Origin of the sequence: Cellvibrio sp. QJXJ, assembly GCF_024452345.1 — a bacterium.
GTDB lineage: Bacteria > Pseudomonadota > Gammaproteobacteria > Pseudomonadales > Cellvibrionaceae > Cellvibrio.
Genome location: NZ_CP101662.1, coordinates 2,996,610 through 3,054,280, shown reverse-complemented (window position 1 = coordinate 3,054,280; position 57,671 = coordinate 2,996,610). Strand labels below are relative to the sequence as shown.

The 57,671-nt window shown below is 51.3% G+C and carries 47 protein-coding genes (2 of these 47 cut by a window edge); 27 read left to right on the top strand and 20 right to left on the bottom strand.

The window, feature by feature from the left end; all coding sequences use genetic code 11:
- From NNX04_RS13300 to prsK, 3 genes are all read right to left on the bottom strand, one after another.
- Window positions 1-812: the 5' portion of a fibronectin type III domain-containing protein gene (locus tag NNX04_RS13300; protein ID WP_261946074.1), read on the bottom strand. 382 nt of this gene lie to the left of the window's left edge; only the first 812 of its 1,194 coding nucleotides appear in the window; the start codon lies at window positions 810-812; its stop codon lies off the left edge, out of view.
- A gap of 240 nt (window positions 813-1,052) precedes the next feature.
- Window positions 1,053-2,450 carry a PEP-CTERM-box response regulator transcription factor gene (gene prsR / locus NNX04_RS13295; RefSeq protein WP_261946073.1) on the bottom strand — a complete coding sequence of 466 codons (1,398 nt, stop codon included), beginning with the start codon at window positions 2,448-2,450 and terminating at the stop codon, window positions 1,053-1,055.
- A 9-nt stretch (window positions 2,451-2,459) separates the two neighbouring features.
- On the bottom strand, window positions 2,460-4,586 hold the full coding sequence (gene prsK, locus NNX04_RS13290; protein ID WP_007639511.1) for an XrtA/PEP-CTERM system histidine kinase PrsK: 2,127 nt from the start codon (window positions 4,584-4,586) through the stop codon (window positions 2,460-2,462).
- Between the two features lie 173 nt (window positions 4,587-4,759).
- Here prsK and NNX04_RS13285 point away from each other — a divergent pair, with 173 nt between their 5' ends.
- Window positions 4,760-5,164 carry a c-type cytochrome gene (locus NNX04_RS13285; RefSeq protein ID WP_191966500.1) on the top strand — a complete coding sequence of 135 codons (405 nt, stop codon included), beginning with the start codon at window positions 4,760-4,762 and terminating at the stop codon, window positions 5,162-5,164.
- A gap of 108 nt (window positions 5,165-5,272) precedes the next feature.
- Here the strand turns inward: NNX04_RS13285 and NNX04_RS13280 are convergent, their stop codons facing one another.
- Complete coding sequence (locus tag NNX04_RS13280) at window positions 5,273-8,581, bottom strand: TonB-dependent receptor (RefSeq protein WP_261946072.1); 3,309 nt, start codon at window positions 8,579-8,581, stop codon at window positions 5,273-5,275.
- Between the two features lie 340 nt (window positions 8,582-8,921).
- A complete protein-coding gene (rep, locus tag NNX04_RS13275) occupies window positions 8,922-10,943 on the bottom strand; it encodes a DNA helicase Rep (RefSeq protein ID WP_040391117.1) in 2,022 nt (673 codons plus the stop codon).
- A gap of 227 nt (window positions 10,944-11,170) precedes the next feature.
- Here rep and NNX04_RS13270 point away from each other — a divergent pair, with 227 nt between their 5' ends.
- Window positions 11,171-12,886, top strand: coding sequence for a putative bifunctional diguanylate cyclase/phosphodiesterase (locus NNX04_RS13270; RefSeq protein ID WP_007639546.1), 1,716 nt, complete (start codon window positions 11,171-11,173; stop codon window positions 12,884-12,886).
- 27 nt (window positions 12,887-12,913) lie between these two features.
- On the opposite strand, the gene NNX04_RS13265 is transcribed toward NNX04_RS13270, so the two are convergent.
- Together NNX04_RS13265 and NNX04_RS13260 are read right to left on the bottom strand one after the other, a co-directional pair.
- Window positions 12,914-14,422 (bottom strand): YifB family Mg chelatase-like AAA ATPase, encoded by a 1,509-nt coding sequence (locus NNX04_RS13265; protein WP_007639547.1) that lies wholly within the window; start codon window positions 14,420-14,422, stop codon window positions 12,914-12,916.
- 108 nt (window positions 14,423-14,530) lie between these two features.
- Complete coding sequence (locus NNX04_RS13260; protein ID WP_007639548.1) at window positions 14,531-14,755, bottom strand: accessory factor UbiK family protein; 225 nt, start codon at window positions 14,753-14,755, stop codon at window positions 14,531-14,533.
- 458 nt (window positions 14,756-15,213) lie between these two features.
- Between NNX04_RS13260 and NNX04_RS13255 the strand changes: the two genes are divergently transcribed.
- The 3 genes from NNX04_RS13255 (at window position 15,214) to NNX04_RS13245 (ending at window position 17,371) form a co-directional block, all read left to right on the top strand.
- The gene (locus tag NNX04_RS13255) at window positions 15,214-15,552 is read left to right on the top strand and encodes a P-II family nitrogen regulator (protein WP_007639550.1); all 339 of its coding nucleotides are present in this window, start codon (window positions 15,214-15,216) and stop codon (window positions 15,550-15,552) included.
- 32 nt (window positions 15,553-15,584) lie between these two features.
- Entirely contained in the window at window positions 15,585-16,853 is a 1,269-nt protein-coding gene (locus NNX04_RS13250; RefSeq protein WP_007639552.1) for an ammonium transporter, read from the top strand.
- A gap of 179 nt (window positions 16,854-17,032) precedes the next feature.
- A complete protein-coding gene (locus NNX04_RS13245) occupies window positions 17,033-17,371 on the top strand; it encodes a P-II family nitrogen regulator (RefSeq protein WP_007639554.1) in 339 nt (112 codons plus the stop codon).
- A gap of 86 nt (window positions 17,372-17,457) precedes the next feature.
- Here NNX04_RS13245 and NNX04_RS13240 read toward each other — a convergent pair whose 3' ends face one another.
- Entirely contained in the window at window positions 17,458-17,781 is a 324-nt protein-coding gene (locus tag NNX04_RS13240) for a hypothetical protein (protein ID WP_261946071.1), read from the bottom strand.
- Window positions 17,782-18,116: 335 nt separating this feature from the next.
- Here NNX04_RS13240 and NNX04_RS13235 point away from each other — a divergent pair, with 335 nt between their 5' ends.
- The 16 genes from NNX04_RS13235 (at window position 18,117) to NNX04_RS13160 (ending at window position 34,662) form a co-directional block, all read left to right on the top strand.
- A complete protein-coding gene (locus tag NNX04_RS13235) occupies window positions 18,117-18,425 on the top strand; it encodes a hypothetical protein (protein WP_007639556.1) in 309 nt (102 codons plus the stop codon).
- Between the two features lie 429 nt (window positions 18,426-18,854).
- Window positions 18,855-19,955, top strand: coding sequence for a spermidine/putrescine ABC transporter ATP-binding protein PotA (gene potA, locus NNX04_RS13230; RefSeq protein ID WP_151054838.1), 1,101 nt, complete (start codon window positions 18,855-18,857; stop codon window positions 19,953-19,955).
- Window positions 19,945-20,817: a spermidine/putrescine ABC transporter permease PotB gene (potB, locus tag NNX04_RS13225; RefSeq protein WP_007639558.1), complete on the top strand. Its 873-nt coding sequence runs from the start codon at window positions 19,945-19,947 to the stop codon at window positions 20,815-20,817. The genes potA and potB overlap by 11 nt, the downstream gene beginning before the upstream one ends.
- Complete coding sequence (gene potC / locus NNX04_RS13220; protein ID WP_040391120.1) at window positions 20,801-21,568, top strand: spermidine/putrescine ABC transporter permease PotC; 768 nt, start codon at window positions 20,801-20,803, stop codon at window positions 21,566-21,568. Before potB ends, potC begins: the two co-directional genes overlap by 17 nt.
- 1 nt (window position 21,569) lies before the next feature.
- Complete coding sequence (locus NNX04_RS13215; protein WP_007639562.1) at window positions 21,570-22,643, top strand: extracellular solute-binding protein; 1,074 nt, start codon at window positions 21,570-21,572, stop codon at window positions 22,641-22,643.
- A 181-nt stretch (window positions 22,644-22,824) separates the two neighbouring features.
- Complete coding sequence (gene hemC, locus NNX04_RS13210) at window positions 22,825-23,769, top strand: hydroxymethylbilane synthase (RefSeq protein WP_007639563.1); 945 nt, start codon at window positions 22,825-22,827, stop codon at window positions 23,767-23,769.
- 4 nt (window positions 23,770-23,773) lie between these two features.
- The gene (locus NNX04_RS13205; protein WP_261946070.1) at window positions 23,774-24,643 is read left to right on the top strand and encodes a uroporphyrinogen-III synthase; all 870 of its coding nucleotides are present in this window, start codon (window positions 23,774-23,776) and stop codon (window positions 24,641-24,643) included.
- 67 nt (window positions 24,644-24,710) lie between these two features.
- Window positions 24,711-25,820 carry a uroporphyrinogen-III C-methyltransferase gene (locus NNX04_RS13200; RefSeq protein ID WP_151054834.1) on the top strand — a complete coding sequence of 370 codons (1,110 nt, stop codon included), beginning with the start codon at window positions 24,711-24,713 and terminating at the stop codon, window positions 25,818-25,820.
- On the top strand, window positions 25,820-27,028 hold the full coding sequence (locus NNX04_RS13195) for a heme biosynthesis HemY N-terminal domain-containing protein (RefSeq protein ID WP_261946069.1): 1,209 nt from the start codon (window positions 25,820-25,822) through the stop codon (window positions 27,026-27,028). Before NNX04_RS13200 ends, NNX04_RS13195 begins: the two co-directional genes overlap by 1 nt.
- Window positions 27,029-27,093: 65 nt before the next feature.
- Entirely contained in the window at window positions 27,094-29,502 is a 2,409-nt protein-coding gene (gene pbpC / locus NNX04_RS13190) for a penicillin-binding protein 1C (RefSeq protein WP_261946068.1), read from the top strand.
- Between the two features lie 84 nt (window positions 29,503-29,586).
- Complete coding sequence (locus NNX04_RS13185; RefSeq protein WP_261946067.1) at window positions 29,587-30,276, top strand: SDR family NAD(P)-dependent oxidoreductase; 690 nt, start codon at window positions 29,587-29,589, stop codon at window positions 30,274-30,276.
- A 25-nt stretch (window positions 30,277-30,301) separates the two neighbouring features.
- A complete protein-coding gene (locus NNX04_RS13180) occupies window positions 30,302-30,934 on the top strand; it encodes a flavin reductase family protein (RefSeq protein WP_261946066.1) in 633 nt (210 codons plus the stop codon).
- Window positions 30,935-31,013: 79 nt separating this feature from the next.
- Window positions 31,014-32,303, top strand: coding sequence for a dicarboxylate/amino acid:cation symporter (locus NNX04_RS13175; RefSeq protein WP_261946065.1), 1,290 nt, complete (start codon window positions 31,014-31,016; stop codon window positions 32,301-32,303).
- 106 nt (window positions 32,304-32,409) lie between these two features.
- Entirely contained in the window at window positions 32,410-33,789 is a 1,380-nt protein-coding gene (locus NNX04_RS13170) for an MATE family efflux transporter (protein ID WP_151054821.1), read from the top strand.
- 28 nt (window positions 33,790-33,817) lie between these two features.
- Entirely contained in the window at window positions 33,818-34,201 is a 384-nt protein-coding gene (locus NNX04_RS13165) for a hypothetical protein (protein WP_261946064.1), read from the top strand.
- 2 nt (window positions 34,202-34,203) lie between these two features.
- Complete coding sequence (locus NNX04_RS13160) at window positions 34,204-34,662, top strand: GNAT family N-acetyltransferase (RefSeq protein WP_007639580.1); 459 nt, start codon at window positions 34,204-34,206, stop codon at window positions 34,660-34,662.
- A gap of 314 nt (window positions 34,663-34,976) precedes the next feature.
- Here the strand turns inward: NNX04_RS13160 and NNX04_RS13155 are convergent, their stop codons facing one another.
- The 4 genes from NNX04_RS13155 to NNX04_RS13140 form a co-directional block, all read right to left on the bottom strand.
- Window positions 34,977-36,941, bottom strand: a complete 1,965-nt coding sequence (locus tag NNX04_RS13155) for a putative bifunctional diguanylate cyclase/phosphodiesterase (RefSeq protein WP_261946063.1) — start codon at window positions 36,939-36,941, stop codon at window positions 34,977-34,979.
- 243 nt (window positions 36,942-37,184) lie between these two features.
- Window positions 37,185-37,538: a DMT family protein gene (locus tag NNX04_RS13150; RefSeq protein WP_007639586.1), complete on the bottom strand. Its 354-nt coding sequence runs from the start codon at window positions 37,536-37,538 to the stop codon at window positions 37,185-37,187.
- Window positions 37,539-37,560: 22 nt separating this feature from the next.
- Window positions 37,561-37,962: a hypothetical protein gene (locus tag NNX04_RS13145; protein WP_151054813.1), complete on the bottom strand. Its 402-nt coding sequence runs from the start codon at window positions 37,960-37,962 to the stop codon at window positions 37,561-37,563.
- Between the two features lie 45 nt (window positions 37,963-38,007).
- Window positions 38,008-38,853: a 23S rRNA (adenine(2030)-N(6))-methyltransferase RlmJ gene (locus NNX04_RS13140; protein ID WP_261946062.1), complete on the bottom strand. Its 846-nt coding sequence runs from the start codon at window positions 38,851-38,853 to the stop codon at window positions 38,008-38,010.
- 136 nt (window positions 38,854-38,989) lie between these two features.
- Here NNX04_RS13140 and NNX04_RS13135 point away from each other — a divergent pair, with 136 nt between their 5' ends.
- From NNX04_RS13135 to NNX04_RS13115, 5 genes are all read left to right on the top strand, one after another.
- Window positions 38,990-40,822 (top strand): autotransporter assembly complex protein TamA, encoded by a 1,833-nt coding sequence (locus tag NNX04_RS13135; RefSeq protein WP_232283029.1) that lies wholly within the window; start codon window positions 38,990-38,992, stop codon window positions 40,820-40,822.
- Between the two features lie 2 nt (window positions 40,823-40,824).
- Window positions 40,825-44,754 carry a translocation/assembly module TamB domain-containing protein gene (locus NNX04_RS13130; protein WP_261946061.1) on the top strand — a complete coding sequence of 1,310 codons (3,930 nt, stop codon included), beginning with the start codon at window positions 40,825-40,827 and terminating at the stop codon, window positions 44,752-44,754.
- 107 nt (window positions 44,755-44,861) lie between these two features.
- Complete coding sequence (locus NNX04_RS13125) at window positions 44,862-45,953, top strand: glycoside hydrolase family 5 protein (protein ID WP_261946060.1); 1,092 nt, start codon at window positions 44,862-44,864, stop codon at window positions 45,951-45,953.
- Between the two features lie 158 nt (window positions 45,954-46,111).
- Window positions 46,112-47,464, top strand: a complete 1,353-nt coding sequence (locus NNX04_RS13120) for a Fic family protein (protein WP_261946059.1) — start codon at window positions 46,112-46,114, stop codon at window positions 47,462-47,464.
- Between the two features lie 69 nt (window positions 47,465-47,533).
- Complete coding sequence (locus tag NNX04_RS13115; protein ID WP_261946058.1) at window positions 47,534-47,755, top strand: type II toxin-antitoxin system VapB family antitoxin; 222 nt, start codon at window positions 47,534-47,536, stop codon at window positions 47,753-47,755.
- 38 nt (window positions 47,756-47,793) lie between these two features.
- On the opposite strand, the gene NNX04_RS13110 is transcribed toward NNX04_RS13115, so the two are convergent.
- The 8 genes from NNX04_RS13110 to NNX04_RS13075 all read right to left on the bottom strand — a co-directional run bounded on the left by NNX04_RS13110 (window position 47,794) and on the right by NNX04_RS13075 (window position 55,567).
- Window positions 47,794-48,516 (bottom strand): hypothetical protein, encoded by a 723-nt coding sequence (locus tag NNX04_RS13110; RefSeq protein ID WP_261946057.1) that lies wholly within the window; start codon window positions 48,514-48,516, stop codon window positions 47,794-47,796.
- A 32-nt stretch (window positions 48,517-48,548) separates the two neighbouring features.
- The gene (locus tag NNX04_RS13105) at window positions 48,549-49,049 is read right to left on the bottom strand and encodes a cysteine peptidase family C39 domain-containing protein (RefSeq protein ID WP_261946056.1); all 501 of its coding nucleotides are present in this window, start codon (window positions 49,047-49,049) and stop codon (window positions 48,549-48,551) included.
- Between the two features lie 605 nt (window positions 49,050-49,654).
- A complete protein-coding gene (locus NNX04_RS13100; RefSeq protein ID WP_261946055.1) occupies window positions 49,655-50,296 on the bottom strand; it encodes an OmpA/MotB family protein in 642 nt (213 codons plus the stop codon).
- Complete coding sequence (locus tag NNX04_RS13095; RefSeq protein ID WP_261946054.1) at window positions 50,293-51,996, bottom strand: hypothetical protein; 1,704 nt, start codon at window positions 51,994-51,996, stop codon at window positions 50,293-50,295. The genes NNX04_RS13100 and NNX04_RS13095 overlap by 4 nt, the downstream gene beginning before the upstream one ends.
- Window positions 51,997-51,998: 2 nt before the next feature.
- A complete protein-coding gene (locus NNX04_RS13090; protein WP_261946053.1) occupies window positions 51,999-53,237 on the bottom strand; it encodes a hypothetical protein in 1,239 nt (412 codons plus the stop codon).
- A 5-nt stretch (window positions 53,238-53,242) separates the two neighbouring features.
- Entirely contained in the window at window positions 53,243-54,157 is a 915-nt protein-coding gene (locus NNX04_RS13085) for an ATP-binding protein (protein ID WP_261946052.1), read from the bottom strand.
- On the bottom strand, window positions 54,147-54,488 hold the full coding sequence (locus NNX04_RS13080) for a hypothetical protein (protein WP_261946051.1): 342 nt from the start codon (window positions 54,486-54,488) through the stop codon (window positions 54,147-54,149). The genes NNX04_RS13085 and NNX04_RS13080 overlap by 11 nt, the downstream gene beginning before the upstream one ends.
- Window positions 54,489-54,532: 44 nt before the next feature.
- Window positions 54,533-55,567 (bottom strand): helix-turn-helix transcriptional regulator, encoded by a 1,035-nt coding sequence (locus NNX04_RS13075; protein WP_261946050.1) that lies wholly within the window; start codon window positions 55,565-55,567, stop codon window positions 54,533-54,535.
- 271 nt (window positions 55,568-55,838) lie between these two features.
- Between NNX04_RS13075 and NNX04_RS13070 the strand changes: the two genes are divergently transcribed.
- A protein-coding gene (locus NNX04_RS13070) for a vanadium-dependent haloperoxidase (RefSeq protein ID WP_261946049.1) crosses the window boundary here: on the top strand, window positions 55,839-57,671 show its 5' portion. 174 nt of this gene lie beyond the right edge of the window; 1,833 of the gene's 2,007 nt are visible here — the first part of the coding sequence; the start codon lies at window positions 55,839-55,841; its stop codon lies beyond the right edge, outside the window.

Genomic DNA, 57,671 nt, shown 5'->3' with positions numbered 1-57,671 from the left:
CTACTTGTTGCTTCGCTTGAACTTAGAGCAACCGAGCTATTGCTTGTGCTGTTAGTTGAGCTTGTTTCTGACACGCTGCTACTTGTATTGTTGATCGAGCTGACTGAGCTTGTTGTGGTTGAGCTATTACTTGAAGTGTTGTGGGTGTTAATTGAGGTGGTTTTGACGATTAGAGCAGTAGAAAAGTTTGATCTGTTGCCGGAAGTATCGATGGCACGCACCGTATAGGTGTAATAGGTGTTGTGGTTTAGCCCACCATCTTCATATTCAAGATTTGAAGCGACACTGGTCCCTATGGCAACACCATCGCGGCGTATTTCATAGCGTGACAGTGCAACATCGTCGGTTGCTGGGCTCCAGCTAATAATTGCAGTATTTGATGAAATAACCTCGAGTTTTACGTTGCGCGGTGCAGTTGGCGGTAAGTCAAAGAATTCTTCCGGCTCTTCCGGGTAGATAACATCGTCATCCATGTCGGCCAAGGAACTACTTGCACGCGAGGAGCGGGCATAACTTGATTGGGTGGGTGATGACGACTTGGTAGCCTGTATCGGGGTGCTGCTTGGTGCGCTGCTGCTGGTTGTTACGCTTATCGCCAAACTACTGCTTGAAGGTGCTGAACTACTTATCGGCACAGAGGAAGCCACTACCACTGGGGTAGAGCTGGGTAGAGCTGTCGGGATGCTGCTATTGCTGTTTCCCTGTGTATTACTACCCTCGGAGCCACCTCCGCCGCAACCGGTTAGGATGATTGTTAGTAAGCCGGTGATAGCAAACTCAAAAGTACAATATTTCTTGAAGCTAAAAATCATTCTAACTACCTGAAAAAGCGTGTGTGCTTAGTGGAATCATCCATTGGATGCAGCGGGTAAAGGCTTGTATCGCGCGGCTTTACGGCGAGGTGTCACATTTAGCAGGATCGCGGGGGTGCCATGACCTTGATGGGGAGTTTTTTTTCATAAAGCGAAATGGTCGATCCATATTGAGATAATTGGTTCTGTGTATAACGGTAATTTATATATCTTTTGATTATATCGGTGCTTGGGGCAAGCCTATTCGCTGCTCGGGTCTGTGTCATCAAGGTGTACTGCTGCCACCACATTCATGTCGTATTTCTTAATCAGGTCGTAGAAAGTAGGGCGGGTGATTCCCAGCAATTTGGCAGCGGCAGAGATGTTGTTATCGGTCATGCTCAGGGCGCGCAGAATCGCCCCGCGCTCGGCTTCCTGGCGGACATGGCGCAAGTTGAGTGAGAGTTCTCCTGCCTCAGCCAAACCTAAATCTTCGCGCGTCACATATTTGCCATCCGCCATGATCACAGCGCGTTTTATTTTATTTTCCATTTCGCGGATATTGCCCGGCCAGTTGTAGTTTTCGATGGCGGCAATGGCATCGGGAGTGAACCCAGTGACGTTCTGGCCGTGCTCCTTCGCGAACTTGAGTTTGAAGTGGCGCGCGAGTAGTACTTTGTCCCCCAAGCGGTTACGTAAGGGGGGGATATTTACGGTCATTTCACAGATGCGATAGAACAAATCCTCGCGGAAGCTGCCCGCTTTAACCATGGCTTCGAGATCTTTGTTGGTAGCGCAGATCACACGCACATCCACCGGGATCTCACTGCGCCCGCCAACCCGCTCGATCACGCGCTCCTGTAAAAAACGCAGCAGTTTGGCTTGCAGGTTGAGTGGCATATCACCGATTTCATCCAGAAACAGAGTGCCCTCATTAGCGGTTTCCACTTTGCCTAACGTAGTTTTATTCGCGCCGGTGAAAGCGCCTTTTTCATAGCCAAAGAGTTCGCTTTCGATTAGATTTTCCGGCACTGCCGCGCAGTTAATAGCTACAAATCGCTTGGTCTTGCGCGGGCTGAGTTGGTGAATAGCGCGCGCCAAAACTTCTTTGCCTGTGCCACTTTCACCCAGCAGGGTGCAAGTAACGGTGGTGGGCGATATTTTTTCCAGTTGGCGGCAAATCTTGAGTAGTTGGGGGTCGTTAGTGATTAGCCCTTCCAATGGTTCCTGTTGCGACAGATTCAGACGGCGGTTGTAGTCCTCCAACTCAAAAATGTGGAAGGCGCGCTGCACAATCAAATCCAGGGTGTTGGGGTCGACCGGCTTTTGGTAGAAGTCGTAGGCGCCCATGGCAACGGCGCGCAGGGCGTTATCGCGGTCGGTTTTCCCCGTCATTACGATAATTTTAGTGTTGGGGGAAAGGCGGAGTATGTCCTGAATGCACTTGAAGCCTTCATCGACACCGTCTTCGTCCGGGGGTAAGCCGAGATCCTGAATCACTACCGACGCTTCATGCAGACGCATGGCGGCAATAGCGTCCTGGCGGTTGTCGGCAACCACGGTTTCGTACTGATCAAAGTGCCAGCGCAATTGGCTTTGCAAGCCCGCGTCGTCTTCTACGATTAGCAGAATAGGTTTGGATGCAGTTGTTTTACTCATGCGGCCCCGTTAATCCTTGTTCAGTGGGAGTGTGATGGTGATGGTGGTGCCTTCGCCTGGCTCACTGGCGACGTTGAGGGTGCCGCTCAGTTCGCTGATGTATTCCCGCGACAGGTAAACCCCGATTCCCATACCTTTACCGGATTTAGTGGTTTCAAAGGGTTTGAATAAGCGGTTGTGGATAAAATCCCAATCCATACCTGAGCCGTTGTCTTCGATGATAACTGTGGCCCAGTCGTTATTGACGCGCAGTGTAACATGAACCCGGCCATCGTCTGGCGTGGCCTCGAGCGCGTTTTTGATGAAGTTGGTGATAGTCATCACTAACCGCACCTGGTCAGCATTGAGGGTGCGGGTGGTGGGTTCAATATCGGCGGTGAGTTTGGCGCGCTGGCATTCACTAACCGCTTGGTTTACGACTTCCAGAATCGATAGCCGTTTGACCAGATCCGACTCGTCGCGGCGCAGTTTTTTGAGCAGGTTGTTCATGCGGTCGACGGAGTTGCTGATGGTTTTGATGGCATCTTCAAAAAACGCCGGATTGCCTTTGTGTTTTTCGGCGTTGCGCACCACAAGTGCCTGCTGGGCGATAAGGTTGTTCAGGTCGTGAATAATAAAGGCTACGAGTTTGTTGTAGGTATCAAACTGGCGCCCTTCCACCAACTGCTCCGCCTGCTGATGTCGTTTCAGATAGCTGCCGATTTGACGCCCCATGGTTTTGAGCAGATCCAGATCTTCCCAGGTCAGGGTTTGATCGCCCGCCGGTTTGGTAAGTGCCATAAAGCCCACCAGCTCTTCGCCCACAATTAGCGGGAATAGTAGCCAGAGATCGGGAATATTGTGTGCCCAGTGCGGCAGTAACTCATTGTGTTGGCTGAGGGCTTTGTTGTCGCCACTGTCGGGGATAAACACCCATTCGGCGTCGATAAATGCGCGGCAAAACGGGCTGTCGACCGGTTCTTCTTGCAGCGTCACGTAATTGGGCAGGTTGGTGCGATAGACGGGCTCGTAAAAGCCCTGTTTCTGCAGCCAGATAGCGCCACCGGGTGCTTTGGTCGTGGAGGCGACGGCATAAAAGGCGCGCTGGTTGACTTCACTGGCTTCGGCGGGTTGGGCGAGATAGTTAATTAAACGCAACCATTCGTTGCGATAGTCGTATTTATAGCGGAACAGGTGTTTATTAATCAGCACCGACAATTTCATGCGAATACGGCTGGAAATAAACACCGTGGCAATCAGTAGTACGGCGCCCACTAATAACAAGCTGTAGAAAACCGTTCCCCAGTTGCCGCCGTATAAACGGACATAGTAACCACCGAGCGACAACACGGTGATCAAAATGCCCACACCCACTAATGAGGTGGTATAGAAGGCAATCGGACGCGATAAATTAAAGTTGGCAGGGCGGTCAGTGCGCTGGAGCAGCAAAATTCCGCCCAGTGCCATAAATAAGCAGGTGGCGATGGAAACCGCAGCGCGCGACTGCCAGAGCATGGGATCGAGCCCCTTGAAAATCAGCGCATGGGTAAACAGGTAAATATCGTAGAGGAAAATAGCGGCGAGGTTCATGCACAACAGTTTGATCTGGCGATCATTTTCGGCCGCAAAGCGGTAGAGCTGCTCAACGCTTACCAGCGCAATCACCGCCAGCCCCAAGGCAAACCAGATGGATAATCCGGCCTGGTTCATATTGGGCATAAACAACATCGCGATCGCCAGCGCGGTAATCGGCCAGCCGCCGCTGAACAGCAGCTGCAGACTGGCGGGTAGTTGGCGGCGATGGCTGTTGTGTCGCAGGCTGAGCCAGATACAGAACACCCAGGCATTAAAGTGCAGGTATTCAAAAATAATCAGCAGGTAGAGCGGGATCTCGTAACCGGAAAAGGACAGGGCGATCACGCCCAAATGGATGGTGTGCAGCGCTGCCGCCCAGAGGAAAACCCAGGTTTTCTGCCCGCGCAGCAACTGGAAGAGATAGGTCCCGGTGAGTAGGGAGGCTACCACCGCCGCACTAAAGTAGGCGACAAAGGTGACGCTGTTATATTCCATTGTGGGCGAAATCCCGAAGTAGGTAATAAGTAGTAGGTATAAATCCTGGCGATAAGCATAACAGCTGCGATTGGTAGATAAAATCATTGCCCTGGGCATCCGGGTACCGGGGCGAATACTGGCATCGCCTGTGTGGGTATTTGCCGCTATAATGCGCGCCGACGCTTAACCAGCCCCATGCGCGGGGGCAGATTTTACTTGGGCCTTGCTGAAGCAACTTCAGCGGCCTTTATACCAACGAGGAAAACGCCGTGATCCAGATGAAAAAATTGTTCGGAATTCTGTTTGTTGCAGGTTTGGTGGCGGCGTCTGCTGTTGCCAACAGTGAAGATGACATCAAGGCGCGTATTGCTCCGGTGGGTACCAGCTGTATGTCAGGCGATGATTGCGCCGCAGCACCAGCGCCGGCAGCCGCTGCTGGCCCCAAGTCAGGTAAAGACGTATACGGCAGCTTCTGCACTACCTGCCATGGTGCCGGGGTAATGGGCGCGCCTAAATTGGGTGATGCTGCCGATTGGACTGCGCGGGCGGGCAAGGGTTTGGAAACCCTCTACACCCATGCGATTGGTGGTTTTAATGCTATGCCTGCCAAGGGTATGTGTGCTGCCTGTTCTGATGATGAAATCAAAGGCGCCGTGGATTACATGGTTGAAAACAGCAAGTAAGCTGTCGCTTCGCTAGAACGAAAAACCCCCGCCATGGTTGCCATGGCGGGGGTTTTGTTTTTTAACACCCTGTTTGGGTTGCCCTGTCAGGGGCAACCGGATTGCGGGTTAGAAATTGGCTTTGAGAATCAACGCCGCACGACGGTCATTTACAAACCATGAACGACCCGCTTCCGCGCCCTGGCCATCGAGAATCATGATGGTTTTGGTCTGGGTATTGGCGATGTTGGTCAACTGCAGGCCAACGGTCACATTGTCATTGATGTTGTAAAACGCCGAGCCGTCGAGGAAACCTGAATCGTCGTTCCACAACGGATACTTACTGATTACATCGCGGGTGGTCAGCAGATACTTGGAGCGCCAGTTGTAGGCTAACCGCAGCGACCAGTCATTTTTGTCGTACATGGCGACAATGTTGAAGGTGTCTTTGGATTGGCCTTGCAGCGGCACCTTATCGAAGTCGACGCGCGCACCGGTATCGGTGGCCGTGCCGGCAAAACCATCGGCGCTACCATCGCCACCATTGGGTACACCGCTGGCATCGATATAGGTGTAGTTCATCTGCAAACCTAGACCGTCCCAAGGGGCGGGCAACATGTCGTAGAACTGCTGATAAGCAATTTCAAAGCCCTGCATGGTGCCATCGCCACCATTGCGGGTGCCCTCTACCTCAACGGTTTGGGTGACGCCCGACACCGGGTTGGTGAAGTCCCGCGCGAAGGTGCCATAGACAAAGAAGTTGGTCAGATCCTTATAGAACAGGGTAGTGGTGAGCGAGCCAACATTGGCGAAATACCACTCAAGCGATGCGTCAAACTGGGTAGATTCCATTGGCTTGAGGCCAGGATTGCCTGAGCTTCCGCGCCAGCCTGCCACTTCTGCACCTAAAATTCCGCCACCGGCAGATGGGTTGTTAGGATCCTGCTCCGGTTGCTCGATGTTCAAGCCGATCTGGCTCAGGTTCGCCTGACTTTTTACCGCTTCCATATCCGGCAGGGCGATGGCTTTGGCGACCGCAAAGCGGGAGATCAAATCATCGGTCAACTCCACTTTCAGGTTGAAGCTGGGCAGGGTAGTGGAATAGTCGGCGATGGCGTTTTGTACGCTAAAGGCGTTGTTGGCAAAACCGCGCTCGTCATCGCTCAGGAAGTTGTTCGGATCGCTTGCCCAGCGCGATGAATCCATTGCCATCAGCGCAGTGCGTGCAGCGGCCAAGTCGGCGTACCCACCTTGGTCATAAAGTGCCTGGCTGGCTTGGGTTGCCCAGGCCTCTACTGAGGCAGAAGTCAACGGTAGGCTCATATCTGCAGGTGCGGCGAAATCCGGTACCAAATCCGGGTATTGCACCGAGCCTTGGGCATCGCGCTCCAGGCGCACATAGCGCAGACCGAGGTTACCGCTGAAACGCATTGCGTAATCCTCGGAACCAAAATCCACTTTCACATAGGCTGCTTCGTTGGTTTCTTTGGTGACAAAGATTTCCGACGGAGTGAAGTAGTCGGTGGTGCCAGCGCGCTTATTGGCGGGCACAAATGAACCGGCATCAGCCAGCAGCTCGCGCCCTTTGATGACATCCTTCACCAGAGATGGCGATGCGTGCAGCATGCCGTTGCCGGGAATAGTCACTACGCCACCGCGGTGGAAGTCGCTCCAATCTACCAGGGTGTATTCCTGACCTGAGACTTTTTCCAGATCGGCCCAGTAGATATCTGATTGCCAGCGCGGTCCGAGTGCCCCCCAGTTGTAGACGCTGTAGCGCACGGTTTGCTCGCGTTCGGCCACGCGCAGACCACCGCTCAGTGCGGTGATGAAGCTGTCATCGAGGGTGTGTTTGATATCGATACGGCTCGCCAGCGAGTCACCTTCGGAGCGCTCGTAGTGGTCCATCGCCGATTGCCAGAGGTAGGAGGTTGGGTCCTGGAAGTAGTTGCTGTCGCCCGCTGGATCATCCGAGAAGCCTGGGAAGCCGCTGGCATAAATGTCCGGGTTGTTGGTGCGGTAGCCGTTCCAGGGTTCGATCAGGGTCAGCGATGGGGTGCTGCCACGGGTGTCGTAATCCTGCATGGCGTGAGTCGCCATCATCACCGTGACGTCATCATCTTCAGTAGTGGCGTCGATATATTGCAAGTCGAGGCTATATTCCCAGTTGTCGTTGGGAGTGAATTTCAGATTGAACGCATAATCGTCCACCAGTGTACGCGTGCTTTTAAAGCGGGTATCGGTGGAGAAGAAGTGACCCCACTGCGGAATATTGACCGGGTCATCGCCCCAGGCGCGCGGGATGCGATTGGTGTTGCCGTCAGCGGCGCGCCAGCCATCGGAATCCACCAGAGTGCCACCGAGGAAAATACCGTCATTGTCGAATTCGAACTCGGTTCCTTCAAGCGGGCGAGTGCGGCGGATGTCTTGTTTGGCGCTTTCATCGTAGTAGCCACCTTGGTATTTGATGGCGTATTCGGTCCAGTTCAGTTGAGCGTCCGAACGCATAAATTGAAAAGTACCAAGCAGTGTGTCGTCGTTGTTGCCCCATTGAATGGCAGTGGCGAAACCCTGACGATCGCGCTCGTCAGTTTTCATCAAGGCGTTGGAGCCGTTAGGCATCCACACGGTACCTTTGCCGTCTTCACCCACAAAACGCTCGGCGCCGGGCAATACCGCTGCATCGTATTTCACATAGGCATCGCTCTGGATACCGTTGGACATGCCGGTGAGTGATGAATCGGCAACATTGAATAACACACCAAATTCGCCCGCCGCCGTTTCCCAGCGGTCGCTGTAGAGGGCGGAAACGGTGGGTGTCCATTCTTCTGCCATGTCGCCATAGGAGTAGTCGGCAGAGACGGCGATTTGCCGGGAATTGGAGTCAAACGGCTTGCGGGTGCGCAGGCTGACGGTGCCGCCAATGCCGCCTTCGATCATGTCAGCCGTCTGGTTTTTGTAGATATCCACTCCACCCATCAATTCGGGTGGTACATCCTGAAAACTTAACCCGCGCCCGGAGTTGGCGGTGAAGGAGTCACGGCCGTTGAATTCCGAGCGGGTGGCGTTCATGCCGCGAATGACCGCCGCTGAACCTTCCACGCTGAAATGGTCCGGGTCATTGGCTGAGGCAAAGCGCTCAATGGATACACCGGGGATGCGCTGCATGGCTTCGAGCACACTGCGGTCGGGTAAGGAGCCTATGTCGTCGGCGGAGATGGAATCCACCACGGTGTTGGCGTTGCGTTTGATATCTTGCGCGTTTTGCAAATTGGCGCGCACACCGGTGACAACTACTTCTTCCAAGCTGCCGTTGTCGCCTGTCTGGGCCAACACAGGGGCAGTCAGCGCCATGATGCACAGGGTTAACAGGGAGCGATGAAAGACCGGAGCCGCGTTGAAAGCGTAATGACCTTGTTTAGGGTTGTGGGGGAGCATAGCTAACCTCTCGTTTTCATTATTAGGTGCTTCTGAATTAAGTACTGCGATGGATGCCGCTCAATGGAACGAGGACATGGGCGCCATGCTCGGCTTATCTGGCGATGCCGTCGCACCAGTTTGATCAGGCAGCGCAAACTGGTGACTATTTTGAAAATCCAAGGCGGGTGTAGCGGGGTGAGCTATTGCGGCGGGTGTAAATTGGGGGCTGTTGTCCGGGCGAGGCTGGGGTTGTGAGGCTAAACCTGTCAGAGTGATGACTAATAAAATGCGACTGTTGTAGATGCCAGTTTGCGCAGAAGTGGCAAACTGGTGCGGTGATAAGTGTTGGTGGGGCAGGTTAATCGAATAGATTGAGCAGGTTCGCCAGGGTCTCCTCGCCTTTGGCCAGATTCTTCTCCGGGCTCTGTTCGCCAAAACCTTCCCACTCCACATCCTCTACTGGCAACTCATCCAGAAAGCGGCTGGGGGTGGTTTCGCTCATCTCGCCAAACTGTTTGCGTTTGCCGGCGAGGGTCATGGTCAGGGTGCGCTGGGCGCGGGTGATGCCCACATAGGTCAGGCGGCGTTCTTCTTCAATGTTATTGTCTTCAATACTATTGCGATGGGGCAGCAGTTCCTCTTCCATACCCACCATAAATACATGGGGGAACTCCAGCCCTTTGGAGGCGTGCAAGGTCATGAGCTGTACCTGATCGCTCAGGTCTTCCTCTTCTTGCCGTTCCATCATGTCGCGTAATACCAGTTTGGCGACGGCATCTTCAATACGTGACTCCTCGCCGTCGTCGTCATCGCTGCTATTTTTGTCGATGGTTTTTTGCAGCGATTCAACCAGGTAAAACACGTTCTCCATGCGCTTCTCGGCGGCTTTGCTACTTGCCGAGTTTTGGTGCAGCCAGCCTTCGTAATCAATATCGTTAAGCATCTCGCGGATAGCATCCACTGGCCTGTCGCCGCCGCAATTGCGGGTCACTTGTTTGATCCAGTGCGCAAATCGCTGTAATCGCTCCAGATTTTTCTCGGGAATGCGACTTTGTAGGCCAAGCTCATCAAGCGCGGCAAATAAACTGATGTTGCGTTCGCCGGCGTAACCACCCAGCGCCTCCAGGGTGCTGGTGCCGATCTGGCGGCGCGGCGTGTTGATGATGCGCAAAAAGGCGTTGTCGTCATCAGGGTTAACAATCAGGCGCAAATAGGCCATCACATCCTTGATTTCGGTTTTGGCAAAAAACGAGGAGCCGCCGCTGATTTTGTAGGGAATCTGATGCTGTTGTAGTTTCATCTCCAGCAGGCGCGCCTGATGGTTGCCGCGATAGAGCACCGCAAAATCGCGGTACTTGTACTGGTTGCGCATGCGCTGGGTGAGGATTTCAGTGGCGACGCGCTCGGACTCGGCGTCCTCGTTTTTACAGCGCAGCACGCGGATCGGATCGCCCAAGCCCATTTCACTCCACAGCGCCTTGTCAAATTCATGGGGGTTGTTGGCGATTAAATGGTTGGCCACCCGCAGGATGCGGCTGGTGGAGCGATAGTTCTGCTCCAGTTTGATCACTCGCAGGCTGGGGTAGTCCTGTTTTAACAGTGACATGTTTTCCGGGCGCGCACCGCGCCAGGCGTAGATGGACTGGTCGTCGTCGCCCACCACCGTGAGCGCGCCGCGATTGCCCACAATCAACTGCACTAAGAGGTATTGGCTGGAGTTGGTATCTTGATATTCATCCACCAACAGGTAGCGGATTTTACGCTGCCAGCGCGCGAGCACCTCGGCATTGGTCTGGAACAATTCCACCGGGATAAGGATCAAATCATCAAAGTCCACGGCGTTATAGGCGCGTAGGGCTTGGTTGTAGCGCTGGTAAATCAGCGCGATGGCCTGCTCACCGGGGCTCTGCGCCATGCTCAAGGCGCGCGCGGGAATGACAAGGTCGTTTTTCCAGTTGGAGATCTGGTGCTGCACCAAGTCCAGATGGTCGCTGTCCAAATCGCCATCTTTCATCATTAAATCTTTGAGCAGGGAGCGCGCATCTTCGGAGTCGAAGATGGAAAAACCGGGTTTAAACCCGAGGCTTTTGTGTTCGCGGCGAATGATGTTCAGGCCGAGGTTGTGGAAGGTCGATACGGTCAAACCGCGCGAGGCGCTGCCTTTGACCAATTTGCTGGCGCGCTCTTTCATCTCGCGCGCGGCCTTGTTGGTAAACGTCAGGGCGGCGATATGACGTGCGGGTATATCGCACTGTTCAATTAAATAGGCGATTTTGCGGGTAATTACGCTGGTTTTGCCACTGCCCGCCCCCGCCAGAACCAGACAGGGGCCATCGATGTAGAGCACGGCTTCTTTTTGGCGCGGGTTGAGTTGAGTCACGGGTAATGCCTGGGTCAAATGGGGGTGCATTCTAGCAAGCTACCCCCCGGTTGTAATGCAGATTGCACGGGTTTGAAGTATGGCTAATCGCTATAACTGCATTAGTGATTTAGCGTGATTTGAGTGTTTTTTTGTTATAGGCAAGCCGTTTAGTTTGCCTGGGTGCGCTGTTACCATTGAGCCAATTGGTTCAAGCGTGAAGCAAGTTGTGTGAGGGATGGAGTTCCATGAGCAACAAAGTAAAAATTCTATTTGTCGACCGTGAACAGGGTGAATACCTGCTCATCGCCGAAATTTTATCCCATATCCGGCAAGTCAATTACGAGCTGGTGTGGTGCGATCAACTGGACGCCGCACTGCCTAAAATTCTGTCGCAAGAGTTCGATGTGGTGTTGCTGGACTACTACTGGGGTGCGGAAAGTGCGCGCGATTTGCTCAACGCCGCACGGCTCCAAGCCTGCCAAACCCCGATAGTGGTAATGACCGATGAAATGGAAACCGAGGTGGATCGCGAGGCGATTCGCGCCGGCGCCGCCGACTATTTAATTAAAGGCCAAATCGATCACCTGCTGCTGGAGCGCGCGCTGCGCTATGCCATCGAGCGCAAACAAACCGAGCAGCACCTCACCCGTCTCGCCCACTACGACTCCCTGACCGATATTCCCAACCGCATTTTGTTTCGCGATCGTCTGGAGCACGCAGTGCATTTGGCCGAGCGCGACCACACCAGTTTTACCCTGATGTTTATCGACCTCAACGGTTTCAAACAAGTCAATGACAACTTTGGCCACGACGCGGGCGATGCCATCATCCGTATCTGCGCCGAGCGGTTGAATTCCTGCTTGCGCCGCAGCGATTCGGTGGCGCGCATGGGCGGCGATGAGTTTACCCTGCTGCTGCAAAATATCGCCAACAGCACCGATGTAGCCCATATCGCGCAAAAAGTGATTGATTCCATTCAACAACCGGCCGATATCAACGGTCACGAAGTGGTGGTGGGCTGCAGTATTGGCATCGCCATTTACCCCGAAGCCGGGCGCGATGCCGATAGCCTGCTCAAACATGCGGATATGGCGATGTACAAAGCCAAGCAAGTGTCGGGCAGCAACTACCGCTTCTTTACGGAAATGATGAATCAGGATGTGCGCCGCCAGCTGCGTCAAGAGGCGGATCTGCGTGCGGCCTTGCGCTACCAACAATTTGTCCTGCACTACAGCCCGCGCATCGATATGGCAACCGGTAAAGTTGTTGCCATCGAAGCCCAATTGCGCTGGGATAAACCGGGCGTAGGGCTACTCAACCCCAGCGAGTTTATCGCCACCGCCGAAGAGACGGGTGTGATTACTGCGATTGGCTATTGGGTGTTGCGCCAGGCCTGTCACGACATCAAATTACTGCAGGGTTTTTGGGATGAGCAGTTGATGATGTCGATCCATTTGTCGATGCGCCAATTCAAAGACGAGAATCTGGTGCACGAAGTCGCGCGGATTTTTGCGGATAACGATATCCAACCGGGCGATATCGAATTTGAAATTACCGAGACAGTGTTTGCCGACAATATCGATTTGGTGTCGCTGTGCATGCGCCCGTTGTCGTTTTTCGGTATCAACTTCCTGCTCGACAATTTTGGTGCGGGCAATTCATCACTGCTGCATTTACAGCGTTTGCCAATAAGTACTGTCAAAATTGATCTGGGGTTTTTGCAGGAGTTAAACCGCAGCCATACCGATAAACGACTGGTGTCGGCGATGATAAGTCTGGCGCACAACCTGGGTAAATTGGTAGTAGCAGAAGGGGTGGAAACCAAAGAGCAGAAAGATTGGCTGAAAGAGATGGGCTGCAATTTAATGCAGGGGCGTTACATCGCTGAGTCCAAATCCTACGCTGAAATGCTGGCATGGCTGCAGGAAACCAGCGTGCCCCATCAATCCAAATTGAACTGACAGGGCGCCCGGTTATCGGTGAATTGGCTATTGGCTGAGTTGTCGATCCAACGTGCGATAGCTCAGCGCTTCACTGATATCCACCGTAGTTAAGTGTTCGCGCGCGGCCATGTCCGCCAGGGTGCGCGCCAGTTTTAATACCCGGTGGTAAGCCCGCGTCGACAAGCCCAGCTTTTCAATTGCCTGCTCCAGCAAGTTCTTATCCGCTTGCGTCAACTCGCAGTAAGTTTCCAATTCCGGTGCACTCAGCTGGTGGTTGGCTTTGCCCTGACGCGCCAACTGCAGATTGCGCGCCGCCTCTACCCGCTGGCGAATCGCCTCACTGCCATCGCCCAGGGTTTTGGTTTGCAATTCCCCCTGCCGCAGGGCGCGCACCGGCACATGCATGTCGATACGATCCAATAATGGCCCCGATATCTTATCGCGATAGCGTTTTACCTGATCCGGGGTGCAGCGGCAGCGATTGGCATCGCTGCCGTGGTAGCCACAGGGGCAGGGGTTCATCGCCGCGACCAGCTGGAAGCGCGCAGGAAAACAGGCCTGGCTGCGTGCGCGGGAGATGCGCACCTCGCCGCTCTCCAGCGGTTCGCGCAGCACTTCCAACACTTGGCGCGAAAATTCGGGCAGCTCATCCAAAAATAATACCCCGGCATGGGCGAGGGAAATCTCGCCCGGTTTGGGATTGGAGCCACCACCTACCAGCGCAATAGCGGAGGCGGTATGGTGCGGTGCGCGAAAGGGGCGCTGCTGCCATTGATAGTCTTTGCTCTGGGAGGCAACTGAATAGATTGCGGCGACATCGAGCATCTCGCGTTCATTCAAGCGCGGCAGAATTCCAGGCAAGCGGCTGGCGAGCATGGTTTTACCCGTGCCCGGCGGGCCGTAAAACAACAGGTTATGACCACCGCTGGCGGCTATCTCCAATGCCCGCTTGGCTTGCGATTGTCCTTTAACATCCAGTATATCCAGTGCATGCAGCAGCTTGTCCTGTTGGTCGCGGATTGCTTCGGCGCGCGGTAAAAGTTCACGCCCATGCAGGTGGGCGCAAACCTGCAACAGGTTTTCTGCACCAAAAACGCGCGTAATACTGCTGAAGGCGGCTTCGTTGGCATTGGTTCCACTGATAATCAGGTTTCGTTGCGCATCACCTGCTGCCAACGCTGCGGGTAATGCTGCGCTTATCGGCCGCAATTCACCGGACAGCGCCAGCTCTCCCAAAAATTCGCTTTGTTCCAGGGCTTCCAGTGGAATTTGTCCGGAGGCGGCCAGTATTCCCAGGGCTATAGGTAAATCGTAGCGACCACCTTCTTTGGGCAGGTCGGCAGGGGCAAGGTTGACGGTAATCCGCTGGGCGGGGAATTCGAGGTGGCTATTGATGATCGCGCTGCGCACCCGGTCTTTACTTTCTTTCACGGCTGTTTCGGGCAGGCCAACTATGGATAAGCCCGGTAAACCATTGGAAATATGGACTTCCACCGTAACCTGAGGGGCATGAATGCCTAATTTGGCGCGTGAATGAACTATGGCGAGAGACATAAACAATCCTTGTGATGAATGAGGGGGAGTCCTCCGGGCGCTGGTTACGCTCGATGTTCGACTATAAAACAAGCCCGGCGCTGCGCACAATTGGCACAGGCCACAGTTTTACTTTTCCAATTGCGCCAATTGCTGCTCCAGCGCCTCCAATTTCTGCCGTGTGCGCAGGAGCACAGCCGCTTGTGCATCAAATTCCTCGCGCGTGACCAAATCCAAGCGCGCCAGCGCCGCCTGCAAAGCGATATGCAGTTCGCGTTGGGGCAGGCTCGCTGTGTTGTTAGGCAGTTGTTGTTGCAGTTCTTCAAACAGGCGTTGCGCCAGATCTTTGAGCATATCCTCTCCTGTTGGGCGGTTCTGCCGCCATTAAACCCCGATTTTCGGGGCGTCAGTGTACCTTTTTTGAGGGCGATCACGCAGTGCCGTGCATGGAATGCTGTCGCCCAATTCCCCTATTGTTTCTGTTTTTCTATTTATGTCACTTATTGGTGCTTGTTATTTGCACAACTGTTCCAAGTTGGTGCGGGGGTTTTGAGGGAATGTGATTTTTTATGTAATCTGGATCAATAAATTAGCTTATCTATTTGTTTTATATAGAAATTATGAAATTGGCCTGCTCTATGCAAAAACCTTCCCGAGCAGTTGATGCGGGTAGAGATCGCCAATCTGGCCAAGCGGGTTTTGGCAAAGAGTAAGCGCTGCTTTGGCGCATGCAGCGGCAAATCTTTACTTGGGCAGTATTTCCGGTGTTGCCCGCACCCTCCGGTGCGGGGATTTTTTCAGGAGTGCAGTAAATGAAATTGGTAACAGCAATCATCAAGCCGTTCAAGCTGGATGTAGTGCGTGAAGCCCTGTCCGATATCGGCGTGCATGGCATGACCGTGACTGAAGTGAAAGGCTTCGGTCGCCAGAAAGGCCATTCCGAACTCTATCGTGGCGCGGAATACGTAGTCGACTTTTTGCCCAAAACCAAAGTGGAAATTGCCGTTTCAGACGCCGAGACCGATGCAGTGGTTGAAGCGATCAGCAAAGCGGCCAACAGTTCCAAAATTGGCGACGGCAAAATCTTTGTATCCAGCTTGGAGCAGGTGGTGCGTATTCGCACCGGCGAAACCGGCGACCAAGCGTTGTAATTCACTTTAATAAACGAAACGGGGAACAACCAATGGAAGAGAATATTTTTCATCTTCAATACGCGATGGACACCTTTTACTTTTTAGTATGCGGTGCTCTCGTGATGTGGATGGCGGCTGGTTTTGCCATGTTGGAAGCGGGTTTGGTGCGCGCTAAAAACACCACTGAAATTTTGACCAAAAATATCACGCTCTATGCTACGTCGTGCATCATGTATTTGGTGTGTGGTTACGCGATTATGTACGGCGGTAGTATTTTCCTTACCGGTATTGGTGATGTGGACGCCGCTGAAACCCTGAAAAGTTTCGCCGAGCGCGAAGATGGTTTCACTGGTGGCTCTATCTACTCTGGTGCATCTGACTTCTTCTTCCAGGTGGTGTTTGTAGCTACCGCTATGTCAATCGTGTCTGGTGCGGTTGCCGAGCGTATGAAGCTGTGGGCATTCCTGTTGTTCGCCATCGTAATGACTGGCTTCATCTACCCAATGGAAGGTTCATGGACCTGGGGTGCTGAAGGTATGTTTGGTTTGAATCTCGATGATCAATTCGGTTTCAAAGACTTTGCTGGTTCAGGTATTGTCCATTTGGCCGGTGCTTCTGCTGCTTTGGCTGGCGTGTTGTTGCTGGGTGCACGTAAAGGCAAATATGGCCCTAACGGCGAAATCCATGCCATCACCGGTGCAAACTTGCCATTGGCAACTCTGGGTACATTCATCCTGTGGATGGGCTGGTTCGGTTTCAACGGCGGTTCTGTACTGAAGCTTGGCGACATCGGCAATGCCAACACTGTTGCTATGGTGTTCCTCAATACTAACGCTGCCGCTGCCGGTGGTTTGATCGGTGCACTGTGTGTTGCGCGTCTGCTGTTCGGCAAAGCTGACTTGACCATGATTCTCAACGGCGCGCTGGCTGGCTTGGTTGCCATCACTGCCAGCCCGGATACTCCAAGTGCGTTGGTTGCCACCATTATCGGTGCAGTGGCTGGTGCTCTGGTGGTGTTCTCTATCCTTGGTTTGGACAAGCTGCGTATTGATGACCCGGTTGGTGCTATCTCTGTTCACGGTACCGCAGGTTTGTTCGGTCTGTTGGTAGTTCCATTCACTGCCGAAGGTACTACTTTCTTCGGTCAGCTGGTTGGTGCAGCAGTCATTTTTGCCTGGGTATTCGGTGCTAGCCTGGTAGTTTGGTACATCATCAAACTGATCATGGGTATCCGTGTATCTGAAGAAGATGAGTTTGAGGGCGTGGACATTGCCGAGTGCGGCATGGAAGCTTACCCAGAGTTTACTCGCAGCAAATAATGCCTAATAACGGCGATCAGCGTCAGCGCTGGTCGCCGTTGCAATTTGATCTGCTATAAAGTTGTTGTTGATCGGTAAAGCTTGGGTGTATCTTTAGCCTCAAGCCGCTGGGCAGGAGCCAGTCTTACTCCCGCTGTTCCGGCATCAGCATTCGCAAAACTCCAGCAAAGGATTTAATAATGAAATTGATTACAGCTGTCGTAAAACCTTTCAAGCTCGACGACGTGCGTACTGCACTGTCCGACGTGGGTGTGCAGGGTATGACGGTCACCGAAGTAAAGGGCTTTGGCCGTCAGAAAGGTCACACTGAACTTTATCGCGGTGCTGAATATGTGGTGGACTTCCTGCCAAAAGTGAAAATTGAATTGGCCGTAGACGATTCCATGGTTGAGCAAGCGGTAGAAGCCATTACCAAAGCAGCACAAACCGGAAAAATCGGCGACGGTAAAATCTTCATCGCACCATTGGATGAGATTATTCGTATCCGCACCGGTGAAACCGGCTCAGATGCTGTGTAATGTTTTGCTGCACTCGCAGTGAATAAAAAAACGCCACCCAGTGTGGCGTTTTTTTATGGCGTGCGATCCATGATCCCAGCCATTTTTTATGTCTGGATTTTTTTCAAGCTAGCGCGCAGCTGTTGAATATAACGGCGTTGCTGGATGAAAAAATACACGGGCAAGGCCACCAACATCAGCACCCAGGCGCTAGTTTGTGAGGATATGCCCAGCGCCGGGCGCAACACCAACACAAACAAAAAACACAGGCTGGTCATCAGTGCGGCGCTGATTAAATTGGAGCGCCAGTTTTTCATTTTATTTTCCTGGCTGAAAACATCTTTATAGGCTTTGTCCAGCAGAGCGCGCTGTTCGGTTTCTGGCAAATTGGCCAGCTCCGGAAAGTGTTTGATCAAACGTTTTGGATTCATAGGGCTTTATTGCTCCGGGTAAAAAATTCTCAATTCTTGTGTGGTATCTATACCTGTACCGAGCGAAGCTGTGCAGAAGTTGCGCAGCTGTTTTGACCGGTTGTTATTATTTTTTTTGCCCGCTCCGGGCGGTGCTAGACTTGCTCAGGGTTAATAACTAAAATCCGCCGCGATTGCCGATGGTAAGACAAAAAAAGCCTAAAAATTCATCGCAAATCATCATGACGTTTAAATAAGTCTGCGCTATATATTAGCCGTGTTGCAGGTGAACGCGCGGGCTGGCCAAACGACTGCAGCAACAAAGAATTTAATTGTACAAGTTTTCAGGTGACATTATGACTGATGAAGACCCCATTACCGATGAAGAATTAGATGAAACCGGCGTAGACGGGGAAGATGACGCCGATGACGTAGAAGAGGCGCTGGAAAGCGATGAGGTCAGTTATGCAGCCAAAACCAAGGTAGTAGAAACCGAGGCTTTGGAGGATTTCAGCATAGCGTCACGACAAAAAGCGCGCGATGAATTGGAAGCGCAAATTGCAGCCTTTTTGGCGCGGGGGGGCAAGATCAATGAAGTCCCTGCCAATGTCACTGCCGACCCACCGAAAAAGCCGACACCGGATTACGGTGGCCGTCCCATTTAAGTCTTTGTGCGGCGCTTACGGAATAATCTAGTGCTGAACCTGTTGCACCAATCGGCTCCTTTACGGAGCCGATTTGTTTTTAAGCCCTATTGCTTTTGTCGATCAGTTTTTAAGCGTGTGAATGCTGGATTTTTAGCGGGCCGATTGAGTAGAATGGCCTGTCTTTTGCGTAGGCTCCACACCCTTAAATCGTTGCAAGGTTTACTGTGATCCTGTGCCATTCGCACCATTCAAAGCGGCGCAAAAGAACGAACATTTTCGAGTAAACCTGGGGCGCTTGCCCGGCAACGAGGTATGTCCTGACGAGTTCAGTGCGTCTGCCTGTGTTTGTAAGTTGCGTGTCCCTGGTTGCTCCTGATTACCTGTATAGCCCTGTGCATTTGTGCATCGATACGGCTTTTGTGAAATAACTAGAGGAGCACTGTCTAGGTGAATGATCCGCGCCCCCTGCTGATTCTCAATAATCTGTCTAAAACCTATGGCAGTAATCGGGTTCTTGATAACTTCGATCTCACGATTTTTGACGGTGAGTTTTTTACGCTGCTCGGTCCTTCCGGTTGCGGTAAAACTACCGTGCTGCGCATGATTGCCGGTCTTGAGGATACGGATACCGGGGTGATTAAACTGGAGGGGCAGGACATTGGCGCTGTGCCCGCCGAAAAGCGCCCCATCAACACTGTATTTCAAAGCTACGCGTTATTCCCGCACATGACTGTGTTCGACAATGTTGCTTTTGGTTTGCGCATGGGCGGTGTGGCGAAAGAAGAAATTAAACCCCGGGTGATGGAAGCGCTGGAAATGGTGCGCCTGGGCGAATTTGCCGAGCGCAAACCGGCGCAGCTCTCCGGTGGCCAGCAGCAGCGTGTGGCTATCGCACGTGCGGTAGTGAATCGCCCCAAATTACTGTTGCTCGACGAATCCCTTTCGGCGCTGGATTACAAACTGCGCCAACAAATGCAGATCGAACTGAAGCGCCTGCAGCGTAAACTCGGCATCACCTTTGTCTATGTAACCCACGATCAGGAAGAAGCATTGTCCATGTCGGATCGCGTAGTGGTAATGAACAAGGGCAAGGTGCAGCAGTTAGGTACGCCGCGCGAGATTTATGAACAGCCTGCCAACTTGTTTGTGGCGAAATTTATCGGCGAAATCAATCAGCTCGATGGTGAAATTGTCGCGGTGGACGGCAATCATGAATACGAAGTAAAAGTGGAAGGGCTGCAGTGGCGTTTGCACGCCGAGCACAACTTCAAAGCAGGTGATAAGGTCAACGTACTGTTGCGCCCGGAAGATGTGCGCGTGGAATACATCGACGACCCGCACCCCGACCAATACCTGGTGGGCACCGTAGTGGAGCGCAACTATAAAGGTAAAACACTCGATTCGTTAATTCGTTTGCCTTCCGGTATGGAGGTGATCGCCAGTGAATTCTTCGATGAAGACGACCCCTCATTCGACTACAGCTTAAACCAGAAGGTGGCCATTAAGTGGGTGCCGGGTTGGGAAGTGGTGTTGCCTTATGAAGTCTAGTGTCAGCCAATTTCGTTTTTGGGCAATTGGCCTCGCCAGTGTCTGGCTGACGCTGTTTGTCTTTTTCCCGAATTTACTGGTTATTTTCACCAGTTTCCTTACCCGCGACCCGCAGGCGACAGTCAGCCTGCCGGTGAATGTCGACAGCTATGTGCGCACTCTGGATCTGCTCTATTTAAAAGTGTTGTGGGATTCGCTGCGCATGTCGCTGTTGGCGATGATCGCCTGCCTGCTGATTGGTTACCCCTTTGCGATGGCAATCGTAAGCCTGCCCAAACGCTGGCAACCCGTGATTTTATTTTTGGTGATACTGCCGTTTTGGACCAACTCGCTGGTGCGCACCTATGCCATCCAATTTATTTTGGGCAATCAGGGCATTATCAATAAGTCGCTGCTGGGGTTGGGCTTGATTGATAAACCGATACAGCTGCTTTACACCCAATTTGCAGTGATTCTGGGTTTGGTTTACATCCTCTTGCCGTTTATGGTGCTGCCGCTTTATTCGGCGCTGGAAAAGCTTGATGTGCGCTTGCACCACGCCGCCAAAGATTTGGGCGCCGGCCCACTCAGCCGGTTTTGGCATATCACCGTGCCACTGACATCGCCGGGGATTGTGGCGGGTTGCCTGATGGTGCTCTTGCCCGCGATGGGCATGTTCTACATTTCCGATTTGCTCGGTGGCGCCAAGAACCTGCTGCTCGGCAATGTGATTAAAACCCAATTCCTGCACACTCGCGATTGGCCCTTTGGTTCGGCGTTCAGTGTCATCCTGATAGTGCTGCTCGGCTTCATGCTGTGGCTTTATTTCCGCGCCGCACGTTTTGTGAATAAACAAGGAGGACTCAATGGCTCCGATTTTTAGATGGGGTTTTATGGGGTTGATCCTGACCCTGATTTACATCCCCATTTTGGTGCTGGTAGTGAACTCATTTAATGCATCCAAGTACGGCATCAAATGGGGCGGTTTCACTTTCAAATGGTACGAAAAATTCTGGAATAACGACGGTTTAATGACCGCCGCGCTCAATTCACTCACCGTTTCAATTGTGGCGGCGACGGTCGCAACTATTATTGGCACGCTTGCTGCTGTTGCTTTACATCGCTACCAGTTCAAAGGCAAGGCGCTACTCTCCTCCATGGTGTTTGTGAGCATGCTGACGCCGGAAATTGTGATGGCCATTTCGCTGCTGATTGTATTTATGGCGCTGGGTATCAAGTTGGGTTTTGTGTCGCTGGTGATAGGCCACATCACCTTCTGTTTGCCCTTTGTGATAGTCGCGGTTTACTCGCGTCTCAAAGGCTTTGATATGAAAATGCTGGAGGCAGCGCGCGATCTGGGCGCGAGTGAAAGCAGCATTTTCTGGAAAATCATCCTGCCTCTGGCGCTGCCAGCGGTCGCGGCGGGTTGGTTGTTAAGTTTTACCCTGTCATTGGATGACGTGATTGTCAGTGCTTTTGTGACTGGCCCGGGTTATGAAATCCTGCCACTCAAGGTTTACTCCATGGTGCGGGTGGGCGTGTCACCGGAAGTGAATGCGATATCGACCATTTTGCTGGTAGTGTCTCTGGTTCTGGTTATTGTTTCCCAACTTCTCTTACGTGAGGATAAATAAGATGAAAAAATGGTTGGCCTTGGCCGCAGCCCTCGTTATCACTGGATGTTCAGAAAAGTCCGACACCCCGGCAACCGCCGATACCGCCGTCGCCCCGGCTACTCCGCAAAAAGTGGTTATCTACAACTGGACTGAATACATTCCTGCGGAAGTATTGGAAGCCTTTACCAAAGAGACGGGCATTGAGGTTGAATACGCCACTTACGAAAGTAATGAGGCGATGTACGCCAAAATCAAATTGATGGAAGGCAAGGGTTATGACGTTGCTGTGCCGTCCACTTTCTACGTAGAAAAAATGCGCAAAGAGGGTTTGATCCAGCCGATCAAAAAAGAATTACTGGCGAATTACGGCAACCTCGACGCCAACATGATGAACAAACCCTACGACCCGAATAACGATTTCAGTGTGCCCTACCTGTGGGGCGCCACTTCAATTGCGATCAATGGCAACGATGTGGATGCCAGCCAGATCACCAAGTGGGCGGATTTATGGAAGCCGGAATACGCCGGTAAATTGATGATCATGGATGATGTGCGCGATAACTTCTACGTCGGTCTGCGCGTGGCGGGTTTCCAAAACAACAGCACTAATGAAGAGGAAATCAAAGCTGCTTACGAGAAGTTAAAAGCCCTCTGGCCCAGCATCAAAGTCATCAACTCTGACTCGCCCAAAACCCCGTTGATCCAGGGCAATGTGAGCATTGGTGCTATCTGGAACGGCGAAGCCTACATGGCGCAACAAGAGATGGAAAACCTGCAATACATTTATCCGGAAGAGGGTGCCGTGTTGTGGGTAGACAGCTTTGTGATTCCCAAAGGTGCCGCCAACGTGGAAAATGCACACAAGTTCATCGACTTTATGCTGCGTGCCGAAAGCGCCAAAGCGGCAATTGAAGAACTGGGTTATGCCGCACCCAACACCGCTGGCATCGCGTTATTGGACGAAGCCCTGCGCACCAACAAAACTGTATTCCCTGCTGCTGGAGACATTGCCAAAGGCAGTTTCCATCAGGATCTGGGTGATACCGTTCTGGTTTACGAAAAATACTGGGAGCTGTTGAAAGCGGGCCAATAAGCCGCGCGATTGCATAACCCTGACAACGCCAGCCCTGTGCTGGCGTTTTTTCTGGTGGCCAGGATCAGGGCGCAGCCCCTGAACAAAAAAGTAAAACCCGATCCGCAAACCCCAATGCCCAAACCCAGAGCGGTTTTCATAGTGGTATGATTGCGTTAACTTTTTTATCGCGTGATCTACCATGTCCTACTCTTCATCGCGCCCACTGCGCATCGCCACCCGTAAAAGCCTCCTTGCCCTGTGGCAGGCGGAATATGTCAAAGCCGAATTGGAAAAACACCACCCGGGGTTGGTAGTGGAGCTGGTTCCCCTTACCAGTCGGGGTGACAAAATTCTCGACGTTCCCCTCGCCAAGGTGGGTGGCAAGGGGCTGTTTGTTAAAGAACTGGAAACCGCGCTGCTTGAAGGCGATGCCGATATCGCCGTGCATTCGATGAAAGATGTGCCCATGGAGTTCCCGGCGGGTTTGGGTTTGGCCGTCATTTGCCCGCGCGAAGATGCCCGCGATGCCTTTGTTTCTCATCGTTTTGCGTCGTTGGATGAACTGCCGCAGGGCGCGGTGGTGGGCACCTCCAGTTTGCGCCGCCAGTGCCAATTGTTGGCCGCGCGCCCGGATCTGCAGATCAAATTCCTGCGCGGCAACGTGCAAACGCGCCTGCAAAAGCTCGACGATGGCGAATACGATGCAATTATCCTCGCTGCTGCGGGGCTGATTCGTCTGGAATTGAAAGACCGCATCCGCGCTTATATCGAACCCGAGCTGAGCTTGCCTGCTGGTGGCCAGGGTGCGGTTGGCATTGAATGCCGGATGGATGATCTGGCGGCGATTGAATTGCTCAAACCCTTGCATCACAGCAGCACCGCCGAGCAAGTCAGTGCCGAGCGCGCCATGAATCGCCATTTACAGGGTGGTTGTCAGGTGCCGATTGCCTGTTACGCGCTGCATCGCAATGGCCAGCTCTGGCTGCGCGGTTTGGTGGGGGCGCCCGATGGCAGCCAGATGTTATTTGATGAAATCACCGGCCCGGTGGCCGAGGCGGAGCAAATGGGCATAGCGCTGGCGGATCGCCTGCTCGCTGCAGGTGCCGATAAAATTCTCGCTGCCGTCTATGCTGACGCTGAATAGCACTATGCTGTTAGCATCCAAACCTTGTGTCGTGATTACCCGCCCGCAAGCTCAGGCCGAAACCTGGGCGGCGGACTTGCAAACGCTGGGTTTTGCCTGCCGTCGCTTGCCGCTACTGGAATTGCGCGCCGTGCAGGATGAGGCGCAACAGCGCGCGATTAAAAATAAAATTCTGGATTTTGATTTGTACCAGAAAGTTATTTTTGTCAGCCAAAACGCGGTGGATTACGGCATGGCATGGCTGGAAGATTACTGGCCGCAATTGCCCATCGGTATAGACTATTTTGCGGTGGGTGCGACAACGGCCAAAAAACTTGCGAACCACGGTATTGCCGTAACGGATTTGGCGATAAGTGAAAGCGGCGGCATGACCAGTGAGGATTTGCTGTGCGCGCCGCAGTTGCAAGATGTGCAGGGCGACAAGATATTAATTTTTCGCGGTCTCGGCGGGCGCGGGCATCTCGCCGAAACCTTGCGCGAACGCGGTGCCTGGGTTGACTACTGCGAACTTTATGAGCGGTTGATCCCAAGCGAAGCACAGGGGCAACTGCAGCAGTTATTGGCAGAGGTCATTGGCAATGAGCCAGCGGGCACCGGCGTGAAGGAGCGATTTATTCTGGCCCTACACAGCGGTGAAAGTTTGCAAAATTTATTAAGGCTGACGGCTAACCTGGGTGAAAATCTGCATAGTCCGGCACAAAAAACAGCACAAGCCAATGCGCTCGCGCAGCTGCAAACTCTGCCTTTATTAGTGCCGAGTGCCCGCGTGGCCGAAACGGCGAGAACAGCGGGATTTAAACACCTGATTACCGCAGAAAATGCGACTGATCATGCAATGACGGCAGCGCTGCTCAATTACACTGGCAATCAGTGAACGCGTCGCCCTTGAATTCACAGCAATTGATTCACTCATAAGTGCAATTTATTACAGGATTAATCCAGTGACTGATATTGAAACCTCCAGCTCAGCAGCGCCTGCTAACGCCGCGCCAATTAGCCCGGCTCCTGCTCCCGTACCGGTAAAAAAACACACAGTAAATTTTGCCTTCCTGTGGTTGTTTGTGTTGCTGATTATTGCGGCATTATCGTTTGGTGCCTGGCAATTATTACAACAGGGGAAAAGCCAGCAGCAATTGGTGGATAGTTTGCGCATCCAGCTGGAAGAACAGGTGGCGTTGTTTGAGCGTCGCCAGCAAGCACTGGAAGATTCACTCAATAAAGAATTTATTGAGCAGCAAGCGGCAATTCAACTAAACCTCAATGAATTGGCGGAGCAAGTTGATAGCAACAATGCCCGCGTATTGGCTTTGTCCAGCGCAAATCGCGACGAATGGAAATTGCAGGAAGCGCAGTATTTGTTGCGCTTGGCGGATCAGCGGATTTTGTTGGAACAAGACAGTCAAAATGCATTGGCATTGGCAATCTCAGCAGATGATGTATTGCGCGATATTGATCAGGCTGATTTGGTCGGTGTGCGCAAACTGCTGGCTGAGGAAATTGCGGTACTAAAAGTTGCAGGGATTATTGATCGCGAAGGTATTTATTTGCGCTTGTCCGCTGTTGCAAATCAAATCGACGCTATTCCCTTTATTGAGCCGCTGGGAAATCAGGGCGATGTATTTGAAACGGAAGACGTGCCCGAGAATGAAACCGTTAAACAGCGTATTACGCGCGGCTTTTACGATCTGCTCCACAAACTTGGCTCCTATGTACGGGTGCGCGACCACGGCAAAACAATTAATGCGGTATTACCACCGGCAGAACAAAAATATTTGCAACAAAATTTACGTTTAATGCTGGAGCAGGCGCAGGTCGCTCTGTTGCGCAACGAGGCAGGCATTTATCAGGAAAGTTTGGTTAAAGCCCAAAACTGGATTAACCAATATTTCAGCCTCAATGAAAAAGCCGCAGCGGTGTTGCAAGAGCTTAAAGCATTGGAGTCTGAAATCATTGCGCCAGAACTCACCAACTTCAGTAACTCTTCCGCCGCGCTTACAGAATATATTGCCAAGCGTGAAAAAATGGCTGCAGCACGTCGCGGGGTGCGCTAATGAGATTACGTCTGCTAAAAGCGATTGTTTTTTTATTGCTCGCCGCCGGATTATTATTTTTACTCTGGCGTGGCGATGGTTATCTGCTGATTGCCTACGGCACAAAAACGATTGAAATGACACTATGGGTTGCCGCACTGGCGGTGGTCGCGCTTTATCTGGTGCTGTGGTTTGCGCGCAAGTTATTACTGGGCAGTGCAGAAATGGTGCGTCGTTTCCGTGAGATATTTTTATTCGGCAGTGTAGAGCGCGCGCAAAAGCGCGCCGCCAACGGCATGGTGGATTATCTTACCGGTGACTGGCTGGAGGCGCGCAAAAAATTACTGCGCACGCTGGATAAAGTGGAGTACCCACTGGCGAATTATATTGCGGCGGCACGCAGTAGTTTTGAAATGGGCGATGAAGCGGAAGCCGATAACATTCTCGACAAAGCCTTGAGTATTAGTCATAGCGAATTGCCGGTAGCGCTCACCCGTGCGCGCTTGCATGTACAGGCAGAGCGCTATGAAGAAGCGATTAATATTCTCAAACCTATCGATATAAAAATGCCGCGCCAGGCAGCGGTGCTGGATTTAATGCACCACATTTATATTGCACAAAAAAATTGGCGCGCTTTGGAAGATATGTTCCCGGCGATGCGTAAAGCCAAGGTTTTGTCGAACGTGGAATTTGAGGCGCTGGAGCAATTGCTGGCTTGTGAAAAAATGAGAGCCCTGAGCGAGCAAGTTAAATCGCTTCTGGTGGCCGAACGTTTACCAGCGTTGCAAAGCCTGTGGAAATCCTACTCGCGCAGCCTGCAAAAAAATCCGGCGGTGATTGCTGTGTATGCCGAGGCATTGGCGACTCACTATCAGGATCAGGATGCAGAAGTACTGGTGCGTAAAGCGCTTAACAATGATTGGTATGAGCCCTTGATAAACCTCTATGGTCGATTGCAGGTGAAGGAAATTCACGGTCAAATTCGCACCTTGGAAGCTTGGCTCAAACAAAAACCCCAGGATGCAACACTCTTGCTCAGCATGGGGCGCGTGATGTTGCGCAACCAGCAGTGGGAATTGGCGCGCGATTATTTCCAGCGCAGTATGAATTTACAGGCGAGTGTAGAGACCACCATGGAAATGGCGCGCCTGATGGAAAAAATGGGCGACCATAAAAAAAGTTCGGATTTATACCAGCAGGGTTTGTTGCTCGCCGAACAGAAAAAATAATTGCTGCCAGCAAGCGGCGTGCATTGCACATAGTTGCCAACCGCTGGCACTAAAGGAGTTGGGCTTTGCATCGCACGCGCTGGTTTTTATTTTGGGTGATTGGCTGTGTCGTTGTTTTAGCGCTGACACTGCAATACTTTCCCCTGCCTAAATCCCTCGCGCATACCCCCTACGCGACTATGTTGGTTGCGCGCGACGGCAGTTTGTTGGGCGCCAGCATCGCGGCGGATCAGCAATGGCGTTTTGCCCCTGTCACCACCCTGCCACAAAAATACAAAAAAGCGCTGTTGTTATTTGAAGACCATTATTTTTATCAGCATCCGGGTATAAATCCAGTTGCGTTGGTGCGTGCGCTGCGCGGCAATTATGCGGCGGGAAAAGTAACCAGTGGCGGCAGCACAATCAGCATGCAATTAGCGCGGCTATTGCGGCAGGCGGATTATCAACAGCGCAACTTGCCAACGCCCGCGCGCAACTTGTCCAGTAAAATAATTGAGGCAACGCGCGCCCTGCAATTGGAGTGGCGCTTCAGTAAAGATGAATTATTAATTCACTACACCAGCCACGCGCCCTTTGGCGGGAATATTGTCGGTTTACGGGCAGCGGCCTGGCGCTACTTTGGGCGTGCGCCGGAAAATCTTTCCTGGGCGGAATCGGCATTGCTTGCGGTATTGCCCAATAGTCCGGCATTAATCCATCCCGGTCGTCAGCGCGATAAATTACTGCACAAACGCAATCGTTTGTTAACCCGTTTGCAACAGCAGGGCTATTTGTCGGCGTTGGATTTACAGCTCGCATTATTGGAACCGCTGCCGGAGCGGCCTGCACCCTTGCCACAAAGCGCCGCCCATTTGTTGGCGACATTAAAAAAACAACATGCTCATCACGCGCTATTTGAATCCACTATTGATGCTGGTTTACAGCAAGTATTGAATCAAATTGCCGCGCGTCACAGTGCGCGTTTAGCCAATGAAGGTGCGCACAATCTCGCGTTGTTATTGCTGGATCACAGCACCATGGAGACTTTGGCCTATGTTGGCAACCAGCCTTGGAATAACACGGCTCCTTTTGCTGCTGATCTGGATTTAATCCAGCGCCCGCGTTCCACCGGCAGCATTTTAAAACCACTGCTTTATGGTTTGATGTTGCAATCCGGCGAGCTGGCGCCCACCAGTTTAATTCCTGATATTCCCAGCCAGTTTGGTGGTTACAGTCCGCGCAACTACGACCGCCAATTTCGCGGGGCGGTACCGGCGCAATTTGCGCTCGCCCATTCGCTGAATATTCCTGCGGTTTATATGTTGCGCGATTACGGTATCGGGCGTTTGCAAAAACAATTGCAAACCATGGGCATGAGCACCTTGTTTCGCCCCGCTGAGGATTACGGGCTCACGTTAATTTTGGGTGGTGCCGAGGGAACCCTGTGGGAACTCACTGGCATTTATGCGCGCCTCGCCGCCAGCGCACGCGATGGCGATTTAGCGCAAACACCGGTGAAATTATTAACCGCGGATGCAACTAATTTACCCGCTAGGCATTTTGCTAAACCGGTTATAAAACCTGTGCTTAAGCCGGTGATACAACAAGGCGCCGCCTGGCTCACCTTGCAGGCATTGATCGATGTGGCGCGCCCCGGTTACGACAATTACTGGCGCGATTTTTCCGGCAGCCAAACTATCGCCTGGAAAACCGGCACCAGTTATGGCCTGCGCGATGCCTGGGCGATTGGCAGCAATGGCCGCTACACCTTGGGTGTGTGGGTGGGCAATGCCAGCGGTGAACCGGCGACATTTTTAAGCGGGCAGAGTAGCGCCGCACCAGTATTGTTTGATGTATTTGATGCGCTGCCCAAAATAAATTGGTTTGCCAAACCGCTGCACAGTTTGAAAACCATTTCAGTCTGCGATGACGACGGTTATCTCGCGGGCGGGCAATGCACAGCGGTGGATATTGAAGTGCCGCGCAACAGCCATTTTGCCAAAGTCACCGCCAATCATCGGCGTATTCACCTGGATACAAACGCGCAATTTCGCGTGCATAGCCAATGTGAGGCGGTAAGTAATATGCAATCCAAAAACTGGTTTGTATTGCCGCCAGCGCAGGAATTTTATTGGCGTCAGCATCACAGCAATTACCAACCGCTGCCACCCTGGCGCAGCGATTGTTTGGCGAATCTCAATCAATTGGATGATGACCAACCCATCGAATTAATCTATCCGCAATTGCAAAGCCGCATTTATATCCCGATGGATTTGGACGGCAAGCGCAGCCGCGCGGTATTAAAAGCGGTACACCGCAATCCCGAAGCGATTTTGTACTGGCACTTGAACGATGAATTTATCGGCGAGACAAAAATTTTTCACGAGCGTGAAATCGCATTGGAGCCGGGCTTACACCAATTGGTACTGGTGGATCAGCAGGGCTATCGCCTGCAGCGCCGCTTTCGGGTGATTGGCAAGAGCGACGCGGAGTGAACCAACTACAGTAGATCCAGTTTGTCACCCGCCACGTATAGCTACCAATAATCCCGAAATCTGGTTAGGTAAAAGGTGACGAGTTTGAGCAACTATTTAATTGTGGGTGGTACCCGCGGCATTGGCCGCGCCTTGGCGATGCAGTTGTTGGCACAGGGGCACAATGTCACTGTGTGGGCGCGCCACGCCGTGGACGTTGCCGGAGCCAGCGTGATAGTGAATAACCCCGCCGAGCAGGCACCGGATACCAGCGGTTTACCCGAGGTGTTGGATGGTGTGGTCTATTGCCCGGGCACCATTAATTTAAAACCCTTTGCGCGTATTGCGGCAGAGGATTTCCTGCAGGATTTTCAAATTAATCTGCTTGGCGCCGTGCGGACATTACAAGCGGTGGCGCCGCTGTTGAAAAAATCCCCGCACGCGAGTGCGGTGTTATTTAGTACCGTTGCGGCCGCACTGGGCATGCCGTTTCATGCGAGTATTGCGGCGAGTAAAGCCGCCGTGGAGGGGCTGGTAAAAAGTTTGGCGGCGGAGTGGGCACCCGCCATTCGGGTAAATGCAATCGCGCCCTCACTCACCAAAACCTCACTCGCCGAAAAATTAATTAACTCACCGGAAAAACTCGAGGCTGCTGCCAAGCGTCATCCGCTGCAACAAGTTGGCGAGGCTGAAGACATAGCGGCTATGGCAGCATTTTTATTATCGCCGCACGCGCGCTGGATGACCGGGCAAATCATTGCGATGGATGGCGGTATGTCGGCGATTAAATCCTGAGTTTTTTCAAAAGGAATCTGGTGGTATGCATATCAATCTCGATGACATGGCGCAGCTGGAACAGCGCTATCGCGCGCATTTTATTAATTCCCTCGGCGGTTTTAAAAGTTTGGTGATGCTCGGCACCCAGAGCCTGCAGGGCCAAACTAACCTCGCGCTGTTCAGTTCATTTTTTCACTTGGGTGCAAGCCCGGCGCTGTGCGGCTTGATTGTGCGCCCCGACAATGGCAATCGCCACACACTCAACAATATTATGAATACGGAACTGTACACCCTTAACCATGTGCATGAGGCGATTTACCAGCAGGCACACCAGACTTCGGCCAGTTACCCGGCCGCGCAATCGGAATTTGCGGCGACGGGTTTGAGTGAAGAATGGCTGGGCGGATTTTTTGCGCCCTTTGTGAAAGAGAGTCGTGTAAAAATGGCGGTGCAATTAGCACAGCGCATCGACCTGCAAGTCAATGGGACAATTTTATTGATAGGTAAAATTGTCGATGTCTATTTACCCGATGAGATTGTGGGCAGCGATGGTTTTGTCGATTTGGAAGCGGCGGGCACTGTGACTCTGTCGGGGTTGGACTCTTATCATCACACCCAGAAAATTGCGCGCTTGTCCTATGCCAAACCGGATAGGCCGTTAACAATTATTGGTTAAATTCTGTTGATGGCTGCAGGCGTTTGAGCAATCAGCCGTTTTCCGCTTTAATGGGTGGACATTCCCAGTGGATTCCACCATGCCCCGTTTAAATACCCAAATTCTCATCGCCGCACTGCTGGGCATACTGCTTGGCGCGAGTATCGGCCTGCTGGGTGATGACTCGCTCACCAAAGAGTATCTGTTTTACGGCAGCGGTATTGTGGGGAATGTATTTGTCGATTTATTAAAAATGGTGATGATTCCGCTGATCTTCACTTCTATCGTCGTGGGTGTTGCTAATTTGCAAGCGCATCATCAGGCGCGACGTGTGTGGCAATACACGCTACTATTTTTTGTTTCCACCATGGCACTGGCAATGGTGGTTGCGCTGGTGGCGAGTAATATATTTAAGCCCGGCGCTGGTTTGCACTTGGCGATGTTTGCTGATGCCATGCACAACTTTCAGGCCAAACAATTAACTCCCGCCGATTTTTTTGCCCAATTCCTGCGCAGTTTATTTCAAAACCCATTTGCCGCCCTGGCGCAGGGCAATATTTTGCCCGTGGTGGTGTTTGCATTATTTTTGGGTGTGGCCTTGGTGATGGGCGGTGCGCGCTACCAGCATATCCTGAATATGATGCAGGAATTTCTGGATTTGATTATGCGTATGGTGGGCTGGATTATGCGGTTGGCCCCACTGGGAATTTTTGCGCTGTTATTTAAATTAGTGGCCACCCAAAATACTGAATTACTCACTACGGTAGGCGGCTTTATTGTGTTGGTATTTGCCACCACCTTATTTCATGCGATGGTGGTACTGCCATTCATTTTGTATCTGTTTACCAAAAAATCGCCGCTCTGGTTTTGGCGTGGTGCACGCGAGGCATTAATTACCGCCTTTGCCACCAGTTCCAGTTCTGCCACTGTGCCGATTACGCTGCGCTGTGTAGAAACTAATTTACAGGTGCGCAAAAATATTGCCGGTTTTGTAGTGCCTCTGGGTGCCACCATTAATATGGATGGCACTGCGCTGTATGAAGCTGCCGCCGCCTTATTTGTCGCAAACCTGGTGGGAATTGAATTAAGCCTCGCGCAGCAGTTAATTGTATTTTGCACCGCGATGATCGCCTCTATGGGCGCACCCGGTGTGCCCAGTGCGGGCATGGTCACTATGGTAATGGTGCTGCAGTCGGTAGGCTTGCCGGCAGAAGCTATCGCCATTTTATTGCCGATCGATCGCCTGCTCGACACCATCCGCACTGCGGTAAACGTGCAGGGCGATATGGTGGGCAGTGTGGTGGTAGATAGATTGGTCGGCAATGGTTTGCAAGAGCCTGATTCGCAAGCGAATGGTGTGCAAGGAAATAACCCGGACGCTACATCGTAACTACGCCGTTGGGTAGTGCCATTGTTTAGGCTCTTACCACTTATTAACAATCGCCTTTGTTGATAACCACTATAATGCTGGTTCCTTATCCGCACTGGAGCCAGCTGTGCACACGCCTCCCGAATTAATTTCCCTCACCGACAAGCGTGCGTTTTGGCGCGGTGTAATTTTATTGTCGCTACCAGTGGCGGCGCAGATGTTATTGCAATCGCTGCTGGGAATGGCCGACGTAATTATGGTGGGCGATTTAGGTTCCAGCGCCATTGCCGCGGTGGGGCTTGCGGCAAAAATCCATTTTTTATTGTTAGTGCTAATGAGTGGCCTTGCCACTGGCTGCAGTATTCTGGTCGCGCAATACATTGGTGCTAAAGATTTTGTGAGTTGTCAGCGCAGCCTTGCCGTGACCTTGATTGTGGGCACCCTGGTGATGTTGCCTTTTGTTTTAGTATTTGGTTTTGGCTCGCGCACCTGGGTTAGCTGGATCAACCCCGACCCGCAAGTGGTAGAGCTGGCCGCGCAATACCTCATCATCACCGCGCCCGCGTTATTATTTACCCAGTGGATTGTGATTTACGAAGCCTCGCTGCGCGCGCTGGGTAATACCACTATGCCATTAATTGCTGGCGTATTTGCCGCCGCATTAAATATTGCCGGTAACTACGCGCTGATTGGTGGCAATTGGGGGTTTCCTGCGCTCGGTGTTGCCGGTGCGGCGTGGGCAACACTGGGTGCACGTGCATTGCAATTATTAATTGTAGTGGGCTGGGTTTACGCAAAAAAACATGGCTTTGCATTGAATCTTACGCAATTAAAAATGGGTTTGGATAAAACCCAAATTAATCGCTATCTCGCCTTCTCATTGCCACTGGTTGCCAACTACGCCATCTGGGCGGTGGGCAATTCCACCTATCATTTGGTAACGGGTTTTGCAGGCACCGAAGCGCTGGCGGTGATGGGCGTTATAGTGCCCATTGAAAGCGCCTTTTTTGCATTATTTGTCGGCCTCGCCAATGCCTCGGCAGTATTAATCGGGCGCGAACTGGGTGCGGGTAACAATGACACCGCGTGGCAGCTGCATCAGTTTTTTGATCGCATCACCTTCATCTTATTAATTATTTTTTGCAGCGCACTCTGGTTCGCCCGCCCGCTGATGCTGCACATATTCGATCAGCTGGATGCTAAATCCACCGAATTATTATTTAATACCCTCGGTGTATTCTGTTTGCTGGTGTGGGTAAAAGTCATCAACATGATGCGTATTATCGGCGTACTACGCGCCGGTGGCGATAACCGCTTCACGCTTATTACAGACACTATAGTGATGTGGGTTTTTGGCTTGCCGATTTATATCGCCGCCGTCTTTCTCACTAAAATATCGTTTATCTATTTATACGCACTCATGTTCCTTGAAGACGGCTTAAAATTTATTCCCGTCATCAAACGCATTGCGAGCCGTAAGTGGATGAATAATCTAACCAAGCACTAATTGCCCTCACTGAACGGGGAATAGATCCATGTATATCTTTAACTTTACCGATGCATGGATTCTGGCGGCAATCTATTTGGCAGGCGCGAAGGGTGAAAATTCTTACGCGCAGATTATCGCCAGCTTGCCAAATCTCGGCCGCTCATTACCCGTTCATGCCGAATGCAAAGTCGCTTACGATAAGTTTTTATATATAGGTTTGATTGTCGCCGATGGCGATAAAACCTCGCTGTCTGCAGTCGCAGAAAGCTTGGTAAAAGACGCCTATATTGAAAGCGCGGCGCTATGGGTTGCCACCATCGAAAAGCAGCTTGCACCTTATAAGTTAAAAAGCATGTGCAATCGCTTTGAGTGGACTGAGGAGCAGTATCGTTGTGGAATTGAGTTTTTTATTACTAAAAAGGAAATGTAATTATGTTAATAAAAGTTGATGACCTGACCAGCCCTGCAATTGCAGATTTATTGACTGAGCACTTACAGGATATGTATGCCGCGTCGCCGCCAGAATGTGTATATGCGTTGGATTTGGAAAAATTGCGTAAGCCAGAAATTACCTTTTGGAGCTTATGGGATGGTGAGCAGTTAATGGGGTGTGGTGCCCTGAAAGAGTTGGATGCACAGCATGCAGAGATTAAATCCATGCGCTCGGCGAACCGGTTTCGCGGGCAGGGTGTGGGTAAGGCGATGTTGGAGCATATTTTAACGGTGGCGCGCGAACGCAATTACACCCGCTTGAGTTTGGAGACCGGATCACCGGATTTTTTCATCCCTGCACGTAAACTTTACGAGCGCTACGGCTTTGAATACTGCGGCCCGTTTGGTGATTACCCGGAAGACCCTTACAGTATGTTTATGACCAAGGTGATGGTTTAATCTATTTGTGAGATAGGGACTATTTATGTCGGCTACGCTTTTAATTTTGGTGCCATTTTTTATTATTTTCGTAGCCGTCATTATCGGTTATGCGATTTTCTCGTCGCTACGAAAATACAAGGCACTTGCTACGTTTGAATGTTATAAAAATCAGCACCCGCAGTTAGTGCATGCCCATGGGGTTGAGTGTTTTCGTTGCGGTGGACGGCAAATTTATATTAGGCAGGCCGGTAATATTGGTTCCAAAGTATTAAATCTGCATGTATGTAAAACCTGCGGTAAAAATCTTTACCGCTCCGAGTCTTGACGCTAATTTAAGCAGAGTGGTTTTTGTCCCACAGCTCACAAAAAATAGGGACTTCATCGGCGGCCATGGGGCGTGCCCAATAATAGCCTTGTGCTTGGGTGCAGCCCAGGCTGCGCAGCAGGGCGAGGGTGGGGGCGTCTTCTACGCCTTCGGCGATGGTTTTTAGGCCGAGGCTGTTGGCCATTTGGATGATGGCGCGCACTATGGCGGCGTCGTTACTTTGGTCATCCATTTTGCGCACGAAGGACTGATCAATTTTCAGTGCTTCTACTTCAAATTTTTTCAAATACCCCAAGTTGGAATAGCCGGTGCCAAAATCGTCGATGGATAGGTGAACACCTTCGCTGCGCAGGTGTGCCAGTGTGCTCGCCAAACGGTCGCTGTCTTCAATTAATAGTGATTCGGTTAATTCCAATTCCAGATATTGCGGTGGCAGGCCGCTGGTGGCGAGTGCGCCTAATACCAGGTTGTCGATATTGCCGCGTTTGAATTGAATGGAGGAAATATTAATAGCGATGGTAAATTGCAGCAGGCCACTGTCGTACCAGTGTTTGGCTTGGCGACAGGCTTCTTGAATAACCCATTCGCCCAATTGAATAATTAAACCTGAGGATTCCGCGAGCGGGATAAAAATAGTGGGTGAAATAAAACCCTGTTCGGGGTGTTGCCAGCGCAGCAGTGCTTCAAAGCCGCAAATGCGATTGGTGCGTAAATCAATTTTGGGTTGGTAGTGCAAACTGAAATTTTTTTCTTGCAGCGCTTTGCGCATGCCGGAAATTAAACTGATATGGTCGAGCATGTTGCGATTAATCGCCGGGTTAAAAAAGCGGAAACTGTTGCGCCCGGAATCCTTGGAGTGATACATGGCGATGTCGGCTTTTTTAATCAGTGTATCCAGGTCTTCACCGTCTTGTGGGGCGAGGGCGATACCGATGGAGCAGGTGCAGAAAATTTCAATATTGCGGTAGAGGTAATTTTCTGACACCAATTGCAGTATGTCCAAACTCGCTTGTGATGCTTGGTCGGCGGATTCAATGTTGGGCAAAAATACAATAAATTCATCGCCGCCATAGCGACATACCGAATCGACTTTTTTGGTGTAGCTGAGCAGGCGCAGCGCCACTTCTTTTAAAATCTGATCGCCCGCTTGATGCCCGAGTGAATCGTTGATGGGTTTTAAATTATCCAGATCGATAAAAATAATGCCGAGCAATTGCCGCTGTTGTTTGGCTTGTGTATAAATTTTCTGAAAATTGCGCTGCGCCAAATTGCGGTTGGGCAGGCCGGTGAGTGAATCGTGGCTGATGAGGCGCTCTATATGATTTTGAATATTGATCATGCGCTCGTTTTCGCGCGCTAATTCATTGAGTGCCGCGCGGTAGTCCTGCGCGAGCAGCGCCACTGCAATTGCAATCACACATAAAATAATAATGGTAATACTGCCGGTGGCGAGGTTGGTTGGCGCAATCGCATGTTGGTGCAGTTGGAAGTGGTTGACGTAGCTGATGGCGGCGAGCACGGCCACCATTAGTGCGACTAAAAACACGAGCAGGCGTTTGTTGCCGAGCATGGCGGCAAATACCATCACCCCACAGTAACCCAGCAGCGCGGTATCGCGAATGCCGCTGCCCATCCACGCGAGATAAGAGAGCATCAGGGTGAGGGTGATGAGAAAAATCGTCGCACCCAGCAGCGCGCGTTTTTTATAAATCGCCCAGTCCACACTGAATAAAAAAATGCCGGTGGCGATCATGATAAAACTGTCGTCATAACGCGCGGCGGTCATGGTGATAATGCTTACCAGCAGCAGGGCGATTTGGGTGACGCGCAGAATTTGCACCAGGCGTTTGGTTTTGGTTTTGGTAAAACTGTCGCAGGCGACGCCGGTGCGGGCGGGTTGGGCGCCTTTGGCTGCGGGCAGTGGCTGTAATGGGTCGCTTACAGCCTTGGTGTTGGGCGGTTGATGATCCACGATCTGGCCTTGGTCATAATGATAGCGACCTGCCAGCGGCGCTGCGCCAGTGTGGCTGAGACAAGTTCCGCTCTGACTGAGTACAGGTTCCGTTGTGATGAGAGGCAGGTCTGCTACGGGTAAGCGGTTGATGCTGACGCCCTGGCTGCGGAGTTGTTGTGGTTATGTCCGGGAGCAAATGGCATTCGCGTATTAGCTATTTATAGTTGATATTCGCGCCATTTGCCGGAAAAACGAGGGGCTTTATCCTGTTATTTTGTCCCTAAACATAAAAAATACTGCGCCCAAAAGGCATAAGCCAGCCCAGAGGTAATCCAGCTTGAGCGGCTCTTTCAGGTAGAAGAGCGCAAAGGGTACAAACACGCTGAGGGTGATCACTTCCTGCAGGATTTTGAGCTGGCCCACTGACATCACCGTGTAACCAATGCGATTGGCCGGCACCTGCAACAGGTACTCAAACAGTGCAATGCCCCAGCTGATAAAGGCGGCGATAATCCAGGGTTTGTTATTCAGCTCCTTGAGGTGGGCGTACCAGGCGAAGGTCATAAAAATATTGCTGCAAAACAATAGGCCTATGGCGATAAGGGATGCCTGCATGGTTGCTCCAGCGCTGGATGGTTTAGTGTGGTTCGTGGGTGTCAGGGGTTGTGGTGGCTTGCTGTTCTTCCAGATCGCGTTTTTTGCCCACCGCGTAGGAGCTCATAATGCTGAACAGCCAGGCGGCAAGCAGCAGCCATTTGCCCTCGGCCCAATAGGGCGATTCAAACACGGCGCCGTGCAGGCTATTCCACAGATAGGGGATGTCCAGACCAAAATCACCGCGTTTGGCTTTGGCATCCAACTCGTTGGAAAGCTGCAGCGCAACCTGCAACAGGTTGATAAACAGCAGCCCGATAATCAGCGCGGCGGGCACCGCGAATACGCAGCCGCGCAGCCGCTGGCCGAGCATAAACAGGCCAGCGCCAGGAAAGATAAATGCACTGGCGATGGCGGCGCGTTTGGCGTGAGTCATGGTGCTCATAGCGATTTCTTGCTCCCGTGCGGGTTAACGTCTCTGTTGTGGAAACTACTTTTCGGCGACCAGTTGCTCCAGGCGGTAAAACCCCTGACCCGGTTCACTCAGGTTATCCACTAACCAGGGCAGGGTTTCCTCCATTGCGCCCCAGAGTGTCCAGGGCGGGTTGATGACTATCATGCCGCTGGAGGTCATGCCGTGTTCAAGGCTGTCGGGTGCGATACCGAATTCCATCAATTGAATATTTTTGATGCCGGATTTTTTCAGTGCCAGCTCCATTTCGTCAATCCGCGCGCGGTTCACCACCGGGTACCAAATCGCAAAACTGCCCACGGCAAAACGTTTGTGGGCGTTAATCACCTGTTTCACCAGCTGGTGGTAGTCACTTTTGATTTCATAGGAGGGGTCGATTAATACCAGCGCGCGGCGCTCCAGTGGCGGCAGCAGTGCTTGCAGGCTGGCGAAACCGTCTTCATCCAGCACTTTGACGCGCTTGTCGCTGCGCATGGCATCGCGCAGGAATTGGTAGTCGCTGGGGTGCAGTTCGTGCAGGAACAGGCGGTCGATGGGGCGCATCAGGGTCTGCGCAATCAGCGGCGAGCCGGGGTAAATTTGCAGTGGGCCGCGCTCGTTCAGGGTGTGTACCAGTTCCAGTAGGCGGGCGAGGGCGGTGGGTTTTTCACTGCTAGTCCAGAGCGGGCCTATGCCCGTATCAAACTCGCGGTTCTTTTGCGCCTGTGGGCCGCTCAGTTTGTACACACCGGCGCCCGCGTGGGTATCGATAATGCGCAGGGGTTTATCTTTTTGCGTCATATACTCCAGCATGTGTACCAGCACGGTGTGTTTGAGAATATCGGCAAAATTGCCGGCGTGATAACCGTGGCGGTAGCTGAGCATAGGGGGCGATCCAGGGAGACAGGCAAGGGGGCGGAATTATAGCGGCCCAAGGGGATAAATACCCGAACAAGATTGTCACACGATTAACCTTTTAGTGAAGGAACCAAGCAGTTACAGTAACGCCTGCGTCTACATCATGAAGATACCCGGATTGTTCTCTCCCCCAGTCACTCGCTTTATTTTTCCATTTCGCATGCGCTCTGTGGTGGCGGTGTTGTCCGTGGCTGCGCTGTGGCTGACGGGCAGCCCGCAGGTGCAGGCCGCCGAGCCGGAAATCGATATCACTGGCGGCACCAAAGGCCTGCGCGAAAATGTGCGCCTGCACCTGAGCCTGGCCGAGGAGAGCTGCACCACGCCGCTGTGGCGGCTGAATACCATGCTCAATGACAGCGCGGCAGAAATCACCGCTGCCGCCCAGGCGCTCGGCTTTTATGAATTGGAGTACGAGGCCAAGCTGGTGCGCAATAAAGATTGCTGGGGCTTGAATATGCAGCTCACGCCGGGCGACCCGATCCTGGTGACCGAGCTGCGCATTGAAATCCTCGGCGAGGGCAGCCAGGATTCAATTTTCCAATCACTCTACGACAAACCCGGCATCAAACTGGGCAATCGCCTCAATCACGGCCGCTATGAAACCCTCAAGGCGCGCTTCAGTTCGCTCGCGTCACTGCACGGTTATTTTGATGCCGAGTTCAAGCAGTCGCAGGTATCGGTCAATGTCGCGGAAAAAAGTGCGGTCATTGCGCTGGTGTACGACACCGGCAAGCGCTACCGGATTGGCGAGATCAACCTGCAGCACTCGATCCTCGATGAGGATTTTCTGCAGCGCTACTACAACATAAAACCCGGCGATTATTACGATACCGATGAATTGCTGGAGTTAAAAAATGTGTACAACGCCAGCAATTATTTTGCAGTGGCGAGCGTGTCGCCCGACCTGCAGGCGCTGGAGGATCATCAGGTGCCTATCAATATCGACCTGGAGCAGCGCAAGCGTCATGCCTACTCCATGGGTGCCGGTATTGAAGCCGATGAGCCGCGGGTATTGCTCGGTTTTGAGGATCGCTATGTAAACCGGCGCGGCCACCGCTTTAACGCGGATCTGGCGGCGTCCGACATCAAAAAAAGCGCGCAAGCCACCTACACTATTCCCATGCGTCGCCCGGCCTATGAATTTCTGCGCTTTTACACCGGCTATCTGGAAGAGGAGACGGTGACCTCGCTCAGCGAAAAATACACCTACGGCAGCAGCTATTCCTATTATCACGACAACAAATGGCTGCAGACCTATGCGCTGGATTACATTCAGGAGGAATCTACCATTGGGCGTATGTTGCCCCAGCGCAGCGATTTGATTATCCCGTCCTGGTCGGTTTTGCGCACCAAAACCGACGGTTCGCCCTACCCCTTGAGCGGGTGGTCGGCGCTTGGGCGCATTTCCGGCTCCCCCAAAAGTATCGGCTCGGACTTCAGTTTTGCGCAGTTTTATGGCCGCGCCAAATACGTGAAGGGCTTTGCCTATGGGCGGATTTTGCTGCGCACCGAGCTGGGCATCACCGAGACCGATAATGTGGATCAACTGCCGGCCTCGGTGCGCTTTTTTGCCGGTGGCGATTCCAGCGTGCGCGGCTATGAATACAAATCCCTGGGGCCAACGCGCAATATCTATGGTGAGGATTTTGCCGGCCCGCTGGAGGACCCGGCCGCCGCCGAGGAAGTGATTGGCGGCAATAACCTGTTGGTGACCAGTATTGAATACGACTACCGCTTGGAGGATTCCAATTGGGTGGCGGCGCTGTTTTACGATCAGGGTAACGCCGCTGACGATACCAATATTGATTTCAAGCGCAGCGCCGGTGTCGGTGTGCGCTGGATCTCTCCCATCGGCCCGATTCGTATCGATGTGGCCAAAGCGCTGGACGATGAAAAGTCCTGGATGTGGCACATCAGCATGGGGCCGGATTTGTAATCATGACCTTACGCAAGTTTCGCAATTGGTTTTTTAGTCTTGTCGCGCTGCTGTTAATTCTGCTTGCGACCCTGAGTGCGCTGCTGGAAACCCAAACCGGCAGCCGCTGGGTGGTCACGCGTCTTGCGGCGCTGGCCGATGTCGCCCTTGGGCCTATGACGGGCAACTTGCGCACTGGCCTGGATATCGAAACGGTGGATTACCAGCAGGGCGAGGTGGAGTTTCACGCCGAGCAGGTCTCTTTTCGCTGGCGTCCTATCGACTTGCTTTACAGCGCGTTGATGATCGATTCCCTCAGCGCCCAGCGCATCAGCCTGAAACTACCCGTCGCTCCGGAGGAGCAACCCGCTGCCGCCCCTTTTAGCGCTTGGCCCAGCCTGCGGCTACCGGTGCGGGTGCAACTGCGCAATCTGGATCTGCGCCACATCAGCTTCCAGCAAGGTGAGCAGCCGCTGCAGTGGGAAAAGCTCAGTGGCGATTTAAGCTTGGGTACTTTTCACCTGCGCTACCGCGACCTGAGCCTGATTCACCGCGACTACCAACTGCGCCTGACCGGCCGCACCAGTCTGGATTACCCCTACGATTCCCATGCGGCGCTGAACTGGCAGTGGCAACAGCCCGCGCCCGACGCTAACACCGAGGGCTTACTTTATCGCGGCCTGAGCCAGCTGGAGGGCAGCTTGTTGCAGCTGCAGCTGGATAATCAACTTGACTCGCCAGTGCAGCTGAGCGCCCAGGCCTCGGGGGCTTTGGTCAACGAACAGCGCGAGTTGGATCTTGCACCCGCCTTAAAATTGGTGCTGGAGTGGCCCGCCCAAACCCTGCCCGCCGCCTGGTGGATGGCAGAGAAAACCGTGCCGGTAACACGCGGTCTGCTCAAGGCCGAGGGGAATTGGCAGGCCTATCGCGCGACTGTAGAGGGGGCGATCCAGCTGCCCGATGCCCCCGCGCTGGCGCTCAACAGCCAGGTAAATGGCAATCTGGATGGCCTGCAAATACAGAACCTGAGTATCCGCGAATTGGGTGAACGCCTGCAGGCTATCGCCACGAGCAGCTCGGCAGCGGCATCCAGTGCACCGGCCATGACCGATATAACAGCGGATGTCGCCCCGGATCCCGTCGCCAGTGCTAACACCCCTACAGTCAGTGATGAGGCTTCGCCCAACAGCGCGGCGCGTTTGAACATCACCGGTAGTGTCAACTGGTTGCCCGCGCTGGAGTGGCAGCTCGCGGTCGAAACCAAAGCCTTTAACCTCGCGGGTATCGTCGATAACTGGCCGAGCCACCTCAACGCCAGTTTTAGCACCAGCGGCAGCCTCAAGGAATCGCAGTGGCAGGCGGCGCTGCGCGACTTGCGCATCGAGGGTGAATTGCGCGGAGTGAATGTGCTCGGTAGCGGTGAATTGGCGGTGGATGGCAACAGCCTGCGCAGCGACGCGCTGGAGTTGATAGTCGGCGCCAACCAACTACAGCTTAAAGGTGAAGTGGGCAATGACATCAATCTGCAGTGGAATATCAATGCGCCGCTGTTGCAGCAAATCGATGAAAGTATCTCCGGCAGTGTGATCAGTAAAGGCGAGCTGCGCGGCGACCGCACCCATCCGCGTATCAGCCTCACCGCCAGCGCCAACAAATTCTCTTGGGGACGGCGCTATGCGCTGGAAAAACTGGAGTTGTCCCTCGCCCCGCAAGCGTCCCAGGCGGAGCCTTTGGTTGGGCCAGCGCTGGCGGCAGAAACACCGGCGGTGCAGGCATCCAGCGTCGCGCCGCCCTTGGCAAACCCTATCAACCTGCTTACGGGTGAGCTGCTGCAGGAGCGCTACCAGCTTAATTTTGTCGCTAACCGCGTGCAGTTGGCGCAGCAGTATTTTTCCAGCCTCACGCTAAAAGGTTCCGGCTCGGTGGCCAAACATCAGCTGCAGGCCATAGTGCGCAGCCCCAGTTTGGGCCGCGCGGATATTGGTGTGCAGGGGGAGTATGGCGATTACGCCTGGCAGGGCAGCCTGAACCAGCTGGCGGTGAAACTGACCAAAGTGCCGCGCTGGTGGCTCACCTCCAGCAAACCGATTCGGGTGAGTGCGACGGGGCTATTGTTGGGTGAGCAATGCCTGACTACCCGCACCAACCTCACTGCCGCTGTGGTGCGCGACACTGATATTGAGAACGAGCAGCTGCGCGCTGAGTGGCTGCCCAATCAATCGCCGCTACCGACAACCCCTTACGCCTGGCTGGTTAATCAACCGGCGCTGCCAGCCAGCACAATCGAAAAATACAACCTGCCGCGCCTGTGTATTGGGGGCGATTGGGCGAGCGCCACCGGTGCCAGTCTGGATGCCCAATTGGACGCCGTGCCCCTGCGCCAGTTTTTATCGCTGTTTAAAACCGAGGTCTATTTTGCCGGGGTGATGGATGGCAACCTCACGCTCAGGTCGCCCGATTTGTCCCTCGCCGGCACCAGCGCCAACTTTAATGTGACGACCCGCAACGCCGAGCTGCGCTACCAATACGCCGGTGGTGTGACCGATATTTACCCCTGGAAAGATTTTGCCCTGCGCGCGCAATTGCAAAACGCGCAACTGAGCGCCACCGCCGGGCTGGAGTGGGTGGGTTACGGGCGGATGGATCTGGACAGCCTGTTGGACTTGCAACAACAGGCCATCGAGCGAGCGCGCTTGCAGGTGAACTTCCACAATATTGCCCCGCTGGAAACCCTCTTGCCCTTTACCAATGACGTGAAAGGCCAGCTCAGCGCCGACCTGACTGCCGGTGGCAGTTTCAGCGCGCCCTATCTGCTGGGCGATATCAACCTGCGCAATGGCGGCGCCAACATGACGCGTCTGGGGTTGGACTTGCAGGGCATAGAGCTGAACCTCAATTCCACCCGCGCCGGCGTTATCAGCCTGGTCAGTCAGGTGCAGTCGGGTGATGGACGGATGACGTTGGTGGGCGATCTCAACGGTTTTGGCACCGCCAACTGGCGCGCCCAGGCGTTTATTAATGGCACGGATTTCCGCGTGGTATCCCTGCCGCAACTCAAGGCCAATCTGTCGCCCGATATCAAAGTCACCGCCGATGCCAGCGCTATGCACCTCACCGGCGACGCGGTGATTCCCTGGGCGCGCGCCAATATCAAAAGCCTGCCGCCCTCGGCGACCCAGGTGTCCTCCGACGTCGTGATCGTGGATGAGAAATTCCTGCAAGAGCAGTCGGTATCGCCCTTCAGCGTGTACAGCAACCTGAACTTATCCCTGGGTAAGGATGTGAGTTTCAAAGGCTTCGGCCTGAGCAGTAAACTCACAGGCCGTCTGAATTTGCTTAAGGAGGCCCATCGCCCCTTCTTTACCAACGGTTATGTGAGTGTGTCCGAAGGTAGCTATAAAGCCTATGGCCAAACCCTGACCATCGAGCGCGGCCGCCTCGCGTTTCAGGGCCCCTATGACAACCCCGGGTTGGATATTCGCGCCACCCGCCAAATCCGCGACAGCGACAGTACCAAAGTGGGCTTGGATATCGACGGCACCCTGCAGCGCCCGAAAGCCAAAGTTTTCTCCTCGCCCAGCCGCAGTGACAGCGAAGCGATGATGATGTTGCTCACCGGCAAACCTATCAAAGACGCCTCCGATGCCGACGCCTCGCTGCTGCTCAGCGCCATGAGCGGCTTGGGCATGGATTCGGGCGGCTCCATCACCGCCGAGATCAACCGCTTCTTCCGCGTCGATCAGCTGGAAGTGAAATCCGATGACGGCATCGACCAGAGCCAATTGTGGGTGGGCAAATACTTGACCCCTAAACTGTTGGTGCGCTACGTGGTGGGTATTTTTGATCAGGCGTTCAGCTTTGGCATTGAATACCAACTCACCGACAGCTTCCGCATTGAGGCGGAGTCCGGCGAAACCAAAACCGTGGATCTGATTTATAAAATCGAACGCTAAGCAGCTCGCGTCACGGCTCGCGGCGTAAATTAGCGCAAACCTCGTGGCATAACCGGCTGTCATCGGTTACATATTGTCTCTCCAACAATAACCAAAGAGACATAACTATGCATACCGCACTTACCCTCCCGCGCCTGCTACTGGCCGCCTTGGCATTTGCCTTCAGCGGCTTGGTGCAGGCCGACAACGCCTGGGAAACCGCCAGCGGCTGGTGGAATGCCAGCGATGTTCCCGCGTTTGATAAAACCAAAGTCAGCCGTCAGCTCCCGCTGATCAAAGTGGACGGCAATCGTTTTGTGGATGAGCAGGGCAAGACTCTGGTGTTTCGCGGCGTCAATATTTCCGACCCCGACAAAATCGCCAAGGACAAACGCTTCACCAAAAAACACTTTGAAGTGATTCGCAGCTGGGGCGCCAACGTGGTGCGTGTGCCAGTGCACCCGCGCGCATGGAAAGAGCGCGGCGTAAAAGGCTATTTAGAGCTGCTGGATCAGGTAGTGGCCTGGAACAACGAACTGGGCATGTACACCATTATCGACTGGCACTCCATCGGCAACCTCAAATCTGAAATGTTCCAAAACAGTTCCTACCACACCACCAAAGGCGAAACCTTTGATTTCTGGCGCCGTGTTTCCGAGCGCTACAACGGCGTTAACTCCGTCGCCTTCTATGAGATTTTCAACGAGCCAACGGTATTCAATGGTCGTTTGGGGGTAGTGAGTTGGGCGGAGTGGAAAGCCATTAACGAAGAGGCCATCACCATCATTCAAGCCCACAACCGCAAAGCCATTGCACTGGTTGCCGGTTTTAACTGGGCCTATGACCTCAAAGAAGCGGCGGCCAACCCTATAGATCGCCAAAACATTGCCTATGTAAGTCACCCCTACCCACAAAAAGTCGGCGCGCCTTACCAAGCCAACTGGGAGCGCGACTTTGGTTTTATGGCCGATAAATACCCGGTATTCGCCACCGAGATCGGCTATCAACGCGCCACCGACAAAGGCGCCCACATCCCGGTTATCGACGAAGGCGGCTACGGCCCACGCATCACCGACTACTTCAACAGCAAAGGCATCAGCTGGGTGGCCTGGGTCTTTGACCCGGACTGGTCGCCCCAACTTTTCACCAGCTACGACAACTATGAACCCACCATGCAAGGCGAACATTTCCGCAAGGTGATGCTGAAGGACAACAAATAGAGATAGATGAGTCACTAAACTGCGCCACCATTTTGGCGCAGTTTGGGTGAAGTGTGGCGCAGTTTGGGTGAAAAGTGGCGCGATTAAGAGATAAAACTGGCGCAGTTTGTATAACTGCGCCAGAATGACGCCAAATAGGGTCAAACGGCGCCAGTAGCATGAAAAATATCGACTCATTACTCCACAGCATCCAGTCCAGCAGTGGCCTTGCCCTGAATGAACTGCTCGAACAACATCCGAATATTCCTCGCAGAACGGCACAGCGATTAATCAGCGAATTAATGGCATCGGGCCGGGTTGTGGCGACAGGTAGGGGCCGTGCGCGTCGCTACTTCGCAATTGCAAACAGCGCGATAGCCACCCCGGCAGACAGTGATCACTTTCCGGATTACATTCCGCTGTCTACGGATAGCAGGGACATACTGGCCTATATCAACCAACCGCTTGCTGCGCGCAAACCCGTGGGTTACCAACAGGATTTTCTGGCCGCTTACGAACCCAACCACAGCTATTACCTTTCCCAATCCTTGCGCCTTCAGCTCCATAAAATGGGGCGGACGACGCAAAATCAGGCGCCCGCTGGCACCTACAGCCGCGCCATACTTAATCGCCTGTTAATTGATTTGTCCTGGGCTTCCAGTCATTTGGAAGGCAATACCTATTCACGACTGGACACCGTCGAATTGATTGAGCAAGGCAAGGTTGCCCAAGGTAAAGCGGTACTCGAAACACAGATGATCCTGAATCACAAAGCTGCCATTGAATTGCTCGTTGAAAATAGTGAAAGCGCCGGGTTTAATCATTACACACTGATGAATTTGCACAGTGCGCTCGCCGAAAACCTGCTGCCCAACCCTGCTGATGAAGGTCGGATCAGAATGCACGCGGTAGATATCAGTAAAAGTGTGTACCGCCCTTTATCCACCCCCCAGCAGATACAAACCGCACTCGACATGCTGTTGGCAAAATCCAACACAATACAGGATCCCTTTGAGCAATCATTTTTTATGATGGTGCATTTGCCTTATTTGCAACCTTTTGCCGATATCAACAAGCGCACCTCCAGACTGACCGCCAACCTGCCGTTATTCCGCGCCAACCTGTGCCCGCTGACATTCTTGGATGTGCCCGAACAGGCTTATAGCTGTGCCACTCTCGGTGTTTACGAACTCACCCGGGTGGAACTATTACGCGACCTTTATGTATGGGCCTACGAACGCTCTACCCAGGAATATCTGGCGATTAAACAAGGCTTGGCAGAACCCGATCCAGCCAGGTTGATATGGCGTGAATTGATCAAAACGACAATCAAGGATGTAGTCACTCACCCCGAAGCAGATGCAATGACAACAATCAGCGATGCCGTTGCAAGGCAGGTCCCCGACGCTGAACGCGCCAATGTGCAAGCACTGATTATCGAAGAGCTGCGCCGCCTGCACGAAGGCGTATTAGCCCGCTACGGCCTGCGGCCTTCTGAATTCAAGGTATGGGAACAAGCACAGAGGGAATAGTTGTTGTTTGTGTTTGCATCAAAAATGATGCAAGGCTGAATCTTATTTGATTCGGTGAGATTACAAACCATGCGTAACACCATGACAATAGAGGGTGCCCTCTACAACAAAGCGCTCGAATTGGCTGATCCGAATACAAATAAAAATGATATTTTTCGTGAGGCCATCAAAACCTTCGTTCACGTTCAGGCCGTTAAACGCCTTGTGGCGCTGGGCGGTACAGCACCCGTTTTGCAAGCCATTCCGCGTCATCGGGATGAGGTGGAACAAGCTGAAGGTACTGAAAATTGAAGCGTAATAGCTAAGCCTACTTGTAGTCTATGCTGAGCTCACCCTACTGCTAACACGAACAGCTCCAGCTGATCTGATTGCATCTCGGCATCAGTACCCAAGCAAATCACTTGGCAGCAATTTGTATACTCTGGTGCGGAGAGTGCTTCTTCAGCACCAGCGTAATTCACCCATGAGTTGTGTTCTGCCGCTACCAAACGAACGAGCAGTCCGGTAATTTTTTCTACTGTAAGATTTTGCTTACTAAAATCTTGCAGTGCATTCTCTACTGCAAGCTGATAATTTTTCTGCAAGGTATTCACGGGTTGAATACTGATCAAACCCAATGTTGATCCAATCAAAACCGCATTCAGGTCTGAAATATCCACACATACCGGTTCCTTCACTTCAATCATTCGCGCCAGCTGACAAACAAAACGTACCAACTGGTTGTGGTTTATGTTTGCGATAGGGATAAATGTGGTGATGTTTTTTCCATCAATATTTTCCGGAATTTTTTTCTTCACAAAAACAATACAGCGGATGCTGTTATCGGCACTCCAACTTATAACATGTTCAAGTTCATCAACTGCGCCGTGCTCCTCTGCATCAACAATAACCAAGAGCAAAAGCATTTCATCTATGTCTTGAGCGTTAAACGCAAGAAACTCAAAATTCCGAAGCCGATTCTCATGTGCTATGCATTGCGAAGCTATATTTCTACCAAAATCACCTATTCTAAAAATGTAAGTTGACCATTCGAGAGTTTCATTATCTGGCATTTTTTTGCGCACTTATGTTGTGAGTGTAATTACTATTGATTTTTTGCGAGTGTGATGGTCGAGAAATCTATACCGTCGATATCTATGTCGATTTTTACGATATTAGAGTTTGGCCGGCGAAAATAACCGCCTTTAGTATCAACCCATGCCGCACCATTGTAATAAATACTCGCTTCTTCAGGGTCAATAATAATAAACCGTCCGTCTTTCCCCTCATCTTTTATAACAATTATCCAGTGGAAATTTTTATCTTTTATAGTTTCATCTGTATTTACGCCAACTATATAAACTCCGTTTAAGTCGCTCCAGGACTTAAAGCCGACAGTTTCTGCATCAGTATTAAAATTTTTAAGAGCCTTAACTAGGTCGGGGCAGTGTGTATAAAACCCACTTTCATCGTCAGTGGATATTTTTGTAATTTCTTTTTCGGTGAAAATAACCCGTTTAACGTCTGCTGTGGTTTTTCCTGTCAGCATAGCTACACAAGCTAAGCCACATTCGTTAGGTTTTTGTTCGATTAAACGAATTTTCATAAATTTAATGCTCATGAATTTATATAGATCAATATTTATGTCATAAATTGCGCTTAGTCAAAGCGCAGGCTATTAAAAAGTTAATGATCTTTCCTGTCTTTTTCGCGTTGTAGTTCGGAATAATATCCATAAACCAGCTTCGCTATAACAATTAACCCGATAAGGGCGAGAATCGTTTTTAACATGGTTAGTCCTCGGTTTTGTTCTGAAAAAATCCCGCCAAACGCGCCTTTATAATTTCGGTTGTGCTGGCTGGTTGCTGGGCAATGTTTTTGTTGTCACATACGGGGCAATGATCAAACCAATTAAACCCCAGCATCAAAACATCACTAGCCGGAATCGTCGTGCGCTGCCATTTGCAGGCAGGGCAGGTGAATGTTTGGGGTGGTAGAGGGATTGGCATGAGGTGGCTCTGTAGCTATTGGTGTGAGAGCATTATGCGAGATTGATGCGACAGCTTGTGTTGCATCGATTTTCTGGCACGTATGTGAGCAGTGTAATTCCTTGTAAGGATAGTTTTCTCGCATCACCCGAGCGATAAACAAAGGATGCACCGACAAGGAATGAGTATGAATAGTTATTTCGTTACTCAAATAATGTCCTGATTAATTTTCACTCACAACAAGCCTTACCTGTACACGCCTATTACTCGCATCTTCAGGAGGAATATCTTTTAATGGTTGTGAATCGCCATAACCAGCAACAATAATTCGCTTCGAAAGGCTAGAGCCTAAATTAGTTACAAATAACTTTCTTGTTTCACGTGCTCTCGCAGCAGAAAGAGTGTAATTATCGTCATAGACTGTACAGAATTTTTTAAAATCAGTTACCGGTGAAGACACAGGAACATTGTCAGTGTGCCCCTCAACAAATACTCTGCCGGTAGGGAAGTCAGTAAGGAAACTTTTTAGCCTCACGGACAATGCAAGAATTGCTTCCTCAGCATTACTCGTTAAACATGCGCTTCCCCGAGAAAAAACGCCATCACGCAGCGTAAGCTCTGATGCTGCAGAATCAACACTAATCAAAGCTCCGAGTCCATTTGATTTAAACTCATTCTCCATGCTGATTAGCAAATTAGCTACTTTTTGCTGACGAGTGCTCTCAACCATTTCATCTTTCTCGCGCGCAAGTTGCTCCGCTGAAAGCCTTTGTAAAAATGAAACGACTAAAAGGAGCATGACTACTGCCACCACACCCGCCATTAAATCAGCGATTGAAACCCATTCATTGGACTTGGTTTTCATTCGGTTACTTCCGCTTGCAGTTCATAGTTAGAAGCTAAATCATAAATTTTTACGAGCACATTCTGAACCTCTGACAGATTATTGCGGATCGTTTCTATATTGTCGGACGAAACTTCTCGCATCACTTTAGCTAAATCTTCAGAAGATCTAACAAACTCGTCAATTGAGGATATTTTAGTATCTATAATTTTATTTGAATTGTTATGATCTATTAGTCTCTCTGAAAATTCAGATATAGATTTAAGGGAGGCAGAGATATTATCATTAGAATTACTAATCTCATTAGATAGAGCGCTGATTTTAACTGAGTTTGACGAGACAGCCCCTAATGATTGGTCTAGCTTATTGAAAAGATATTGAAGATTCGTATTCAATATTTTTGTTTTCTCCATAAGATCTTCGCTAATATATTTGAACTCATTAAGTGATTTGTCCTGCCGCTTGCCTGTAGCTTGGCTCTCCTCATTAAACTTTTCGAGAAAACCTTTCAAGTCGGCATTCATAACCTCTACGGCATTAGAGAAATTTTCCATGTTTGAATTAAAGTTTCTATCCATGGCGCTAAGAGATCTGGAGATTTCATTGCTCAAATCAACAAGGACACTTTTTACACCTTGATCAAAATCTGTAATAACTTCTGAAAATCTGGTGTTTGATCTTTCATTTTTATCCGCTGCATCACTCATGAGCTCTGCCGAAACTCCCATCTCTTTAATGCATTGAGGCAAAATCGACATGCTATGTGTCAAATCTTTAGATTCATTTAATACTTCGTTGACTACATCTAATATGGAAGAAGAAATGGCGTGTGACTTGTAATTCGCTTTCTCAATCACTGATACGCACGATTTAATACTTTCAGGAAGCATTAAAATTCCAGATACTAAAGATTTGGTTTCCATATGAATTTCATTTTGAATTTCAAGCGCTTTTGTGGAGATGGATTGATGCAGTTTATGATGCTCAATTAGTTCGTTAGTTTTTGAGCCAAGCTCACTGATGGACTTCAATGTCATATCTGATAAGGCATTAGATTTATTGGTCATGTTTTGTATCGCTGCAATACCATGATTAAAGGTGGTTACAAACGAAGCAGTGTTTCTATCTACTGCATTAACAAGCGATGCCTGCATTGAATCGAATCGTTTATTTGATTGCTCCTTTTTCGCATCCAATTGTTCTTTAATCATCTTGATGCACCATCTGAGCCGAGCATCATCTCTTTTGAACAAAGAGAATATAATTTGAAGACTTAAATAAGCGATGATCCCCCAAGTCGATGTTTTGAATTTTGCCCCAAGACCCGCCATCATGCCCATCAACTCATCTGTTTTGTGATGTACATCGTTGCCTGCACCAGCCAAAAGTTCAGAAGCTGAATCAAGTGCTATACCAATACCTATAAAAGTTCCAAGCAAACCAATAACTAATAATATCCCTGGCGCCACTTCTGCCCATTTTTCAGATTTTGTGGCAACCGCATCGCTGATATCGTGCACTGATCCATGATCTGCAACCAAGTCATCAGATGTGTCATCCTCTGTGTGTGAGATCCAATTTTTTTGCCAATTTTTTTCTGTTGCATTTGCTAAGTAAAATAAGACTGTAACTATAAAAAAACTTGAAATAACACTAAAAAAAGCCATCTGCAGTGGCACGCTAGTGTCAGGTAATATAAAGGTAATCACGTCAACGCTCATATCTATACCTCAACAGAAACAAGCTGTTCGGCTCTTTCTTTGCTCTTTAATTTAAAAATATTGGCAAAATCAACTACCAGAAATTTTCCCTCGGTACTCAAATCATTCCAGTCGATCCCATTTTTCATGGCATTAATAATGGTCTGTGCGACATCAATCGCCCCATCTAACAAATAGGCGCTTTCCCCCTCAAAAAATTCATCTCCGGAAATAACCATTAAAAACCCTTCACTGGCGTAAATATAATTCTCTGTGCTTTGTATCTTGGATTGCAATTCTTCCAACTTTTTTCTATCAATAGGAATACTTTTTTCTATTTGATAAAGTATATCCATATCCTCCTTTTCAAGTTCGTCACCGTTCTCAAGGTCACGTTTGAATCTGCGCAGCAGAACTTCATCTTTAGATAGTTTACTGATTAGCGCATCATAATCTAATTTTTTTTGATTAAGGGAAATCAACCAGCTATTAACTAGCTCCTCCATTACTAACGCTTGAATATTTTTATTAAACACTTGCTGAGTTAAATTGCTTAATCTTGATAAATCAGCTTCGGCAAGAGTTGGATTTAACTTTAGTAATTCTTTTCCTGCCTTAACAATGAATTCTTCATCGCAATTTTCAACGTATTGGTATTCTTCCATTCTTAACTTAGCGTCCATTTTCTTCAATAGTTTTCGAACCACAGAAAGTCGAGCATAATGATCAAAACTTTTGATCAAGTCAGAGTCAAAAAGTGCATCAATCTCAGAGGATAAGAGATCAAAGTCTACAATCAACTTTAAAGCTCCGGCGGTCGCTCTGTCCTCTTTTTCAACTATAAGGTCCATAGCTTTGTCTAAATTTTCACTGTGCTCTGCTGCTTCACAAAACTCTTCAGTGGAGGTAAATTTGTCTTTAAGATTCTTGCAGCGCTCAATAACCCAACGAATTGAAATTTCAATCTTTTTCAAAATCGGAGAGTTCTCTAGCGCCATTAGCCCCGCGAGAATTTTTATCCCTGCCTTGACACCTATTTTAACAAATGGCCAAGGTATGAGATCTGCGGCACGATCTAACCATAATATAGATTTCTCCAAGTAAGGCTTGGCGGCCGAATAGACATTTTTGACACTATCAATAACCTTTTCGCCATTATCTGCAACCCAAGCAACCGCTTTTTTGGCAAGATCGGAAGCTGTTTGTGCAACAGTCTTTACCACACTTACCGCTGAATCTACGATACTAGAAAACCAACCCATAACCCTTACTCCTGTATTGTTTCTATATTTAATAATTTTTTAAAATCATCCGCATTTTCTTTAGATATGGCAGTTTTATGCGATGACACATAATTTTTTTTAGCAGCGTTAATTTCCTCAGCAGCATTAATACAATGCTGGATATTAAGAACTGGCTCCAAACCATTTTCGCTAGCTTCAATAAGACACTTCGGTAAGGCTAATCTCATGCAATTACGTATTTCCCGTCCTGAGAACCCCTCAGAAACTTGAGCGGCAAGTTCTAAAAACTCTTGCCTTGTTGAATTAATAGGAATTTGATCAATTAGAAATCTATCAAATATCGCTTTCCTCCCCAAAAAGTCAGGAAGTGAAAACTCAATACTATGAGATATTCTGCTATGAAAAGCGCTGTCATAATTTTTTATAAAATTGGTAGCAAAAACCACAATGCCATCAAATTTCTCTAACTCGACCAGCATGGTTGATCGCATTGAATTAACTTCATTATCAACACCTTGCGTAACAGAAGAAAGTCGTTTTCCCAACAGGGTATCGGCCTCGTCAAAGAATAATACAGACGCTGTTGCGGCGGCCTTTTCAAAAAGCGAACTAATGTTTTTTGCGGTCTCCCCCATGAATTTGCTTTCAATATCCGCAATGCCGACCTTAATAATCGACATGCTTAACGTGCCTGCGAGAGCATCAGCAGCCATTGTTTTGCCTGTTCCAGGAGGCCCATAAAAATTCAGGATAACCGCCCGTCCTGTTGGGTCGACAGATGCAAAATTCCAATCAATATAGATTTTTTTATGGAATTTAACTTTGGCTAATACTTCATCAAATTTAATCCTTGATGAGTCATTTAATATTAGATCTTTCTCCAGCCGTAAATGTGTATTCTGAATTTCAATTTTCTTGCTGAATTCACTACTGCTCATTAAGTATCTCCCGACTCATGCAATAAATTTTGAAAAGCGTGAACCCTGTGGAAGCTAATACAATCACTATTAATAATGCAGTCGCGGCATAAGTTACGACCCCTTTCATGTCAGCTACTACAAGCTGTCTCTGTCTATCCATTTCCGCAGATAATTGTTTTATCGTTTCTTGTACTTCAAAGCTCGTCTTGTTTAACGCGATTTCAATTTCTGCAATGCTTCGATCAAGCGCTTTATCCACCATAGGTTCAACTTTTTCATCCAATACTTTATTTATAGTGGCTTCAACTTGAGCTAATTCTTTTGTCCAATCTGTATTGATTAATGCCATGGTCGGCTAACTCCAATCACTTATTGTTTTTAATGTCTGCGTAGTTATAACAACCCCCTGCGACATCTTGCGTCGCTAGTCTGCTGATAAAAGTTTTGCATATCCGCCACCGCTTCCCGAATTTGTTCTACCCACACCTGCGGTGCATACACGCGGATGCGATTGTTTAAACCGAATATCCACCATAGGGTTTCTTGTTCGAGCGGTACGGTTGCTGTTAAACGAAACCAATCGCTGTCGGGCAGGGCGGTGAGTTGTTGTTGCGGGCTGAGCGGGGTTTCGTTTAGTAGCCAGGCTTGTTGCGGGTGTATGTCGGCAATCAGTTCTACGGTTTCGGGGTGTTGGCGTAAGGCAAAGGCGCCGTTGGCGATGTAGTTATCCAAATTAAAATCGGGCGGTTGTTGTGCGGGTGTTTCCAAACGCTGGGCGCTGTCAATGCGATGCAGGGCAAAGTGGCGCGGGTCGCTGTAATCGCCAACCGTGGCGATAAGGTAGGTGATGGTGGTGCGTGCAACTAATGCGATGGGGTTGAGTTGTAGTTGTTTCTTTTCGCCTTTGGTGCGACTTAAATAACTCACCTGCAATTGTTGTTGGCTGAGTAGCGCTTCGGTGACTTGTTGCCATATGTCCGGGTTGATTGCGGCGGGCACTAAGGTTTTGCCGTTGGGAATGGTGCGGACTCTGTCGGCCCAGTTTGCCAGTTTGTTGTGTTGTAAATGATTGAGATGTTGCTTGGCCGCGCTAAATAAGGGATCTATTTCATCGATAACGGATTGCGGTAACAGGCTGCGCACTTGGGGTGCTGCCATATACAACGCCAGAGCGGCTGGGGTATCCAGATCCTGCAACTTGAGGTTGGCGTTCAGGCTCCATTGGTAGGGTTTTTCCGTGTCATCACAGAGCACCGGGAATGCGTGGGACAGACGTTCCAGATCGCGCTGCAAGGTGCGTGCGTCTATGTGATGACCGCGTGCGCTGAGTTTTTCATACAGGCTGGTGGTGCTGATCCGTTTTGGTTGGTGCGGAATTAGCTGAACCAATGTAAGCAAACGGTTGATTGTGTCCTTGGGTGTAGACATGCGTGTTCCAGTGCGTCCTGTGGTGATCCTGTTGGCATTGTTGTCTTGGTGAAAATAAGTAATAGCCCTGTACTTATAGAATTTCCAGTTTTCTTGTTAGTTCTTTATGGAATAAAAAAGTGGAACTTTTGGATTTGCGTCACATTTTAAGGGCATAAATTTCCATCGTTTTGGTTGGTGCTGGGTTGGATTCCTCATCCAAATAGGGGGTGCGCTGTCGTGAGGTGCCACCTAAAATGGGTTATTACTCAATAAACCAGTGAACTCATCTATGTTGAACGCCGTTTCGATCTGTTTATCCCGTCGCCTTCAGTGGGCGATTGGGCTGTTAGTTATTGGCTTACTGGTGGGCTGTGGAGGTGATTCCAACCGTGCTTCGCCAGCGATTGCGCAAACACCTGATAACCGGCCGGTGTCGGTGGCGCAGCGGTGGAATGAGGTGGTGCTGGAGTCGATCCGCAAGGATCGGGTGCGACCGCCGGTGCAGGCGCGCAACCTGTTTCATATTGCCGCGGCCAGTTACGATGCCTGGGCGATTTATACCCCACCCAATTCCACTCAATCATTACCGGATACCTATCTTTTAGGCAAAAACCGTCACGATTTCAGCTGCCCCTTGCCACAGCGCCCCGCATTGACCGATGCGCAACCGGCGCGCGAGGAGGCGATCAGTTACGCGACTTATCAGCTGATTAAACACCGTTATCGCCAATCGCCCGGTTACGCGCATACCCTGGCTTTAGCTGAAGGGTTGATGCGCGAGTTGGGCTACGACCCGGCTTACGACGCCGTAGATCTAACCCCGCTAACCCCCGCAGCATTGGGCAATTACATCGCCCGTTGTTATATCGATTACGGCCTGCAGGATGGTTCCAATGAGGCGGGCTCCCACGCCAACCGCTACTATCAGCCGGTGAATCAGCCCATTGCCCCTTTTTTACCCGGCAACCCGACAATCGGCGATGTTGATCGCTGGCAGCCAATTACATTGGACGTATTTGTGGACCAGGGCGGCAATGTGATCAGCAATGGCGCGGCGAGTTTTGTCGGCGCCGAGTGGGGAAATACTTTGCCGTTTGCGCTGCAGGATAGGGATTTACAGCGCTACGAACGGGCGGGTAACCCCTATGCGGTATACCTTGATCCAGGGCAGCCGCCGAGTTTGAAGGATACTGACCCCGCCAATTATCAGTGGAGTTTTGCGTTAGTGGCCAAGTGGTCGGCACACCTTGATCCCGCCGATGGGGTGATGATCGATATCTCTCCAGCGAGTTTAGGCAACGCGGCGGAACTACCGCGTTTGTTTGGTGATCATCGCTACTTTTACGACGAACACAGCGGTGGTGCCTCCGAGCAGGGGTACAGGCTTAACCCCAAAACCGGTGCGCCCTACGCCCCGCAATGGGTGCCGCGTGGTGACTACACCCGGGTGCTGGCTGAGTTCTGGGCCGATGGCCCCAGTTCCGAAACCCCACCCGGTCATTGGTTCAAGATTTTTAACGGCATCAGTCAGGATGCGCGCCTGGCGAAACGCTTTCGCGGCCAAGGACAGTCATTGGGTAGCCTGGAGTGGGATGTGAAGGGTTATTTTGCACTTGGGGGTGCCATGCACGATGCTGCCATTGCGGCCTGGGGCGTGAAGGGTTGGTACGACTATGTGCGCCCCATTTCGGCGATTCGCGCCATGGCTGACCTGGGGCAGAGCAGCGATTCCACGCGCAATAATTACCACCCGCAGGGGATTCCGCTCGACCCGGGGTTTATCGAGATTGTGGAGTTTGGCGATTTACTCAGCGGTAATCGCAACCAGCATGTGGGCAAAATCAAGCTGCGCGCATGGCGTGGGCCTACGGCGATTAGCGATCCGGCCAGCGATACCGCCGGGGTGGGCTGGGTGTTGGCGGAAAACTGGTTTCCCTACCAGCGCCCCAGTTTTGTATCGCCGCCTTTTGGTGGCTATGTTTCCGGGCACTCCACCTTTTCCCGCGCTGCCGCGGAGGTGCTCACGGCCTTTACCGGCGATGCCTATTTTCCCGGCGGCTTGGGCGAATTCCCGGTGCGCCGCAATGAATATCTGGTGTTCGAAGAGGGGCCGAGTGTGGAT

Bases quoted from the DNA above. Each gene is read 5' to 3' on its own strand.
- prsR (WP_261946073.1), bottom strand. From the start codon at position 2,450: ATGAGTAAAACAACTGCATCCAAACCTATTCTGCTAATCGTAGAAGAC.
- prsK (WP_007639511.1), bottom strand. From the start codon at position 4,586: ATGATTTTATCTACCAATCGCAGCTGTTATGCTTATCGCCAGGATTTA.
- NNX04_RS13285 (WP_191966500.1), top strand. From the start codon at position 4,760: ATGAAAAAATTGTTCGGAATTCTGTTTGTTGCAGGTTTGGTGGCGGCG.
- NNX04_RS13280 (WP_261946072.1), bottom strand. From the start codon at position 8,581: ATGCTCCCCCACAACCCTAAACAAGGTCATTACGCTTTCAACGCGGCT.
- NNX04_RS13270 (WP_007639546.1), top strand. From the start codon at position 11,171: ATGAGCAACAAAGTAAAAATTCTATTTGTCGACCGTGAACAGGGTGAA.
- NNX04_RS13265 (WP_007639547.1), bottom strand. From the start codon at position 14,422: ATGTCTCTCGCCATAGTTCATTCACGCGCCAAATTAGGCATTCATGCC.
- NNX04_RS13260 (WP_007639548.1), bottom strand. From the start codon at position 14,755: ATGCTCAAAGATCTGGCGCAACGCCTGTTTGAAGAACTGCAACAACAA.
- NNX04_RS13255 (WP_007639550.1), top strand. From the start codon at position 15,214: ATGAAATTGGTAACAGCAATCATCAAGCCGTTCAAGCTGGATGTAGTG.
- NNX04_RS13250 (WP_007639552.1), top strand. From the start codon at position 15,585: ATGGAAGAGAATATTTTTCATCTTCAATACGCGATGGACACCTTTTAC.
- NNX04_RS13245 (WP_007639554.1), top strand. From the start codon at position 17,033: ATGAAATTGATTACAGCTGTCGTAAAACCTTTCAAGCTCGACGACGTG.
- NNX04_RS13240 (WP_261946071.1), bottom strand. From the start codon at position 17,781: ATGAATCCAAAACGTTTGATCAAACACTTTCCGGAGCTGGCCAATTTG.
- NNX04_RS13235 (WP_007639556.1), top strand. From the start codon at position 18,117: ATGACTGATGAAGACCCCATTACCGATGAAGAATTAGATGAAACCGGC.
- potB (WP_007639558.1), top strand. From the start codon at position 19,945: ATGAAGTCTAGTGTCAGCCAATTTCGTTTTTGGGCAATTGGCCTCGCC.
- potC (WP_040391120.1), top strand. From the start codon at position 20,801: ATGGCTCCGATTTTTAGATGGGGTTTTATGGGGTTGATCCTGACCCTG.
- NNX04_RS13215 (WP_007639562.1), top strand. From the start codon at position 21,570: ATGAAAAAATGGTTGGCCTTGGCCGCAGCCCTCGTTATCACTGGATGT.
- hemC (WP_007639563.1), top strand. From the start codon at position 22,825: ATGTCCTACTCTTCATCGCGCCCACTGCGCATCGCCACCCGTAAAAGC.
- NNX04_RS13205 (WP_261946070.1), top strand. From the start codon at position 23,774: ATGCTGTTAGCATCCAAACCTTGTGTCGTGATTACCCGCCCGCAAGCT.
- NNX04_RS13195 (WP_261946069.1), top strand. From the start codon at position 25,820: ATGAGATTACGTCTGCTAAAAGCGATTGTTTTTTTATTGCTCGCCGCC.
- NNX04_RS13180 (WP_261946066.1), top strand. From the start codon at position 30,302: ATGCATATCAATCTCGATGACATGGCGCAGCTGGAACAGCGCTATCGC.
- NNX04_RS13175 (WP_261946065.1), top strand. From the start codon at position 31,014: ATGCCCCGTTTAAATACCCAAATTCTCATCGCCGCACTGCTGGGCATA.
- NNX04_RS13165 (WP_261946064.1), top strand. From the start codon at position 33,818: ATGTATATCTTTAACTTTACCGATGCATGGATTCTGGCGGCAATCTAT.
- NNX04_RS13160 (WP_007639580.1), top strand. From the start codon at position 34,204: ATGTTAATAAAAGTTGATGACCTGACCAGCCCTGCAATTGCAGATTTA.
- NNX04_RS13150 (WP_007639586.1), bottom strand. From the start codon at position 37,538: ATGCAGGCATCCCTTATCGCCATAGGCCTATTGTTTTGCAGCAATATT.
- NNX04_RS13145 (WP_151054813.1), bottom strand. From the start codon at position 37,962: ATGAGCACCATGACTCACGCCAAACGCGCCGCCATCGCCAGTGCATTT.
- NNX04_RS13140 (WP_261946062.1), bottom strand. From the start codon at position 38,853: ATGCTCAGCTACCGCCACGGTTATCACGCCGGCAATTTTGCCGATATT.
- NNX04_RS13135 (WP_232283029.1), top strand. From the start codon at position 38,990: ATGAAGATACCCGGATTGTTCTCTCCCCCAGTCACTCGCTTTATTTTT.
- NNX04_RS13130 (WP_261946061.1), top strand. From the start codon at position 40,825: ATGACCTTACGCAAGTTTCGCAATTGGTTTTTTAGTCTTGTCGCGCTG.
- NNX04_RS13125 (WP_261946060.1), top strand. From the start codon at position 44,862: ATGCATACCGCACTTACCCTCCCGCGCCTGCTACTGGCCGCCTTGGCA.
- NNX04_RS13120 (WP_261946059.1), top strand. From the start codon at position 46,112: ATGAAAAATATCGACTCATTACTCCACAGCATCCAGTCCAGCAGTGGC.
- NNX04_RS13115 (WP_261946058.1), top strand. From the start codon at position 47,534: ATGCGTAACACCATGACAATAGAGGGTGCCCTCTACAACAAAGCGCTC.
- NNX04_RS13110 (WP_261946057.1), bottom strand. From the start codon at position 48,516: ATGCCAGATAATGAAACTCTCGAATGGTCAACTTACATTTTTAGAATA.
- NNX04_RS13105 (WP_261946056.1), bottom strand. From the start codon at position 49,049: ATGAAAATTCGTTTAATCGAACAAAAACCTAACGAATGTGGCTTAGCT.
- NNX04_RS13100 (WP_261946055.1), bottom strand. From the start codon at position 50,296: ATGAAAACCAAGTCCAATGAATGGGTTTCAATCGCTGATTTAATGGCG.
- NNX04_RS13095 (WP_261946054.1), bottom strand. From the start codon at position 51,996: ATGAGCGTTGACGTGATTACCTTTATATTACCTGACACTAGCGTGCCA.
- NNX04_RS13090 (WP_261946053.1), bottom strand. From the start codon at position 53,237: ATGGGTTGGTTTTCTAGTATCGTAGATTCAGCGGTAAGTGTGGTAAAG.
- NNX04_RS13085 (WP_261946052.1), bottom strand. From the start codon at position 54,157: ATGAGCAGTAGTGAATTCAGCAAGAAAATTGAAATTCAGAATACACAT.
- NNX04_RS13080 (WP_261946051.1), bottom strand. From the start codon at position 54,488: ATGGCATTAATCAATACAGATTGGACAAAAGAATTAGCTCAAGTTGAA.
- NNX04_RS13075 (WP_261946050.1), bottom strand. From the start codon at position 55,567: ATGTCTACACCCAAGGACACAATCAACCGTTTGCTTACATTGGTTCAG.